This window comes from Salipiger marinus, from assembly GCF_900100085.1.
Classification (GTDB): Bacteria; Pseudomonadota; Alphaproteobacteria; order Rhodobacterales; family Rhodobacteraceae; genus Salipiger; species Salipiger marinus.
The window spans coordinates 168,371-224,391 of sequence record NZ_FNEJ01000005.1 but is presented as its reverse complement, the minus strand read 5'-3'; the positions used below and the strand labels follow the sequence as shown (position 1 = coordinate 224,391).

Annotated in this window: 50 protein-coding genes and 1 pseudogene (2 of these 51 running past the window's edge); 27 read left to right on the top strand and 24 right to left on the bottom strand. The window is 66.0% G+C overall.

Annotated elements, in window-relative coordinates; genetic code table 11:
- The 3 genes and pseudogenes from BLR51_RS07595 to BLR51_RS07585 all read right to left on the bottom strand — a co-directional run.
- Positions 1–33, bottom strand: a pseudogene (locus BLR51_RS07595) (TRAP transporter large permease) (it extends 1,165 nt beyond the left edge of the window).
- Between the two features lie 54 nt (positions 34–87).
- Positions 88–561 carry a TRAP transporter small permease gene (locus tag BLR51_RS07590; protein WP_089845560.1) on the bottom strand — a complete coding sequence of 158 codons (474 nt, stop codon included), beginning with the start codon at positions 559–561 and terminating at the stop codon, positions 88–90.
- Between the two features lie 66 nt (positions 562–627).
- Entirely contained in the window at positions 628–1,629 is a 1,002-nt protein-coding gene (locus BLR51_RS07585) for a TRAP transporter substrate-binding protein (protein WP_089845559.1), read from the bottom strand.
- Between the two features lie 267 nt (positions 1,630–1,896).
- Here BLR51_RS07585 and BLR51_RS07580 point away from each other — a divergent pair, with 267 nt between their 5' ends.
- Genes BLR51_RS07580 through BLR51_RS07570 form a run of 3 tightly spaced genes read left to right on the top strand, consistent with a single transcriptional unit; the run spans position 1,897 to position 5,397 of the window.
- Positions 1,897–4,176 carry an FdhF/YdeP family oxidoreductase gene (locus BLR51_RS07580; protein ID WP_089845556.1) on the top strand — a complete coding sequence of 760 codons (2,280 nt, stop codon included), beginning with the start codon at positions 1,897–1,899 and terminating at the stop codon, positions 4,174–4,176.
- Positions 4,177–4,186: 10 nt separating this feature from the next.
- Positions 4,187–4,894, top strand: coding sequence for a cytochrome c oxidase assembly protein (locus BLR51_RS07575; protein WP_089845554.1), 708 nt, complete (start codon positions 4,187–4,189; stop codon positions 4,892–4,894).
- Positions 4,891–5,397: a CopD family protein gene (locus tag BLR51_RS07570; protein ID WP_089845552.1), complete on the top strand. Its 507-nt coding sequence runs from the start codon at positions 4,891–4,893 to the stop codon at positions 5,395–5,397. Before BLR51_RS07575 ends, BLR51_RS07570 begins: the two co-directional genes overlap by 4 nt.
- Here the strand turns inward: BLR51_RS07570 and BLR51_RS07565 are convergent.
- Positions 5,367–5,882 (bottom strand): DUF2231 domain-containing protein, encoded by a 516-nt coding sequence (locus BLR51_RS07565; protein ID WP_089845687.1) that lies wholly within the window; start codon positions 5,880–5,882, stop codon positions 5,367–5,369. The genes BLR51_RS07570 and BLR51_RS07565 overlap by 31 nt on opposite strands.
- Positions 5,883–5,924: 42 nt before the next feature.
- Between BLR51_RS07565 and BLR51_RS28440 the strand changes: the two genes are divergently transcribed.
- The 3 genes from BLR51_RS28440 to BLR51_RS07550 are packed head-to-tail and all read left to right on the top strand — an operon-like array spanning position 5,925 to position 9,345.
- Positions 5,925–6,560, top strand: coding sequence for a cytochrome c oxidase subunit II (locus BLR51_RS28440; protein WP_278184854.1), 636 nt, complete (start codon positions 5,925–5,927; stop codon positions 6,558–6,560).
- The gene (gene ctaD, locus BLR51_RS07555) at positions 6,557–9,028 is read left to right on the top strand and encodes a cytochrome c oxidase subunit I (RefSeq protein WP_089845548.1); all 2,472 of its coding nucleotides are present in this window, start codon (positions 6,557–6,559) and stop codon (positions 9,026–9,028) included. The genes BLR51_RS28440 and ctaD overlap by 4 nt, the downstream gene beginning before the upstream one ends.
- Complete coding sequence (locus BLR51_RS07550) at positions 9,025–9,345, top strand: hypothetical protein (protein WP_089845545.1); 321 nt, start codon at positions 9,025–9,027, stop codon at positions 9,343–9,345. Before ctaD ends, BLR51_RS07550 begins: the two co-directional genes overlap by 4 nt.
- Before the next feature lie 31 nt (positions 9,346–9,376).
- Here BLR51_RS07550 and BLR51_RS07545 read toward each other — a convergent pair whose 3' ends face one another.
- From BLR51_RS07545 to BLR51_RS07530, 4 genes are all read right to left on the bottom strand, one after another.
- Positions 9,377–11,059 (bottom strand): alpha-glucosidase, encoded by a 1,683-nt coding sequence (locus BLR51_RS07545; protein ID WP_089845543.1) that lies wholly within the window; start codon positions 11,057–11,059, stop codon positions 9,377–9,379.
- Between the two features lie 19 nt (positions 11,060–11,078).
- Entirely contained in the window at positions 11,079–12,767 is a 1,689-nt protein-coding gene (locus BLR51_RS07540) for an alpha-amylase family glycosyl hydrolase (RefSeq protein ID WP_089845542.1), read from the bottom strand.
- Positions 12,768–12,800: 33 nt separating this feature from the next.
- Complete coding sequence (locus BLR51_RS07535; protein WP_089845540.1) at positions 12,801–14,027, bottom strand: cytochrome P450; 1,227 nt, start codon at positions 14,025–14,027, stop codon at positions 12,801–12,803.
- 245 nt (positions 14,028–14,272) lie between these two features.
- Positions 14,273–15,151, bottom strand: a complete 879-nt coding sequence (locus BLR51_RS07530) for a LysR family transcriptional regulator (protein WP_089845538.1) — start codon at positions 15,149–15,151, stop codon at positions 14,273–14,275.
- A 113-nt stretch (positions 15,152–15,264) separates the two neighbouring features.
- On the opposite strand from BLR51_RS07530, the gene BLR51_RS07525 reads away from it, so the two are divergent.
- The 6 genes from BLR51_RS07525 (at position 15,265) to BLR51_RS07500 (ending at position 20,213) form a co-directional block, all read left to right on the top strand.
- A complete protein-coding gene (locus tag BLR51_RS07525; protein ID WP_089845535.1) occupies positions 15,265–15,987 on the top strand; it encodes an SDR family oxidoreductase in 723 nt (240 codons plus the stop codon).
- A gap of 8 nt (positions 15,988–15,995) precedes the next feature.
- Positions 15,996–16,298, top strand: a complete 303-nt coding sequence (locus tag BLR51_RS07520) for an Atu4866 domain-containing protein (protein ID WP_089845533.1) — start codon at positions 15,996–15,998, stop codon at positions 16,296–16,298.
- A gap of 131 nt (positions 16,299–16,429) precedes the next feature.
- Positions 16,430–17,290 (top strand): DUF6692 family protein, encoded by an 861-nt coding sequence (locus tag BLR51_RS07515; protein ID WP_089845531.1) that lies wholly within the window; start codon positions 16,430–16,432, stop codon positions 17,288–17,290.
- 114 nt (positions 17,291–17,404) lie between these two features.
- Positions 17,405–18,415, top strand: a complete 1,011-nt coding sequence (locus tag BLR51_RS07510) for an ABC transporter substrate-binding protein (protein ID WP_089845685.1) — start codon at positions 17,405–17,407, stop codon at positions 18,413–18,415.
- Positions 18,412–19,452 (top strand): FecCD family ABC transporter permease, encoded by a 1,041-nt coding sequence (locus BLR51_RS07505; RefSeq protein ID WP_089845529.1) that lies wholly within the window; start codon positions 18,412–18,414, stop codon positions 19,450–19,452. Before BLR51_RS07510 ends, BLR51_RS07505 begins: the two co-directional genes overlap by 4 nt.
- On the top strand, positions 19,449–20,213 hold the full coding sequence (locus BLR51_RS07500; RefSeq protein WP_089845527.1) for an ABC transporter ATP-binding protein: 765 nt from the start codon (positions 19,449–19,451) through the stop codon (positions 20,211–20,213). The genes BLR51_RS07505 and BLR51_RS07500 overlap by 4 nt, the downstream gene beginning before the upstream one ends.
- 9 nt (positions 20,214–20,222) lie before the next feature.
- Here the strand turns inward: BLR51_RS07500 and BLR51_RS07495 are convergent, their stop codons facing one another.
- The 3 genes from BLR51_RS07495 to BLR51_RS07485 form a co-directional block, all read right to left on the bottom strand.
- Positions 20,223–21,359 carry a succinylglutamate desuccinylase/aspartoacylase family protein gene (locus BLR51_RS07495; RefSeq protein ID WP_089845526.1) on the bottom strand — a complete coding sequence of 379 codons (1,137 nt, stop codon included), beginning with the start codon at positions 21,357–21,359 and terminating at the stop codon, positions 20,223–20,225.
- Between the two features lie 483 nt (positions 21,360–21,842).
- Complete coding sequence (locus tag BLR51_RS07490) at positions 21,843–23,507, bottom strand: dihydroxyacetone kinase family protein (RefSeq protein ID WP_089845524.1); 1,665 nt, start codon at positions 23,505–23,507, stop codon at positions 21,843–21,845.
- A 123-nt stretch (positions 23,508–23,630) separates the two neighbouring features.
- Positions 23,631–24,947: an ABC transporter substrate-binding protein gene (locus tag BLR51_RS07485; RefSeq protein ID WP_089845522.1), complete on the bottom strand. Its 1,317-nt coding sequence runs from the start codon at positions 24,945–24,947 to the stop codon at positions 23,631–23,633.
- Positions 24,948–25,072: 125 nt separating this feature from the next.
- On the opposite strand from BLR51_RS07485, the gene BLR51_RS07480 reads away from it, so the two are divergent.
- The 7 genes from BLR51_RS07480 to BLR51_RS07450 all read left to right on the top strand — a co-directional run bounded on the left by BLR51_RS07480 (position 25,073) and on the right by BLR51_RS07450 (position 31,624).
- Positions 25,073–26,506, top strand: a complete 1,434-nt coding sequence (locus BLR51_RS07480; protein WP_165616766.1) for a rhamnulokinase — start codon at positions 25,073–25,075, stop codon at positions 26,504–26,506.
- A complete protein-coding gene (locus BLR51_RS07475) occupies positions 26,494–27,258 on the top strand; it encodes a DeoR/GlpR family DNA-binding transcription regulator (protein WP_089845517.1) in 765 nt (254 codons plus the stop codon). Before BLR51_RS07480 ends, BLR51_RS07475 begins: the two co-directional genes overlap by 13 nt.
- Positions 27,259–27,349: 91 nt before the next feature.
- Positions 27,350–28,018: a class II aldolase/adducin family protein gene (locus tag BLR51_RS07470; protein WP_165616765.1), complete on the top strand. Its 669-nt coding sequence runs from the start codon at positions 27,350–27,352 to the stop codon at positions 28,016–28,018.
- A 36-nt stretch (positions 28,019–28,054) separates the two neighbouring features.
- On the top strand, positions 28,055–28,828 hold the full coding sequence (locus BLR51_RS07465) for an SDR family NAD(P)-dependent oxidoreductase (RefSeq protein ID WP_089845513.1): 774 nt from the start codon (positions 28,055–28,057) through the stop codon (positions 28,826–28,828).
- A 65-nt stretch (positions 28,829–28,893) separates the two neighbouring features.
- Complete coding sequence (locus BLR51_RS07460) at positions 28,894–29,766, top strand: carbohydrate ABC transporter permease (protein WP_089845511.1); 873 nt, start codon at positions 28,894–28,896, stop codon at positions 29,764–29,766.
- 68 nt (positions 29,767–29,834) lie between these two features.
- The gene (locus tag BLR51_RS07455; protein WP_089845683.1) at positions 29,835–30,596 is read left to right on the top strand and encodes a carbohydrate ABC transporter permease; all 762 of its coding nucleotides are present in this window, start codon (positions 29,835–29,837) and stop codon (positions 30,594–30,596) included.
- Between the two features lie 11 nt (positions 30,597–30,607).
- On the top strand, positions 30,608–31,624 hold the full coding sequence (locus BLR51_RS07450) for an ABC transporter ATP-binding protein (RefSeq protein WP_089845509.1): 1,017 nt from the start codon (positions 30,608–30,610) through the stop codon (positions 31,622–31,624).
- Between the two features lie 116 nt (positions 31,625–31,740).
- On the opposite strand, the gene BLR51_RS07445 is transcribed toward BLR51_RS07450, so the two are convergent.
- From BLR51_RS07445 to BLR51_RS07435, 3 genes are all read right to left on the bottom strand, one after another.
- On the bottom strand, positions 31,741–32,994 hold the full coding sequence (locus BLR51_RS07445) for a DUF5996 family protein (protein WP_089845681.1): 1,254 nt from the start codon (positions 32,992–32,994) through the stop codon (positions 31,741–31,743).
- Between the two features lie 98 nt (positions 32,995–33,092).
- Positions 33,093–34,028, bottom strand: coding sequence for a pirin family protein (locus BLR51_RS07440; RefSeq protein WP_089845507.1), 936 nt, complete (start codon positions 34,026–34,028; stop codon positions 33,093–33,095).
- A gap of 215 nt (positions 34,029–34,243) precedes the next feature.
- Positions 34,244–35,137, bottom strand: a complete 894-nt coding sequence (locus tag BLR51_RS07435) for a LysR family transcriptional regulator (protein WP_089845505.1) — start codon at positions 35,135–35,137, stop codon at positions 34,244–34,246.
- 241 nt (positions 35,138–35,378) lie between these two features.
- On the opposite strand from BLR51_RS07435, the gene BLR51_RS07430 reads away from it, so the two are divergent.
- Together BLR51_RS07430 and BLR51_RS07425 are read left to right on the top strand one after the other, a co-directional pair.
- Positions 35,379–36,470: a mannitol dehydrogenase family protein gene (locus tag BLR51_RS07430; protein WP_089845504.1), complete on the top strand. Its 1,092-nt coding sequence runs from the start codon at positions 35,379–35,381 to the stop codon at positions 36,468–36,470.
- Between the two features lie 2 nt (positions 36,471–36,472).
- A complete protein-coding gene (locus tag BLR51_RS07425; protein WP_242656679.1) occupies positions 36,473–37,378 on the top strand; it encodes an aldo/keto reductase in 906 nt (301 codons plus the stop codon).
- Between the two features lie 68 nt (positions 37,379–37,446).
- Here BLR51_RS07425 and BLR51_RS07420 read toward each other — a convergent pair whose 3' ends face one another.
- Positions 37,447–38,349, bottom strand: coding sequence for a GntR family transcriptional regulator (locus BLR51_RS07420; RefSeq protein WP_089845502.1), 903 nt, complete (start codon positions 38,347–38,349; stop codon positions 37,447–37,449).
- A gap of 136 nt (positions 38,350–38,485) precedes the next feature.
- Here BLR51_RS07420 and BLR51_RS07415 point away from each other — a divergent pair, with 136 nt between their 5' ends.
- The 5 genes from BLR51_RS07415 to BLR51_RS07395 all read left to right on the top strand — a co-directional run bounded on the left by BLR51_RS07415 (position 38,486) and on the right by BLR51_RS07395 (position 43,953).
- The gene (locus BLR51_RS07415; protein ID WP_207543586.1) at positions 38,486–39,520 is read left to right on the top strand and encodes an ABC transporter permease; all 1,035 of its coding nucleotides are present in this window, start codon (positions 38,486–38,488) and stop codon (positions 39,518–39,520) included.
- Positions 39,521–39,615: 95 nt separating this feature from the next.
- Positions 39,616–40,554: an ABC transporter substrate-binding protein gene (locus BLR51_RS07410; protein WP_089845497.1), complete on the top strand. Its 939-nt coding sequence runs from the start codon at positions 39,616–39,618 to the stop codon at positions 40,552–40,554.
- An 86-nt stretch (positions 40,555–40,640) separates the two neighbouring features.
- On the top strand, positions 40,641–41,417 hold the full coding sequence (locus BLR51_RS07405) for an ATP-binding cassette domain-containing protein (protein ID WP_207543585.1): 777 nt from the start codon (positions 40,641–40,643) through the stop codon (positions 41,415–41,417).
- Positions 41,414–42,424 carry a zinc-binding alcohol dehydrogenase family protein gene (locus BLR51_RS07400; protein WP_230795722.1) on the top strand — a complete coding sequence of 337 codons (1,011 nt, stop codon included), beginning with the start codon at positions 41,414–41,416 and terminating at the stop codon, positions 42,422–42,424. Before BLR51_RS07405 ends, BLR51_RS07400 begins: the two co-directional genes overlap by 4 nt.
- Before the next feature lie 11 nt (positions 42,425–42,435).
- Positions 42,436–43,953 carry a D-arabinonate dehydratase gene (locus BLR51_RS07395; protein ID WP_089845490.1) on the top strand — a complete coding sequence of 506 codons (1,518 nt, stop codon included), beginning with the start codon at positions 42,436–42,438 and terminating at the stop codon, positions 43,951–43,953.
- A gap of 111 nt (positions 43,954–44,064) precedes the next feature.
- On the opposite strand, the gene BLR51_RS07390 is transcribed toward BLR51_RS07395, so the two are convergent.
- The 4 genes from BLR51_RS07390 to BLR51_RS07375 all read right to left on the bottom strand — a co-directional run bounded on the left by BLR51_RS07390 (position 44,065) and on the right by BLR51_RS07375 (position 49,998).
- On the bottom strand, positions 44,065–45,126 hold the full coding sequence (locus BLR51_RS07390; protein ID WP_089845489.1) for a quaternary amine ABC transporter ATP-binding protein: 1,062 nt from the start codon (positions 45,124–45,126) through the stop codon (positions 44,065–44,067).
- The gene (locus BLR51_RS07385) at positions 45,123–46,151 is read right to left on the bottom strand and encodes an ABC transporter permease (RefSeq protein ID WP_089845487.1); all 1,029 of its coding nucleotides are present in this window, start codon (positions 46,149–46,151) and stop codon (positions 45,123–45,125) included. The genes BLR51_RS07390 and BLR51_RS07385 overlap by 4 nt, the downstream gene beginning before the upstream one ends.
- Before the next feature lie 229 nt (positions 46,152–46,380).
- The gene (locus tag BLR51_RS07380; RefSeq protein ID WP_089845485.1) at positions 46,381–47,349 is read right to left on the bottom strand and encodes an ABC transporter substrate-binding protein; all 969 of its coding nucleotides are present in this window, start codon (positions 47,347–47,349) and stop codon (positions 46,381–46,383) included.
- Between the two features lie 384 nt (positions 47,350–47,733).
- On the bottom strand, positions 47,734–49,998 hold the full coding sequence (locus tag BLR51_RS07375; RefSeq protein ID WP_242656678.1) for a heavy metal translocating P-type ATPase: 2,265 nt from the start codon (positions 49,996–49,998) through the stop codon (positions 47,734–47,736).
- 129 nt (positions 49,999–50,127) lie between these two features.
- Between BLR51_RS07375 and BLR51_RS07370 the strand changes: the two genes are divergently transcribed.
- Positions 50,128–50,556: a MerR family transcriptional regulator gene (locus BLR51_RS07370; protein WP_089845480.1), complete on the top strand. Its 429-nt coding sequence runs from the start codon at positions 50,128–50,130 to the stop codon at positions 50,554–50,556.
- Between the two features lie 400 nt (positions 50,557–50,956).
- Here BLR51_RS07370 and acuI read toward each other — a convergent pair whose 3' ends face one another.
- From acuI to BLR51_RS07345, 5 genes are all read right to left on the bottom strand, one after another.
- Positions 50,957–51,952, bottom strand: coding sequence for an acrylyl-CoA reductase (NADPH) (gene acuI, locus BLR51_RS07365; protein ID WP_089845478.1), 996 nt, complete (start codon positions 51,950–51,952; stop codon positions 50,957–50,959).
- 27 nt (positions 51,953–51,979) lie between these two features.
- Positions 51,980–52,735 (bottom strand): FadR/GntR family transcriptional regulator, encoded by a 756-nt coding sequence (locus BLR51_RS07360; RefSeq protein WP_089845476.1) that lies wholly within the window; start codon positions 52,733–52,735, stop codon positions 51,980–51,982.
- Positions 52,736–52,891: 156 nt separating this feature from the next.
- Positions 52,892–53,995 carry a mandelate racemase/muconate lactonizing enzyme family protein gene (locus BLR51_RS07355; RefSeq protein ID WP_089845473.1) on the bottom strand — a complete coding sequence of 368 codons (1,104 nt, stop codon included), beginning with the start codon at positions 53,993–53,995 and terminating at the stop codon, positions 52,892–52,894.
- On the bottom strand, positions 53,992–54,804 hold the full coding sequence (locus tag BLR51_RS07350) for a MaoC family dehydratase (protein ID WP_089845471.1): 813 nt from the start codon (positions 54,802–54,804) through the stop codon (positions 53,992–53,994). The genes BLR51_RS07355 and BLR51_RS07350 overlap by 4 nt, the downstream gene beginning before the upstream one ends.
- Positions 54,804–56,021 carry the 3' portion of a CaiB/BaiF CoA transferase family protein gene (locus tag BLR51_RS07345; protein ID WP_089845469.1) on the bottom strand. It continues 21 nt past the right edge of the window, so only the last 1,218 of its 1,239 coding nucleotides appear in the window; its start codon lies beyond the right edge, outside the window — the gene reads right to left on this strand; the stop codon is at positions 54,804–54,806. Before BLR51_RS07345 ends, BLR51_RS07350 begins: the two co-directional genes overlap by 1 nt.

Genomic DNA, 56,021 nt, shown 5'->3' with positions numbered 1-56,021 from the left:
CGACAGGATCACCGGGACCCCGAGAAAGATCATCACAAGCAGCGCTGCAAAAAGTCCGACAAGCATGGGGGGTCTGCCTCTTTGGGGTCACAGGGTCGGGGCGGGGCGCCAGAAGGCGACGAGACGGCGCAGCGCGATGATGATCATGTAGGCGGAGCCCAGCGGAATGGCGCCATAGACCAGATGCATCGGCAGGCCGAGCCCGGGGCTTTTCTGGAACTGCAGGAACTGCGCCAGCCGCGCGGTGCCAAGGATCAGCGCCACGGCCAGCACGATCCACAGCAGATCGACAAGGGCGAAGAAGATGGCGCGGCCACGGTCGGCCAGCCGGTCGGTCAGCATCTCCATGCCGATATGCACGCTGTGGCGATAGGCGACGGGGATGCCCAGAAAGACGATCCAGATCTGCCCGTAGCGCTGCAGCTCCTCGCTCCAGCTCAGCGACAGGTTCAGGAAGAAACGGTTGCACACCTGCATCGTGCCGACGATCACGATGCCAAGGAAGATGACGAAGATCAGCATTTCGATCGCTCGGTCGAAGACCGCCCAAAACCGTGTCATGTGGCTGGACCCTTTTGAGATGAAGATGCGCTCCGGCCCGCGCGCGGGGGGCCGGAGCGCACGGGATTACTGGGCGTCGCGGATCAGCTGCAGCAGCGCTGTCGCGTCCAGATCGGCGGCCAGTTCGTCCTGCAGCGGCGCTGCGCCTTCGCGGAAGGCGGAGGTGTCGATCTCGGTGATCGTCATGCCCACCTCTTCAAGCTGCGCCAGCGCCTTCTGCTCGCGCAGGGGGGCAAGGGCTCGGTTGATCTCGATCGCCAGATCCGCGGCTTCGGTCAGCACCTGCTGTTCCGCCTCGGACAGCTGGTTCCAGAGCGGCAGCGAATAGGTGATGACGGTCGGCCCGAACAGGTGCCGGGTCAGGGCCACATGGTCGCTGACTTCGTAAAGCTTGCTGGAATAGACCATGGAGGCGGCGTGTTCGAAGCCGTCAAGCACCCCGGTCTGCAGCGCGGTATAGACCTCGCCAAAGGCCATCGGCGTGGCATTGGCCCCCATCGCGTTCAGCGCCGCCACATAGACCGGCGACTGGATCGTGCGGATCTTCAGCCCCTGCAGATCGTCGGGGGTGGTCAGCGCCGCACCATTGGTGACCACGTTGCGGTAGCCCCAGCTGTAGCCCCAGCCCAGCACCTTGAAGCCGGACTGTTCGAACTTCGTCTCCAGCTCGGTGCCCAGATCGCCATCAAGTGCGCGGCCCACATGGTCGAAATCCTGCCAGAGGAAGGGCAGATCCAGCACGCCGCCCGCAGGCACGAAGCTGTTATAGACCGCCGTGCCGCCCACATGCATGGTGGCCCCCGATCCAAGCTGCATCGCCTGCAGCACGTCCTGATCGCCGCCAAGCGCGCTGGAGCCATAGACCTCGAAGGTCAGGCTGTCGGAATGGCTGTTGACGTAATTCTGCATGACCCAAGCGGTCATGCCGTTGTCGTTCTGCTGATCGGCCACCGAAGACATCGCCATCTTGATGGTGGTCTGGGCGGTGGCGGTTCCGGCAAGCGCAAGGCTTGCGCAGCCGATCAGGCATGCTCCGGCAAAATGCCGGGCAGGTGTAAGACGTGTCATGGTAAATCCTCCCCTTCCCCGATCCCGTCGGGGGTAGCCTCGTTGAATGTGCCGCAGCTGCGGACGCGAAGGTGTGTCGGCGCGTCGGGCTCTCCTACCCGGCTTCGGCGACTCTTCTTCATCCGCGACATTATTAGGTAATATGTATGATGTAAAGAGAGCCGCAGGATCCGCGTCAGTTTGGCAATGAACCCGCAGACAGATCCTCTGGAACCCCTGCGCGTCCCGACAGTTATAGCCCAAGGGCCAGCAACAGGGGGACGCGTCTTGGACGAGCCAAAAGAGCTTCGGCAGCGGGACGACACCGTCCGCTACGACCACCCCGCAGGTGGCTGGGGGTCGCTTCGCGGCATTGCCCAGGTCATCGGCGAGGCCCGCCCAAGCCCCGGCGCGCTGGACACCCTGATGCGGCAGAACAAGCCGGGCGGGCATATGTGCACCTCCTGCGCATGGACCAAACCCGCCAAGCCTCATGCCTTTGAATTCTGCGAAAACGGGGCCAAGGCCACGCTCTGGGATCTGACCCGCGACCGCTGCGACCCCGGGTTTTTCGAACGGCACACGCTGACCGAACTGCGCAGCTGGACCGATCACGCGCTGGAAAAGGCCGGGCGCCTGACCCATCCGCTGCGTTACGATGCGGCCCGCGACCGCTATCTGCCCTGCAGCTGGGACGAGGCGTTCGAGGGCATCGCCGCCGAGCTGCACCGCCTGCCCCCCGAGCAGACGGTGTTTTATACCTCTGGCCGCGCCAGTCTGGAGGCGGCGTTCCTGTTCCAGCTTTACGCGCGGCTTTACGGGCATAACAACCTGCCCGACAGTTCCAACATGTGCCACGAAACCACCAGCGTCGGGCTGAAAAAGGTCATCGGATCGTCAGTCGGTACCTGCGTGCTGTCGGATTTCGACCATTGCGACCTGATCCTGTTTTTCGGTCAGAACACCGGCACCAACAGCCCGCGTTTCCTGCATCCGCTGAAATCCGCCGTGGATCGCGGCTGCCGGATCATCACCTTCAACCCGCTGCGCGAAAGGGGGCTGGTGGAGTTTGCCGATCCGCAGAACCCCGCGCAGATGACCGTGGCCGATCCGACCCGCATTTCGCAGAAATACCTGCAGGTTCGCCCCGGTGGCGACATCGCCGCGATGGCTGGCCTGTGCAAGCGGCTGTTCGAGATGGAAGACACGCGCGGCGGCGTGCTGGATCACGAGTTTCTGCAGCAGCACTGCACCGGGATGGATGCGTTCGCCTCCGCCATGCGCGAAGCGTCATGGGACGAGATCGAAAAGGTCTCCGGCCTGCGCCGCGTGGATCTGGAGGAGGTGGCGGAGATCTATGCCACCTCCGAACGGGTGGTCGGCATTTATGGCATGGGCCTGACCCAGCATGTGCATGGCTGGCTGAATGTCGCGATGCTGGTGAACCTGCTGCTGCTGCGCGGCAATATCGGGCGCGAGGGTGCGGGCGTGTCGCCGGTGCGGGGCCATTCCAACGTGCAGGGCCAGCGCACCGTCGGGATCAGCGAAAAGCCGGAACTTGTGCCGCTCGACAAGCTGGCGGAGATGTTCGATTTCACCCCCCCGCGCGAGACGGGGCGCACCACGGTCGAGGCGGTGGAGGGGCTGCTTGACGGGTCGGTGAAGGGATTTGTCAGCCTTGGCGGCAATTTCGCCCGCGCCATCCCCGATCAGGGCCGCAGCGACAGCGCATGGTCTGGGCTCGATCTGAGCGTGAACGTGGCGACAAAGCTGAACCGCTCGCATGTGCTGGTGGGCAGATCGGCATGGCTGCTGCCGTGCCTTGTGCGGTCCGAACGTGATGGCGACACCTCGCCGCGCCGCGCGGTGTCAATGGAGGACAGCCTGAGCCATGTGCATGGCTCGGTGGGGCGGCGGGCGCCCGCAGCACCCGACCTGCGGTCGGAAATCGCCATCATCGGCGGGCTCGCCAAGGCGACGCTGGCGGCCAATCCCAAGCTCCGCTGGGACGACTGGACCGACGATCATGGCCTGATCCGCGACCTGATCGCCGAGGCCTTTCCCGACATGTTCCACGATTTCAACGCCCGGCTGTTCACCCCCGGCGGGTTTTACCGAGGCAATCCCGCGCGCGACCGCGAGTGGAAAACCGAAAGCGGCCGCGCCGAGCTGACCACACCCGAGTTCCTGTGTGCCTTGGGCGAGACGCCGGAACCGGGCGGGCTGACGCTGGTCACGCTGCGCTCCAACGACCAGTTCAACACCACGATCTACGGTTTCAGCGACCGGCTGCGCGGCATCGAAGGCGGGCGCGAGGTGGTGCTGATCAACCCCGAGGACATGCAGCGTCTGGGGCTTGCCGCCGACCAGCGCGTGACGCTGGAAAGCACGGTGGAGGATGGCACCGCCCGCCGCATCGGCGGCCTGCGCGTGGTGCCCTATGATCTGCCCGATGGCTGCGTTGCCGCCTATTACCCGGAGGTCAATCCGCTTGTTCCGCTGAGTTATCATGACAAACTGTCCAAGACGCCCGCCTACAAGGGCGTGCCCGTGCGGATCGTGACCTGACGGAGATGGCATGTTCGAAGCGCTGAACGACATTTACTGCGGCCCCGCCCCGGCCCCCGGCGCGCTCTGGACGCGGTGGAACCTTGACCCGGTGGTGCTGTGCGGGCTTGCGGTGCTGGCCTTCGTGATCGGTCGCAGCCGCCCCGGTGCGGCGGCGGTGGTGACGCTGGCCATCGTCTTTGTCTCGCCGCTCTGCGCGCTGTCCTCGGCGCTGTTTTCCGCCCGCACCGTGCATCACGTGCTGCTGGTCGCCGTGGCGGCGCCGCTTCTGGCGCAGGCGCTGCCGCAATGGCGGCGCGGCGGCGGGACGGCATTTTTTGCACTGTCGACGGTGGCGCTCTGGGGCTGGCACGCGCCTGCCGCCTATGATCTCGCGCTGTCCAATGTGGCGGCCTACTGGCTGATGCAGGCGACGCTGTTCCTGCCGGCGCTGTTTTTCTGGCGCGCCGTGCTGTCCGAGGACGCGCCCACCCCCGGCGCGCTGCTGCTGGTCACGGCGGCCTATATCCAGATGGCCCTGCTGGGCGCGGTGCTGACCTTTGCCCCCGCGCCGCTTTACGAGATCCACCAGACCGCCCCCATGGCTTGGGGCCTGCTGCCGCTGGCCGACCAGCAGCTTGCCGGGCTGCTGATGTGGGTTCCGGCGGGCCTGCCCTATGCGATCTTCGCCGCCCTTGTCGCGCGCCGCGGCTGGGTCCAGCTCAGGGCACCCGCATGACCATTACGGACATCGTGCCCCATCTCAAGGCGCTGCACATCACCGGACTGCTGATCTGGTGCGGCGCGCTGTTTGCGCTGCCCAACATGATGGCGCGGCACGACCCGGCCATCGGCATCGCGGATTACCAGCGCATCCGCCGCGTCAGCCATTACACCTACACCTTTGTCGCGACCCCTGCGGCGGTGATTGCGGTGATCGCGGGCACATGGCTGATCCTGATCCGCGAGGTCTATGAGCCGTGGCTTTATCTCAAGCTGCTGTTCGTGGCGGTGCTGGTCGCGTTTCACGCCTGGGTCGGGCGCACCATCGTGGCCGTGGCGGAATCCTCCGGCATGCACCGACCGCCCGCGCCGGGACTGCCGACAGGGGTGCTTTGCGGCACCATCCTCGTGATCCTGACGCTGGTGCTGGCCAAGCCCGAACTGCGCGGGCTTGGCATTCCTGACTGGCTGGCCGAACCGCAGGGGCGTCAGCTGCCCTTCGACGTGCCCAGCCGATAATCGAAAACGAGCTTGCCCCCATGCCAACCCGTTGCCGCCACCACGACCGCCGACAGCCCCGACAGGAGCAGCCCGTAAGGCAGCACCGCCGCCTCGTAGCCGTCGAGCCGGTGCCCCCAGTTGGCGCCAAGCAGCGACAGCAGGGTGACGGCGATGATGAAATGCGTCCAGGCCGAGGCGCGGCTGCGGATGCCCGGCACCAGCAGCAGTTCCGCCGTGCCGGAGATGCCCGCCAGCATGCCGAACAGGAAACTGGTCCCCGCCGCCCAGAGGGCCGCGCGCGCCCAGAAGGCATCGCCCGTCCACCAGTAAAGCAGATCGCCGCCAAGCGTGCAGAAGGTCAGCGCCACCGGAAAGGCGACGGCCATGGCGTGGATGGGATGGCCGAGGATCGCGATGCGCGATTCCGTCTCGTCAAACCCCACGCGCTGCGCGATCGGATCGATCAGTTCCTCCGCGCCTTCGATTTTCTCCCGTTCCGCCATTCTGGGCTCCTCTTTCGCCGCTGTGTCGCAGGCTCAACGCCTGTGCTGCTTGTCGGTTGCGCAGAGGATCTGTCAACGCTGCATCCGGCGGGTCCGGTGGCGGCGGCGGTGGCGGATCTGTGGTGGGGCATGCTGGTCGGCGGCACCATTATCTTTGTCTTCGTGATGGCGCTGCTGGCCGCCGCCTTTCGCCGGGGCGGCCATGGCCGCGACGGAGAGCGGGTCTGGCTGGCGGGGCTTGGGCTGGCCTTTCCGCTGACGGTGCTGGCCGCGCTGCTGGTCTGGGGCCTGATGCTGGGAGAGCGGTTCCTTGTGGCGGGCAAGCCCGAGGCCACGCGGGTGCAGGCCGAGGCGCGGCAATGGGCATGGACCTTCCGCTATCCCGGCACCGACCGGGCGCCGACGGAGGATGTGCTGTTCATCCCCGCAGGCCAGCCGGTGGAGATCGAGATCACCTCCGTCGACGTGATCCACAGCTTCTGGGTGCCGCGCCTTGCCGGAAAGCTGGACGCGATCCCGGGGCGCACCAACATTCTGGGCCTGCAGGCGGACAGCGCCGGGGAGTATCGCGGCCTTGGCGCGGAATTCAGCGGCATCGGCTATCTGGGCCACAGCTTCACCCTGCGCGCGCTTGACCCGGCCGACTGGACCACATTCCTTGCGGGAGACACCCCATGAACGCCCTACGCCGACACCGCGAGCTGAGCCGGATCTGGGCCTCGGACCGGGGCTGGCGCCGTCCGTTCACGACGGTGAACCATTCCGATCTGGGCCGCATGTTCATGCTGGCGGCGTTCTTCTTCTTCGGCGTCGGCGGCATCCTTGCCATGATGATCCGCGCGCAGTTGGCCACGCCGCATTCCGCCTTCATGGAGGCCGAGGTCTACAACCAGATCTTCACGATGCATGGCACCGTGATGATGTTCCTCTTCGCCATCCCGCTGTTCGAGGGGCTGGCGGTCTATCTGCTGCCAAAGATGCTGGGCACGCGCGATCTCGCCTTTCCCCGGCTGACCGCCTACGGCTTCTGGTGCTACGTCTTTGGCGGCACCATGCTGCTGCTGTCGCTGCTGGCGGGGGTGGCGCCCGATGGCGGCTGGTTCATGTATCCGCCGCTCTCCTCCACGCTGGGCTCGCCGGGCATCAACCCGGATTTCTGGCTGCTTGGCATCACTTTTGTCGAGATCTCGGCCATGGCCGCCGCGGTGGAGCTGACGGTCAGCATCCTGAAGATCCGCGCGCCCGGCATGAGCCTTGACCGCATGCCGATCTTTGCGTGGTATGCGCTGGTCACCTCGCTGATGATCCTGACCGGCTTTCCGCCGCTGATCCTCGGCTCCATCCTGCTGGAACTGGAGCGTGCCTTCGGCCTGCCGTTCTTTCAGGCCGATCTGGGCGGGGACAGCCTGCTCTGGCAGCATCTGTTCTGGCTGTTCGGTCATCCGGAGGTCTATATCATCTTCCTGCCCGCCGCCGGGGTGATCTCCACCATCCTGCCGGTGATGGCCCGCACGCCGCTTCTGGGCTATAGCTGGGTGGTCGCGGGCGCGGTGGCGCTTGGCTTTCTCAGCTTCGGGCTCTGGGTGCATCACATGTTCACCACGGGGATCCCGCATCTGGGCCTTGCGCTGTTTTCCGCAGCCTCCACGCTGGTGGCGGTGCCGACCGCCATTCAGGTCTTTGCGTGGATCGGCACGCTCTGGAAAGGGCGGCCAGAGATGCACATGCCCATGCTCTGGATCGTCGCCTTTTTCGCCACGTTCGTGATCGGCGGGCTGACCGGGGTCATGGTGGCCATCGTGCCCTTCAACTGGCAGGCGCATGACACCACCTTCATCGTGGCACATCTGCATTACGTGCTGGTCGGGGGCTTCGTCTTTCCGATGCTGGCGGCGCTTTACTACTGGCTGCCGCAGGTCGGCGGGCGCAAGCGGTTCTTCAAGCTGGGCAAGACGGCGTTCTGGCTGATCTTTCTGGGCTTCCACGGCACCTTCCTGCTGCTGCACTGGTCGGGCCTGATGGGGCAGCGGCGGCGCATCCCCACCTATGACGCGGGCAGCGGCTGGGAGCTGATCAACCTCGCCTCCTCGATCAGCGCCTTTGTCATGGCGATCGGCTTTGCGCTGGTGGTGATCGACATCGCGACCAACCTGCTGGTGTCGGTGCGCGGATCGCGCAACCCGTGGGGCGCCGCCAGCCTTGAATGGGCGATGCCGACCCCGCCGCCGTCTTACAACTTCGCCAGCCTGCCGCTGATCCACGGGCGCGATCCGCTCTGGAGCGATCCCAAGATCGGCGTGGCCATCGCCAAGGGCGAGGGATTTCTGGGCGCCCCCCGCGGCAACCAGCGCGAGATCCTGACCGTCAGCACCGCCCGGGGAACGCCCGAGGCCATGGTGATCCTGCCCGGCAATACCGCGCTGCCCGTGGTGATGTCCGCCGTCACCGGGCTTTTCTTCGCGGGTTTCCTGTTCAAGCTTTACTGGCTGCCGCCCATCGCCGTGGTGCTGGTGGCGGCCCTTGCGCTGAAATGGGCATGGAGCCTTGGCCACCGCGCCGATCAGGGCCCGCAGCCGGTGGGGCGTGACACCACGCTGCCGCTTGCCGCCGAACGTCCGGGCGCCCCGGCATGGTGGGGATCGGTGTTCCTGCTGCTGGCCAATGCGACGCTCTTTGGCTCGCTGCTGTTCGGCTATGCCTTTCTGTGGACCATCGCGCCGGGATGGCCGCCGCCGCGCTATCTGGACTGGATGCCGCTGCTGCCGCTGCTGGTGCTGGCCGGGGCCGGGCTTGCCTCCCCCGCCATCCGGCTGGCGGAACGCCGCGCCGCCCCCCATGTCGGGCTTGGCGTGGCGGCGGTGGGGCAGATGCTGCTGCTTGCCTCGGCGCTGTGGCTGCTGGCCGCCGCCCCCGATCCGACCGGCCATGCCTATGGCGCGACCGTCGCCGTCATCGCGGGCTATGCGGCGCTGCACGCGGCGCTGGCGCTGCTGCTGACCGGCTACTGCCTTGCGCGGCTGCGGTCCGGCTTCGTGTCGCAGGCGCGCTGCACAGAGATCCGCATCGCGCGGCTCTGGATCGACTATGCGGGCTTTGTCGGCATCGTCGCCATGGCGGCCTGTCTGGCGCCGGGGCTGCTGCAATGACCGAGGTGGCCCGCATCTTTGCGCCGATCCTGATCTGGCTGGGGCTGTTCACCGGGGTCTATGCGCTGCACGGGCTGGGCTGCGGCCTTGGCTGGCCGCAGCAGGATCTTGGCCCGGCCTCGCTGCACCGGGTGGCGCTGATCGCGGCTTGGGGGGTGGCGATCCTGCTGCAGGCGGCGGTGCTGTATCTGGTCGCCCGTCCATGGGCGAGCCGCAGCCCGCTTATCCAGCAGGTCACCGTGACGCTGGCCATCTCCGCCGTCGTGGCGATGGTCTGGACTCTGTTCCCCGTGGCCTTCGCCTCTTCCTGCGGCTAGGCCGGGCGCGGCGCCCGGCCCTTGGGCGTCCTCAGATCTGGCAGGCGAAGCTTTCGAAGGGGGCAAGGTCAAGCTGCCCCGGCACCTCGTCGCGCCGCGCATGGCTGTGCACCAGCGCCTCGCCCCTGCCCGTCACGTCTTCGGGCAGATCGCGCCGCTGCGGATGCGGGGTGAAGTTCGCAAAGACCACGATCCGGCGCCCGCCCAGCCTGCGTTCAAAGGCCAGAACCCCGGCATCTGCGGCCAGAAGCTGGCGGGTATGGCCGAAGGCCACGATGTCGTTCTGCTGGCGCAGCGCGATCAGCCGCCGGTAATGCGTGAAGATGCTGTCGGGATCGCCCAGATCCTGCGCCACGTTGATGTCGCAGAAATTCGGATTGACCTCGATCCATGGCGTGCCGGTGGTGAAGCCGCCATTGGGCGCGTCGCTCCATTGCATCGGGGTGCGGGAATGGTCGCGGCTGTTGCGGTTGGCACCGGTGATGAACACCTCCGGCTCCACGCCAAGCGCGATCTGCTCCTCGAAATGGTTAAGCGTTTCAAGGTCGCGATACTGGTCGATGCGGTCGAAGCGGGCATTGGTCATGCCGATCTCTTCGCCCTGATAGACAAAGGGCGTGCCCTTGAGCAGGTGCAGCACGGTGGCCAGCATCTTGGCCCCGGCGCGGCGGAACTGCTGGTCATCGGCGTAGAACGACACCTGCCGCGGCAGATCGTGGTTGGACAGGAACAGCGCGTGCCAGCCATCCTCGCGCGTCAGATCCTGCCACGAGAACAGCGCCCGTTTGAAGGCCACCAGATCAAAGGGCTTTGGCGCGAACTTGCCCAGCTCGGGGTGCCAGCCTTCGCGGATATGGCTGAATTCGAACACCATATCCAGCTCGTCCCGGTCGCGCCCGCAGTAAAGCAGCCCCGTCTCGGTCGAGACCGACCAGCTTTCGCCGATGGTCAGCACGTCGCGCCCGGCCAGAACCTCGCGGTGCATCTCCTGCAGGAAGGGGTGCAGATGCGGGCCTTCCTCGTAAAGGCGGGCATCCACATCCTTGCCGATCAGGCTGATGACATCCATGCGGAAGCCCGCGATGCCCCGGTCCAGCCACCAGCGCATCATGTCATAAACCTCGGCGCGCAGGGCGGGGTTCTGCCAGTTGAGATCGGGCTGGGCCGGGCTGAAATAGTGGAAATAATACTGCCCGACCTCCGGCACATAGGTCCATGCCGGGCCACCGAACGCGGCGCGGGCATCGTCGGGCGGGCCGCCCTCGGGGCCGGGATCGCGCCAGATGTAATAGTCATGCTCGGGGCAGTCGCGCGCGGCGCGCGCCTTGCAGAACCACGCATGCAGGGAGGAGGAATGGTTGACCACCAGATCCATCACGATGCCGATGCCCCGCTCGCGTGCCGCCGCGATGAGCCGGTCCATATCGTCAAGCGTGCCAAACTCGGGGGCGATGTTGCGGTAATCGGAGATGTCATAGCCGTTATCGACCATGGGCGAGGCATAGACCGGCGACAGCCAGACAAAGCCGATGCCCAGATCCGACAGATGCGGCAGTTTCGCGATGATGCCGGGAATGTCGCCCATGCCGTCGCCATTGCTGTCGGCAAAGCTGCGCGGATAGATCTGGTAGCCCGTCGCGCGATGCCACCAGCGTTCGGTGATCTCTGAGGCCGCGTCGGGCGCGGGATGGGGAGGGGTGGTGAGATCGGACATGAAACCTCCGGATGTGGTGTCAGGACAGGGCGATCACGGCCAGCGGACCCAGCGTCAGGTGATCCGCGTCCAGCGTGAAGTCCCCATGGGAAAACTGCGGCGTCAGCGAGGACCGCGGCAGGGTGATCTTGGCCGCCTCAAGGCCGAAATTGGCGGCGCAGACCAGCGCCTGCCCCGCCTTTTCGCGCTGAAAGGCGATGACCTTCAGCGGCGTGTCGGCAAGGATGTGCTCCGCCGCCGTCCGCAGCATCGGCAGCGACCGCCGCCAGCGCAGCACCCGGCGGGTGAAGGCCAGCACCGAGTCAGGATCGCGCTCCTGCTGATCCACGGACCGGTCATGATGCTCCTCGGGCACGCGGTGCCACGGGCTGTCAGAGGTGGAAAAGCCGCAGTTCTTTTCCCCCCGCACCCAAGGCAGCGGGCAGCGCACGCCATCGCGCCCCTGAAAATCCGGCCAGAGCGCCTTGGCCCACGGATCCTTGATCTCGTCTTCCGGGATGTCGGGCTGGGTCAGGCCCAGTTCCTCGCCCTGAAAGATGATGGCGCCCCCCATCAGCGTGCATTGCAGGAACAGCAGCAGCTTGGCCGCGTCCCGGTCGCGCCCTGCGGCGCAGGCCTTGGGCATCAGGTTCGACACGGCGCGGGGGGAATCGTGGTTGGTGAAGACGTTCAGGCTTGATCCCGGCGTCAGGTAGCTGGAACGCAGCGCCAGCATCTGCGTCCAGTCGCGCAGCGTGTCGGCCCGGTTGATGAGGTCGAAATCATAGACCGCGTGCAGCCGGTCGGTGTCGACGGTGTATTTTGGCGCCAGCCGCGAACTGTCCACATCGGCCAGTTCGCCAATCAGCACCCGAGGCGGGTCATAGTCATTGGCCACGCGGCGGATCTGGTGCAGCAGCGGAATGGCCTCCGGCACGTCGCGGTCAAAAAGGTGGATCTGCTGCTTGAACGGGTTGTTGGGGCCGCCCCCGACCGAGGGGTTCTCGCTGGCGCGGGCGGGCGGGTTGGAGCGCAGGTCGCGGTCATGGCTCAGGCACTGGATGGCATCCAGCCGGAACCCGTCCAGCCCCATATCGAGCCAGAAGCGCATGTTGCCGACCATCTCGGCCATGACCTGCTGGTTGCGCAGGTTGAGCGCGGGCTGGCAGTCCAGAAATGGGCGGTAGCAGTATTGCGCCCGCGCGGGCACCCAGCGCCATGCCCGCCCGCCGAAAGAGCTGATCCAGTTGTTGGGCGGGCCGCCATCGGGGGCGGGATCGGCCCAGACATACCAGTCCGCCTTGTCATTGTCGCGCGAGGCAGAGCTTTCCGCAAACCACGGATGTTCGTCAGAGGTATGGCCGAAGACAAAGTCGAACATGATCTTCAGATCCAGCGCATGGGCGCGGTCGATCAGGGTCTGAACATCCTCCACCGTGCCAAAAGGCGGATGCACGCCGCAGAAATCGCTGACATCATAGCCATTGTCCTGCTGTGGCGAGGGGTAGAACGGCGTCAGCCACAGCCCGTCCACGCCAAGATCGCGGATATAGTCCAGCTTTTCGGTGACGCCGGGGATGTCGCCCAGCCCGTTGCCCATCGTGTCCCGGAAGGAGTGGGTATAGACCTCGTAGAACACCGCGCCGCGCCACCATTCCGGCGGATCGGGCGGTGTCCCGCGGTGGGTGATCGCGTAGACAAGTTCCGCGTCTCGGTCGGTGGCTGACATGGGCTCTTCCTTCGGATGGCGAAGATAGGGGTCTCAGGCGCGGGGGGTGATCCCGCTCAGGATCACGCCGCTTTCGGGCCGGGCAGGCACCCGGTTCAGCGCCACGGACAGATCCTGTGGCGGCGCGTGCCAGTCCAGATCGCGGCACAGCACCTTCAGCCCCGCCGCCATCAGCGCCAGCGTCACCTTTTCGCCGGGGCAGCGATGCGTGCTGGCCAGATCCCCCGCGCCCTGCGGGGCAAAGGCGCTGTCCTGCCCGCGCCAGCTCTGCCCCCGCGCCGGGTCAAAGTCTTCGGGCCGGGCGAAGGCAGAGGCGGCCTGCATCGGCCCCCACAGATCCGCCAGCAGCCACTGACCTTCGGGCAGGTCCAGCCCCTCGTGCCGGACCGGGCGGGTGGTGAGTGCCGCCGTCATCGGGAAAAACGGCGAGGTGCGGCGCAGTTCCTCGCAGAACGCCTCAAGCTCCGGATCCTCCGCCGCGCGCAGCCACGGGATCCAGCGCGGCTCTACCACCAAGATCCGCGCGGCAAAGGCGATGTAGCGGCCCACGGCCACGATGGGGCGCAGCAGGTTGAGGATTTCAACCACCGCCACCTCGGGCGGAAGCGGCCTGCCGTCTTCGGCAAAGCGCGCGATGCGATGGCCCGGACTGCCCGGCGCCAGCGTGTCCAGCGCGCGGGCCAGCCGCCGTTCCACCCGCCTGCGCCGCAGCAGCGCCATCAGCACGCGGGGCCCGACCGATCCGGTGCGCGCGCTCATCAGGTAAAGCGCGCGCCGCAGATCCGCATCGGCGCTGATCTGCGGCCCGAAACCGACCCAGCGGCAGGCGACCTCTGCCAGCGTGTCGCTGGCGCTGTCGAGCACGCGGGTCTCTCCCTGCTGCCGCAGCCGCTCCGCCCATGCGCGCCGGAAGTCGGTGGCCAGCGTCTCGCCCGCCTCCTCCTCGACCAGCAGCCGAAGGAACAGCGCCTTGCGGTGCCGGTGCGCCGCCCCCTCCAGCTGCTGGACGCTGCCCTTGTCCTGCAGCAGGCGCAGCACGGTGGGTGGCATGGCGCCTTGGCGGGTCAGCCCGCCTGCCCCGTAAAGCAGCCGCACCCCGCGCGGACCGCTGAAACAAAGCACCTCGCGCCCCAGAAGCCGGGTGCGGAAGGCATCGCCGCCAAACCGGGCGCAGCGGTCGGGGATGAAGCGGTAGCCCTGCCGCAGCAGCGCCAGCGTGGCATCGGGGGCGGGATCGCGGGGCAGGCTGTCGGGGGTCATGGCGCCCCCGTCCGGCACTGGCCTGCGCCATGGTCCAGCAGGAAGACCGCGCAGGCGGCACGCCTTGCGCCAAGTGCGGGGAAATAGCGTCTGGGATGCGACATAAGTAGCCTCCGTGACTGGCCGTCGTCAGGTCTAAAACCCCTGCGCGCCCGAAGGGTTCACAGAATTCTTGCACCAGACCCGCAAGGCACGCGGCGTGCCGCCGCCCCCGGCCCGCCCGCTATGCCGGATGCGGCCGCTTTTCAGCCGCGTGCGGCGCGGATATGGTCGATGAGCGCGCGCAGCTTCGGGGCCATGTTCTGGCGCTGCGGAAAATACAGCGAAAACCCCGGGAAGGGCGGCAGATACTCCTCCAGAAGCGGCACCAGAGCCCCGCTCCGGACATGCGCGCCCAGACAGTCCCAAGGCGCAAACGTGATGCCGCCATCCGCCAGCGCCAGCCGCAGCATCAGCGTCAGGTCATTGGTGGTGATCTGCGGATTCACCATGACATCGAAGGGCCTGCCCTCTTCGACAAATTCCCACCGCCACGGCGCGGTGTCGGGCGCGGGCCGCCAGCCGATGCAGCGGTGATCCAGCAGGTCGCGGGGATGGGCCGGAGCACCCCGCCGCGCCAGATAGGCCGGAGAGGCCGCCGCCACCTCGCGCTGCGGGCCGCTGACCGGCACGGCGATCATGTCCTGCTCGATCACCTCGCCCAGCCGGACGCCCGCGTCATAGCCATGTGCCACGATGTCGAATTCGTCATCGGTCACGGTCACGTCCAGCGTCACCTGCGGATAGGCTTCGGCAAAGCGTGCCAGCAGCGGCCCCGACAGGAAGTCATGCGCGATGGAGGTGACCGCCAGCCGCAGCCTGCCGCGCGGCGCCTCCTCGCGCGCCTCCAGCGCGCCCTGCACCGCCGCCATCGGCCCGCGCAGGCTGTCGACCAGCCGCGCCCCCGCCTCTGTCAGCCGCACCGACCGGGTGGTGCGCATCACCAGCTGGATCCCCAGGCCATCCTCCAGCCGCCGCACCCCTTGGCTGACGGCAGAGCGGGTGACGCCAAGCCGGTCGGCGGCGGCGCGGAAGTTGCGTTCTTCGGCCACGGCAAGCAGCAGCGGCAGCAGGTTCAGGTCCATGCGGCGCCTCCGGTGTCCAGCAGGGCTAACCGCCCAGTCCAGCACCGGGGGAATACCGTGGACAGCGCAGCCTGTCCATCTTGTGCCGGCAACAGGCTGACAAGGAGAAAGCCATGGACAAGGTCATTCTGATCACCGGCGCCTCAAGCGGGATCGGCGCGGGCATCGCGCGCGATCTCGCGGGACGGGGCGCGAAGGTGCTGATGGGCGCGCGCCGCACCGACCGGCTGGAGGAGATCGCCGCCGAGCTGCGCGGCGCGGGCGGCACCGTCGCCACGGCGGCGCTTGACGTCACAGACCGCGCCGCGATGCAGGCCTTTGCGCAGACCGCGCTTGATCTCTGGGGGCGCATCGACGTGCTGGTGAACAATGCGGGGATCATGCCGCTGTCGCCGATGTCTGCGGGCAAGCTCGACGAGTGGGAGCGGATGGTGGATGTGAACATCAAGGGCGTGCTCTGGGGCATCGGCGCGGTGCTGCCGGTGATGGACCGGCAGGGCGCGGGCCAGATCATCAACATTGGCTCCATCGGGGCGCTGCAGGCAGTGCCGACGGCGGCGGTCTATTGCGGCACCAAGTTTGCGGTGCGCGCCATCTCTGACGGGCTGCGGCAGGAAAGCCGTGCCATCCGCGTCACCTGCGTCAATCCCGGCGTGGTGGAAAGCGAGCTTGCCGCCACCATCACCCATGCCGAAACGCAGGCGGCCATGGACGGCTACCGCGCCATCGCGCTGCAGCCCGCCGACATCGCCCGCGCCGTGCGCCAGCTGATCGAGGCGCCGCAGAGCGTCGACACCAGCGAAATCACCATCCGCCCCACCGCATCCCCGAACTGAGGTCCAAGATGACACAAACCACCCTGCTTGCCGCCGCGCTGCTGGCCCTTGGCGCCGATCCCGCCCGCAGCGACGCGCCCCATCCTTATGTCGGGATGTGGGTCACCGCCGACAATCGCGTGCGGCACGAACTTCTGCCCAATGGCCGCTATGTCGAGGCCCGGGGCACGCGCGAACGCGCCTATGAGGGGCGTTACGAGGTCACCGGCAGCCATATCGAGTATTGGGACGACACCGGCTTCACCGCCGATGGCGAGTTTGTCGAACCGGACGTGCTGCATCACGGCGGCATGGTGCTTTACCGCCGCTGATCTCCAAGCACCGGGCGCCCCGCGCCCGGCCTGCTGCCCTGCCTGCGGGAACCTTGGCGGCGCGGGCCTGTTGACAGCCCAGCCCCGGGAGCAGCAGCCCGCCCACCCGCCAGCAGTCAGGAAGGCGAGACATGTCCTATATCCGCTTCGGTCTGATGATCCTCACGTCCACGGTGGTGATGTTCGTCCTGATGTATCTGAACACCTATGCCATGGAGCATGTGTTCTTTTCCGAAACCCGGGCCTACATGGCGCTGCTGATGGGGGCGACCATGGCCGTCATCATGCTGGCCTACATGCTTGGCATGTATCGCAACCGGCGCCTGAACCTTGCGATCCTTGCGGGTGCGGTGGTCGTGTTTGGCGGGATGCTGTGGCTGGTGCGCGGTCAGGCCACGGTGTCGGGCCCCAGCTACATGCGGGCGATGATCCCGCATCATTCGATCGCCATCATGACCTCGGAACGCGCGCAGATCCGCGATGCACGGGTGCGCAAGCTGGCCGACGAGATCATTGCGGCGCAACGCCGCGAGATCGCCGAGATGCGTTACCTGATCGCCGAAACCACCAGCGGCGCCACGGCAGAGGAGGTCTATCACGATCCGCCCGCCCGATCGGGCAGCGTCGCGGATGCGCTGGCCAATACGCTTGTCAGCCAGCTTGACCTTGCCCCGCTGCCCGAAGACGAGGCCGCCCCGCTGCTGGGGACCGCGCCAAGCTGCAGCTTTCACCGCAGCCCGGTCAGTGATCCCGTTCTCTGGGCGGATACCGAGGGCACCGCCGCGCTGAAGCTCAACGGCGTGCTGGTGACGCTGGAGGCGGAGGACGATCCGCAGGACGGCCCGACCACCTTTTCCGCCCCCGGCATCACGGTCACGCTGCGGGATCTGGGCGAGCAGGCCGACTGGCGCCAGAGTGCCGAGCTGGTCTTTGCGCTCGATCAGGGGCTGACCGTCGGCTATCGCGGCTTTTCCGACTGCGCGCCAACCTGAGGCGCGCGGCAGCGGCCTTGCGGCCACGGCGCGGCTCTGGCGGAAAGGCTCTTGATTTCCGTCTGGCCTCGGCCTACGGCATGCCGACAAATTTTGTCGGATATGGAGCACATCATGCGCAACACATGCCTTGCGGCGGTCGGCGGCGTTGCCGCAGCCGTCTTCTGCACCGCGCTGCAGGCCGAGCCGACCCGCTATCCGCTTACGCTGGAAAACTGCGGGCAGCAGGTCACCTTCGACAAGGCGCCCGAACGCGCCGTGGCTCTTGGGCAGAACAGCGCCGAGATCCTGCTGCTGCTCGGGCTCGAGGACCGCATGGCCGCCACCGCCTTCTGGCCGAACAGCGTGCTGCCGGACCTTGAGGAGGCGAACAGCAAGGTCGATGTGCTGACCGTCGAATTTCCGACGCTGGAAGCGGTGCTGTCCAAACAGCCGGATTTTGTGCCCGCGATGCTGCTGACGCTGATGGGCCCGGACAGCAAGGTCGCCAAGCGCGAGGATTTCGAAAAGCTCGACATCCCGACCTATCTGTCGCCCAGTGCCTGCACCACCGCGCTGGATGCCCGGGACGCCTATGGCAGCCGCGACAACCTCTGGACCATGGATCTGCTCTATCAGGAAATCGACGATCTGGCGCGCATCTTTGACGTGGCCGAGCGCGGCGAGGCGCTGATTGCGGAGTTCAAGGAGCGCGAGGCGCGGCTGCGGGCGGAGTTTGCGCGCAACGAGGATCTGACCTTCCTGTTCTGGTTCTCCAGCCCCTCGCCCGCCGATGACGCCTATCTGGGCGGCGGCAACGGGCCGTCGGGCTATATCGCGGACATTCTTGGCGGCACCAACGCGCTGCAGACCGAGGCCGAATGGCCGACGCTGGGCTGGGAAGGCATCATGGCCGCCAATCCCGCCGTCTTTGTCGCCACTCAGGTCGACCGGGACCGCTGGGAGCTGGACAATGCCGAGGCCAAGATCGCCTATCTGACCAGCGATCCGACGGTCAGCCAGATGGAGGCGGTCAAGGCGGGCCGCATCGTGGTGATGAGCGGCGCGGCAATGAACCCGAGCATCCGCACGCTTTATGGCGCCGAAGAGCTGGCCGAGCAGCTCAAGACGCTTGATCTGCCGTGAAAACGGTCGATGACGTCGGAAGCGGGACGGCCGGGCTCGTCCTGCTTCTGGGTTTTACCCTTGTCGTGCTTGTCTTTGCCGTGGCCGTGGCGACCGCGATCGGGGATTATGCCATCGGGCTGGGCACCGTGTTTCTGGCGGTCACCAACGGGCTTGGCCTGACCGGCGCCGAGATCCCGCCCATCGAGCAGAGCGTGGTCTGGGATCTGCGGCTGAGCCGGGCGCTGGTGGCGGCGCTGGCCGGGGCGGGGCTGGCGCTGTGCGGGGCGATCCTGCAGGCGCTGCTGCGCAATGCGCTGGCGGAGCCTTTCGTGCTGGGGGTCTCTGCCGGGGCCTCCACCGGCGCGGTCTGCGTCATCGTGCTGGGCATCGGCGCGGGTGGGCTGTCGCTGTCCATGGGCGCCTTTGCCGGCGCCTTCGCCGCTTTTGCTTTGGTCGCCCTGCTGTCCAATGGCGCGACAAGCGGGCCCAATCACACCATCCTTGCCGGGGTCGCCGCGTCGCAGCTGTTCAACGCGCTCACCTCTTACATCGTCACCACGTCGGGCAATGCCCAGCAGGCGCGCGACGTGATGTTCTGGCTGCTTGGCAGCTTCGGCGGCGTGCGCTGGCCGGATTTCCAGCTGCTGGTCCTTGTGGTCGTGCTGGGTCTTGCGGTCTGCCTGTGGATGGCCCGGTCGCTCGACGCCTTCACCTTCGGGGACGAGGATGCCAGCGCGCTTGGCGTGCCCGTGGCGCGGATCCGGCTGATCCTGTTCGGGATCACCGCGATGATGACCGCGACCATCGTCAGCATGGTGGGCGCCATCGGCTTTGTCGGCCTCGTCGTGCCCCATGCCGCCCGCTACATCGTGGGGCCGATGCATCTGCGCCTGCTGCCCGCCTGCGCCGCCATCGGGGCGGTGTTCCTCGTGCTCGCGGACATCGCGTCGCGGGTGATCGTGCCCCAGCAGATCGTGCCCATCGGCGTGGTCACGGCGCTGGTCGGCGTGCCCTTCTTCGCCATCATTCTTTACCGTTCAAGGCCGCAGACATGACCGTCACCGCCTCCCATCTGATCTGGGGCGTCCGGCGCAGGACCATCGTGTCGGATGTGTCGCTGTCCGTGGCGCAGGGCGAGACGCTGGGGCTGATCGGCCCCAACGGCTCGGGCAAATCCTCGCTGCTGCGGCTGCTTGCGGGGCTGAAACGGCCCAGCTCCGGCCGGATCGAGATCAACGGGCAGGACATTGCCCATGTGCCGCGGCGCCTCCTCGCGCGGCAGGTGGCTTTCGTGCAGCAGAGTGCGGCGACGGACACCAATGTGTCGGTGCGCGACGTGGTCCGGCTGGGCCGGACGCCGCACCGGTCAGCACTTGCGGGCTGGTCGGCGGAGGACGAGGCCGCCGTCGCCGCAGCGCTGGCCCGGGTCGACATGACCGACCGGCGCGCGCAGCCATGGCAGACCCTGTCGGGCGGCGAACGCCAGCGGGTCCATATCGCCCGCGCGCTCGCGCAGTCGCCCCGGGTGATGTTTCTTGACGAGCCGACCAACCATCTCGACATCCACCACCAGATCGAAATCCTGCGCATGGTGCGCGATCTTGACCTGACCAGCATCATCGCCCTGCACGACCTCAACCTTGCGGCGATGTTCTGCGACCGGATCATCGTGCTGCAGGGCGGCAGGATCATCGCCAGCGGCACGCCCGAAACGGTGCTGACCCGGGCGCTCTTGCGCGATGTCTTCCGGGTGGAGGCAGAGATCAGCCTCGCCCCGCAGGGCGGTGCGCCGCATATCCGCTTCCGGGCGGACTGACGGGGCGCCTCAGTCCTCCAGCAGATAGCCGCTGCGGTGCGGCAGGGGCACCTCCCCCGCGATCTTGGCGATCACCTGCCCGGCCGCCACCAGCTTCTTCAGCCTGCGCGTCAGCACGAGCCCGTCGGTGCAGGCCAGAACCGGCGTCCGGGCGGCGGCGCCGCTGCCGGACGGATCGACGATCTCCGCCACCATCTGACCCTTGCTCACCCGCTCCCCCAGCGCCGCGTGATAGACGATGACGCCAAAGCCGGGGGCCCGCAGCATGTCGCAGGCCGCAAAGTCGGTCATTGCGCAGAGGGGATCCGGCGCGGGCGGCACCGGGCCCGCCAGATAGCCGCGCCGCCGCAGCGCGTCCATCAGCGCCAAGGCATCAGCCCGCGCCAGCCCGTCCGAGACATCGGCAAAGCCCCGCAGTTCGACCGTGGCGCTCTGGCAGCCCACCGGCACGGGGTGGTCGGGGAAGGCTGCCGCAAGCTGCAGCCACGGCTCCATGCAGGCGGCAGCAAAGGGTCCACCTGCGGCCCCCCGCTGCGCAAACACGGCATGGCAGCCCAGCCCTGCGGCCAGATCCTGCATCTGCGGCCAGATCTCGGGATGCAGGAACAGATGCATGAGCCCTTCATCGTCGCAATGCAGGTCCAGCACCAGATCCGCGTCAAACGCCTCGGCGGCAAGCACGCCGAACAGCGACTGGAGCGGCGACGAGGCTCGGCGCGCGGCAAGGATGTCGCGGATCGTGGCCCGGATCAGCGCGCGGTTGGCCTCGGCGCAGGATCCAAGCCGGGCCCCGAGCCGCGCGATCAGGTCTGGTGCCAGATCGGGCCAGCCCCGGTTGAAATTCTGCCCGCTGGCCAGATCGAACCGGCCCAGATGATCGCCATGGATCACCTGCGACAGGCCCAGCGGATTGGCAAAGGGTGCGATGACGATCTGCCCAAGGATCTCGCCCCGGGCTTCCGCCGCATCCAGCAGATCCCGCAGATGATGCAGCACCAGCAGCCCCGGCGCCTCGTCGGCGTGCAGCGCCGCGTGAAGATAGGCCTTCGGGGCGGCCTCCGCCGATCCGTAGCGCAGGAACCGGACGCTGCCCCCCATGCCAGGCCCCAGTCCGGCCAGCGGCACGTCGAAACTGTCACGCGGCATCAGGCCTCCCTCGTGATTGCGCCCGCGGCGGACCACCCTGCCCGCGCGTCATGCAAATCTGCCCTGCCCGTATGGCGCGGCCCCGGAGGGCGCGTCAAGGCAACGGCGCATGTGATCCCCTCCGGCAGCGGCGCGGCAGACCGGGCGCGGCGGCAGTTCATCATCCATCAGCAGGACACGCGGGATCCGGCCCTTGCGCGCGATCTTCCGGGCAGGCCGCACGGCCCATGGCGGCGACCAGCAGCCGGGCCACGCTTCGGAAGGGGTGCACCCCTTGGAGGCTGGGTCTTGGCGTGAGCGCGGTCGGGCGCGGAGAGATCGGCGGCGGCTGCAAGCCATTCGCGCGCGTCTGGTTCCACGGGGCCCGGTATGCAACACACGGCAGTCGTGAGGATGGCCCCCCTGCCCGCCTGTCACGATGTCGGCGACGCGGGCAGAGGGGCGGCGTGTCAGGCGGGGTTCAATGAAGCTCGGCGGGCGGGGTCAGGACGCGAGGGCCTGCATCCACACGGCCACGGCCGCCGCTCCCGCATCCTGATGCCCCATCGCGCGGGCGCCAAGGTAGCTGGCGCGTCCGAACTTCGCCTGCATCTCGGCGGTCCGCGCCGCGCCCTCCTTCGCGCCTCGGGCTGCGGCGGCGGCCACGGTTTCGCCCGCCGCCGGTGCATTGCCCGCCTCATGGGCAGCGGCCAGCGCGTCCAGCATGGTGCGGTCTCCGGGGGCGGCACCCCCCATGTCCGAGATCGCCTCGCACCCGGCCCTGAGCGCGCCAAGCCAGTCCGCCGGACCGGGCGAGGACACCCCCTGCAGCTTCTGCGAGGCACGCAGCAGGGCTGCGGCATAGAAGGGACCGGAGCTGCCGCCGATGACGCGGCGCAGCGCCATGCCCGCCTGTGCCAGCAGGGTCGCAGGATCGGCAAAGGCGCCATCCGGCAGCGCCTCCAGCGCCTCGGCGGCGCGCAGCATGCTCTGGCCAAGATCGCCATCGCCGGTTTCGGCATCAAGCCGGGTCAGATCTGGTTCCGCCTGACGGAGCGCCGTCGCCGCCGCCAGCGCCGCGCGTTTCAGTTCGGGCCGTGCCGTGCCGCCAAGAACCTCCGCCGCTTCGGCGCCGCCGTCTTCCACGATGATCGGCTGTTTCGGGGCCGACGCCTCGACCGGCCAGACCCGGACAGCTGTCGGCGCGCCAAGCAGCGCCGCGCGCCGGTCGTCCAGCGGCAGGGCGGTCAGGGACATGCCCGGCATGTCGAGCGCGGTCATGAAATTTCCGGTCCAGACCAGTTCGGGCACAAACCCTGCGGCCTTCAGGCCCATCACCGCGCGCCGCGCGACGATGGCAAGCTCCAGCGGGGTCGTGCTGCCAAGACCATTGACGAGCAGGCCCACGCGGTTCGAGCCTGCGTCAAGCTGGGCGATCACCGTCCCGATCACCGCATCGACGATCTCGTCAGCCTCGGCCATCGGGCCACGCCGCTGGCCTTTTTCGCCATGGATGCCCATGCCGTATTCGATCTCGTCCTCGCCAAGGTCAAAACCGGACCGCTCCGCCCCCGGAAGGGTGCAGCCATCCAGCGCCACGCCCATGCTTGCCAGATCCGCCGCAGCGGCCCGGGCCGTGGCGACCACATCGGCAAAGCCCATGCCCTCCTCCACGGCGGCCCCGGCGATCTTGTGGACCAGCACCGTGCCCGCGATGCCCCGGGCATTGTCCTTCGACATCTCCAGAAGGGCGACATCATCCGCCACCAGCACCACCTCGGTCGGGATGCCCTCGGCGCGGGCCAGTTCGGCGGCGAGACCAAAGTTCAGCCGGTCGCCGGTGTAATTCTTGACGACAAGAACCGCCCCCGCAGGGCCTGCACAGGCCCTGATCCCCGCCAGCACCGCATCGACGCTGGGAGAGGTGAAGACATCCCCCGCCACGGCGGCGCTCAGCATGCCCTTGCCCACATAGCCCGCATGGGCGGGCTCGTGCCCGGCACCGCCCCCCGACAGGATGGCGATGGGCCGGTCCTTCGGGTCGGACGGAATGTCGGACCGCAGCAGGACATTCGTGGAAGACAGAAGGCAGACCGCATCATTTGACGCGGCGAGACCTTCCAGAGCTTCGCGGACGGCCAGTTTTGGCGTGTTGATGAACTTTTTCATATGCCTTCCTTTCAGCGCGGGACCCTGACCCGGTGCGGCGGTCCCCGAACAGGAGTGTCCCGTTGCAAGCCCCCAAGCCGTAGCAGGTCGCGTGGCGAGCGTCTGCCGCCACGCGCGGTCCGGTTACTCGCTATAACCCCCCTGCCGCATCGCGCGTTCCGTCAGCGACTGTGCGGAGGCCAGCGCCTGATCCACGGACATGGTCCCGGCTGCCGCCGCCGAGAAGGACTGTCCGACGCTGGTGCCGAAGGCCTGAAATTCCGGGATCGCCACGAACTGCACGCCGACATAGGGCACCGGATCGACGGTCGGGTTTTCGGGATCGGCGGCATCGACCGCTTCCAGCGTCAGCTGCGCAAAAGGCGCGGCCTCCAGATAGGCGTCATTGTCATAAAGGCTCTGGCGCGTGGCGGGCGGCGCATTCAGGATGCCATAGCGCTCTGCGATCAGATCCGTGTATTCCTTGGATGTCGCCCACATGATGAACTCTTTCGCGGCATCGACATTCCGCGAGGCTGCGGGAATCCCCAGTGCCCAGGACCACAGCGTGACAGCACTTTTGCCCTTGCCCGCATCCGGCGAGAAGGCGAAGCCGACCTTGTCCGCGATGGAGGACTGTTCGGGATCGCTCACCACCGAGGCAAAGACGGTGGCATCGATGAAGATCCCGCAGCCGCCGGACGAAAACTGCGCCAGCGCCTGCGTGGCGCCATTGGTGCTTGCCCCCGGAGGACCGGCATTCTGCATCAGGTCGACATAGTCGGTCAGAGTCGCTTTCCATTCCTCTGTGTCAAACTGCGGATCCCACTCTTCATCGAACCAGCGCGCGCCATAGGAATTGGCCATGGCGGTGATGAAATTCATGTTCTCGCCCCAGCCGGCCTTGCCGCGCAGGCAGATGCCGTAAACGCCGTTCTCCGGGTCGTGAACCTCTGCCGCAGCGGTCTTGATGAACTCCCAGTCCGGGCGTTCGGACATCTCGAGCCCGGCTTTTTCGAAAAGATCGGTCCGGTAATAGGTCATCGACGCTTCGGCATAGAAGGGTGCTGCGTAAAGCGTGCCCTCGTAGGACAGGCTCGCCTTCACCTTCGGCAGCAGGTCATCGACATCATATTCGGCATCAAGGTCGTCGAGCGGCACCAGCCATTCCTGCTTGCCCCAGATCGGCACCTCGTAATTGCCGATGGTCATGACATCATATTGCCCGCTCCCCGTGGCGATGTCGGTGGTGACGCGCTGGCGCAGGATGTTTTCTTCAAGCGTCACCCATTTCACCAAAATCTCGGGATGGGCCTCCTCGAAAACCGACGTGACTTCCTGCATACGGATCATGTCCGCATTGTTGACCGTCGCGACAACGATTTCGGTCTGCGCCAAGGCCGGACCCGCTGCTACAAACGCAAGCAGGGATACGGTGCAGAATCTTGAAAACGTCTTCATCTGTCTCCTCCTTCAGAATCTGATTTCCACACATTTCCACACGGCTACAATCAAAACAACATGATTCTGTGGACTTTACACGACGAGTGCGGGATGCTCATCCTGACGCAAGGAGGATGTCCCAGATGAGCAATGAGCCGAAGACCTGCCTTGCCTTCGATTTTGGCGCCGGAAGTGGACGCGCGGTGGCGGTCACCTCGGATGGCTGCAGCCTTGCGGCGGCAGAGGTCATGCGGTTTCCAAGCGCAGAATATAGCTCGCCAGAGGGTCTGCGATGGAACGCGGCGCGGCTGTTTGATCAGCTTGAAACGGGCATCCGCGCGGCGCTGGACCAGGGTTACGACCTGTGCTCCGTGGGCATTGATACATGGGGGCTGGATTTTGGCTATCTGACCGCCGAGGGGCAGTTGCTGGAGGATCCGTGGCATTATCGCGATCCGCGCTCGGCCAGAGGCTTTGCCGCCTCAGGCATCCCGACAGCGGCGCTTGCGCAGGCCACGCAGGCGCAGGTTCTGAACGTGAACACGCTGTTTCAGCTGATCGCGGATCAGAACGAGCGGCCCCGGATCATCGCGCGGGCCGACCGCGTCCTGATGATGGCCGATCTGCTGGCCCATCACCTGACCGGCATCCTTGGCAGCGACCTGACTCTGGCGCGGACAACGGGGCTTCATTCGGTGCATGAGGGCTGGTCCCGCGAGATACTTGAAAAGGCCAAACTTCCCGGACACTTGATGGCCGATCTCCTCACCCCCGCGACCGTGCGGGGCGCCCTGCGCCCCGAGGTCAGGCGACGCACGGGTGCCAAGGCTCTGCCGGTGATTGCCGTGGCCGGGCATGACACCGCCAGCGCCGTCTGCGGCCTGCCCCTGCAGGCGGGCGAGGCCTATCTTGTCGCCGGAAGCTGGAACCTGCTCGGGTTCGAGTCCCTGTCGATCCCGGCTGCCGCGCTGGACAAAGGGTTCGGCGCCGAAGGCGGGGTCGAGGGGCGCCATCTGATGACAAAAAGTCTGGAAGGAACGCTGCTGCTGCGCCTCCTGCGGGACGGGCTGTCGCGCGAAAGCGGCACGGTTTACGGGTTCGAGGATCTCGCGGCGCTCGCAAAGCAGGGCGCGGCGGCCCGTGTCGATCTGGCACGGCTGGAGCTTGGCTCAGCCGAAGGTTTCCTGCACTCGCTGCGGGCGCAGATGGGGACCAGCTTTACGCCGCAGGCCGCCGCCTTTGCCGTTTATGACGGCCTGTGCACGGCGGTCTGTGCGGGGATCGAGGCGATCGAAGAACTGACCAGCGCCCCCGTCAGCTGCCTTAGGGTGGGCGGCGGCGGCGCGCGCGATGCCTATTTCTGCACGCTTCTGGCGGATCGTGTGGGGCGCCCCGTGGCTGCGGGCCCGGTCGAGGCCAGCGCCATGGGCAATGGCGCCCTGCAGCTGATTGCCCTCGGCGTGATCCCTGACCTTGCGGCGGCGCGGCGGCTCATCGCCACGTCCGGCTTGACCCAGAGCTATTTTCCTGAGCACTCACGACCCGATACAACGGGGAGGATGCCATGCTCGCGGTAGAACGGCAGAAGCTCATCATGGAGTCCATCGGCCGTGACCGGAGCGTTCTGGTCTCGGATCTGAGCACGCGCTACGGGGTTTCGGAAGAAACGATCCGGCGGGATCTGCTGAAGCTTGAAAAAAGCGGGCAGATTTCCCGCACCTATGGCGGCGCCGTCCTTGCCGCAAAGGACGATCCCGAAGACCTGCCCTATCCGACCCGGCAGATCACCAATATTGCGGAAAAGCGGACTCTGGCGGCGGTTGCGGCCTCGCTCGTCTCCGAGGGCGATGCGGTGATGATCGACAGTTCCTCGACCAGTTTCGAGGTTCTGCCACAGATGTCGCAGGCGCGCGACGTCACGATCATCACCAATTCGGTAAGGATTCTGGCCAGCACCGCAAGCGCGCCGCATACGGTGATTTCGGTGGGTGGCGAGCTGCGTCACCGCTCCCTGACGCTGGCGAGCCAGATCGCCATCGATAACATCCAGCGCTTTGCCGCAGACATCTGCTTCATCAGCTGCAAGGCGCTGTCTCTGGAGAAAGGCGTCATGGATGCGAGCCTCGCCGACGCCGAGCTGAAACGCGCCTTCATCATGGCCTCAAGGCGGGTCTGCCTGCTCGCGGATCATTCCAAGTTTGACCAGACCGGGCTGATCGCGGTCTGCGACCTGTCGCAGGTGGATACGCTGATCACCGACCGCACCCCTCCGAAGGAGTGGCGCGAGGCGGCAGAGGCTGCCGGGGTCGAACTGCTGTTCCCCCAATAGTATTTCCTGCGTTTATGTGGATTGTTGTTGTTTTGTGTTGACTTGATTGCCCTGACTTGCTTTTCTCTCCCGTGAAAGGGAGGACTCAGTGATGGACAACAAGGAACTCCGGGAGTTCATCTGCGAAATCGGGCGCAGGGCGTATAACCGCGGCATGGGCGCTGCCAATGATGGCAACATCTCGGTTCTGCTGGACGATGGCACGCTGCTGTGCACCCCGACCGGCGTGTCGAAAGGCTTCATGACCCCGGACATGATCTGCCGGATCGACCGCTCCGGCGAGCTGGTCGAGGCAGGCGCCTACCGGCCCTCCACAGAAATGAAGATGCATCTGTGTGTTTATGACCGCCGCGAGGACGTAAAAGCCGTGGTTCATGCCCACCCGCTTTACGCCACCGTGCACGCCATCTGCGGCAAGCCGCTGACCCAGCAGATCATGCCGGAATCGACGATGTTTCTGGGCGAGGTGCCGCTGACCCCCTACGGGCTGCCCTCCACCACCGAGCTTTGCGACGCCATCATTCCTGCGCTGGACAAGCACGACGCCATCCTGCTGGAGAACCACGGCGCCCTGTCCTACGGGCACGATCTGCAAAGCGCCTATTTCAAGATGGAGGCCCTCGATTACTACGCGAAGGTTGTCTATCTCGCGGCCGCTTATGGCGGGGCCAACGAATTCAACGCGGATCAGGTGGAAAAGCTCCTGAACGTGCGCCGGGAAAAATTCAATCAGCCGGGCCGTCATCCCTTTATCGACTGACCCCGAAACTCAACTGTCGCAATGGGAGGAGACACCATGTTTGCCGACAAATTCAGACTGGACGGCAAGATTGCCGTCGTGACCGGTGGTGGCAAGGGAATTGGCCTGAGCTGCGTTCAGGCGCTCTGCGAATTCGGCGCCAAGGTGGTGATTGCCGATATCTCGCCCGAGATTGCCGCAGAGGGGCAGAAAAAGATGGCCGCTCTTGGCTTCGAGGTCGAGACCCGCGAGCTTGACGTCACCAAGCCGCAGGATGTCGAAGCCCTTGCTGCCGAACTGAACGAGACCTTTGGCAAGGTGCATGTGCTGGTGGCCAATGCCGGCATCGCGCGCTCTGGCGTTGCCGCCGAAGACACGACCGACGAACACTGGCTGAACGTGAATGACGTGAACTATAACGGCGTCTTCTGGTGCAACCGGGCTTTTGCCCGGCACATGCTGACCAGTGGCGGCGGCGCCATCGTCAATATCGGGTCGATGTCCGGCATCATCTCGAACCGTCCGCAGAAACAGACCTATTACAATGCGGCCAAGGCGGCGGTGCATCAGATGACCTCCTCGCTTGCTGCGGAATGGGCGGATCGCGGGGTGCGCGTGAATGCGGTGGCCCCCACCTATATCGAGACCGAGATGACCTCCTACCGGCACGACAATGCCGGAATGATCGATGTCTGGCTGCGCGACACGCCGATGCACCGGATGGGGCGGCCCGACGAGATCGCCTCCGTCGTGCATTTCCTCGCCTCTGACGCGTCCAGCCTGATGACCGGCACCACGGTCGTGGCCGACGGCGGCTTTACCTGCTGGTGACCTCGGCCCCGCAGCCCATGGGTCGGGCGAAGCGCCCGACCTGACCCCTGCATCAGGAGCCCCACATGTCGACGAAATCTTCGCGCGCTGCCGGGCGGCTCATGCTGTCCCCGGCGGTCCTTGTGCTGCTGGGATGGATGATCGTCCCGCTGGTGATGACGCTTTATTTCTCGTTTCAGCGATACAACCTGCTCATGCCCGGGATGCAGGAATTCGCCGGACTGATGAACTACGAGTTCTTCGTGACCGATCCGGCCTTCACCGCCGCCATGCTCAATACCCTGATCCTCGTCGGCGGGGTGCTGGTCCTGTCGGTGTTTGGCGGCATCTTTCTGGCGCTGCTGCTGGATCAGCCGATCTACGGGATCAACGTGATCCGGATCCTTGTCATCACGCCGTTCTTCGTCATGCCCACCGTCAGCGCGCTGGTCTGGAAGAACATGTTCATGAACCCGGTCAATGGCATTCTGGCATGGCTCGCCACCTCTGTCGGGCTGCAGCCCGTTGATTTCCTGGCCCATGTGCCGCTGCTATCGGTGGTGATCATCGTCACATGGCAATGGCTGCCCTTCGCGACCCTCATCCTGCTCACGGCGCTGCAGTCGCTCGACCGCGACCAGCTAGAGGCGGCGGACATGGATGGCGCCGGGCCGCGGGCCAAGTTTTTCGAGATCATCCTGCCCCATCTTGCGCGCGCCATCACCGTCGTCATCCTGATCGAGACGATCTTCCTTCTGTCGGTCTTTGCCGAAATCCTTGTCACCACGAATGGCGGGCCCGGCACCGGATCCACCAACCTCACCTATCTCATCTACATGCAGTCGCTGCTGCAGTTCGATGTCGGCATGGGCTCTGCGGGCGGGGTGGTTGCGATTCTTCTGGCCAATATCGTCGCGATCTTCCTGATGAGGATGATCGGCCGCAATCTGGAGGCCTGATCTTGGCACATCTTTCGCAAAAGCGGCATGTCCCGCTCTCCATCCTCGCATGGGTGATCGCGCTCGCCATGGCCTTTCCGGTCCTCTGGACGCTGGTGACAAGCTTCAAGACCGAGGCCGTGGCGGTCGCGATCCCGCCCCGCTTCCTCGATTTCGACTGGACGCTGGAAAACTACCGGACCGTGCTGCGCCGGTCCGATTATGCGCTCCATTTCTGGAATTCCGTCATCATCTCGGTCGGCTCCACCCTGCTTGCGATGCTTTTCTGCATTCCCGCGGCGTGGTCCATGGCCTTTGTTCCGGGGCGGCACACCAAGAACATCCTGATGTGGATGCTGTCGACCAAGATGCTGCCGCCGGTCGGGGTTCTGGTTCCCATCTATCTGCTGTTCCGGGAATGGGGGCTGCTTGATACAAGGATCGGCCTCATCATCGTGCTGGGCCTGATGAACCTGCCAATCATCGTCTGGATGCTTTACACCTATTTCAAGGAGATCCCCGGCGAGATCCTTGAAGCCGCGCGCACGGACGGGGCGGGCCTGACCTCGGAAATCCTCTTCATCCTTGCGCCGCTCGCCCTGCCCGGCATCGCATCGACCGTCCTTCTGAACATCATCCTCGCCTGGAACGAGGCGTTCTGGACAATCAACCTCACCGCGTCCAGCGCGGCGCCGCTGACGGCCTTTATCGCCAGCTATTCCAGCCCGCAGGGCCTGTTCTACGCAAAGCTTTCCGCAGCGTCGATCATGGCAATCGCCCCCATCATGATCCTCGGCTGGTTCTGCCAGAAGCAGCTCGTGCGTGGCCTCACCTTCGGCGCCGTGAAATAAAGGATACCCGGATGTCTCGCATCACACTGAAACAGGTCACCAAATCCTATGGCAGCGCGCAGGTGATCCCGCCGCTCGACCTCGAGATCGACGAGGGGGAATTCGTGGTCTTCGTCGGCCCCTCCGGCTGCGGCAAGTCCACGCTGCTGCGCCTGATCGCGGGGCTGGAGGATGTCTCCTCGGGCCGCATCGACATCGCGGGCATCGAGGCCACGCATCTGCCGCCCGCCAAGCGCAGGCTTGCGATGGTGTTCCAGTCTTACGCGCTGTATCCGCATATGTCGGTACGGAAAAACATCGGCTTCCCGCTGCGCATGGCCGGGATGGATCCCGCCGCGGCGCGCAAGAAGGTCGAGCAGGCCGCCGCGACCCTGAACCTGACCGACTATCTGGACCGGCGCCCCGGCCAGCTGTCCGGCGGCCAGCGGCAGCGCGTTGCCATCGGCAGGGCCATCGTCCGCGAACCTGCCGCTTTCCTGTTTGACGAGCCGCTTTCCAATCTGGATGCCGCGCTACGGGTCGGAATGCGGCTCGAGATTTCCGAGCTGCACGAGCGGCTGCAGACGACCATGATCTATGTGACCCATGATCAGGTCGAAGCCATGACCATGGCGGACAAGATCGTGGTCCTGAACAATGGTCAGGTCGAACAGGTCGGATCGCCGCTGGAGCTTTACAGATACCCGCGCAACCGCTTCGTGGCCGAATTCATCGGATCGCCAAAAATGAACATCCTGACAGGGGATTACGCCGCCCGCTCCGGTGCCGCAGCCATCGGCATCCGCCCCGAACATCTTGATCTGTCGACCGAGTCCGGCCTGTGGGCGGGCAGGGTCGGCGTGGCCGAACATCTGGGATCCGACACGTTCCTGCATGTCCATCTGCGCGAGGATGACAGCCTGATTTCGGTGCGGGGTCCCGGCAATGTGGAGCTGCGCGCAGGCGACGCGGTCTTCGTGACTCCAAGGCAGAAAGAGCTTCACACGTTCAACGACGCCGGAGACGCGACCCGGGCCCGCCCCGTCTGACCGCCCCCCTCATGACGATGGGTGGACAGGGCGACGGCGCGCGGCGCCGTCACCTGCGCTTGTGCTTCGTCAGCGACACGGCGGACAAGCCGCTGGCCGGTACCGGAACCAGACGGTCAGGGCTTCGCGACGACATCCTGCCAGTCTGCATGGCGCCCGAACTGCGCCTTGGCGAACGGACAGAGCGGGACGATGACCACCCCATCGCGGCGGGCATCCTCCACCGCCTTCCTCACCAGCTGCTCGCCGATCTTCTGGCCGCGCAGGGCGGCTGGAACATCCGTATGGTCGATGATGATCATGTCGGTGCTGACCCGGCTGTAGGTCATTTCCGCCACCACGCCGCCGACGACCGCGAAGTAGCGGCCCTTGGCTGCCGCATCCTGCCGCTCGACCGTCACATCTACCGCCGCGTCATGCGGGCGCGGCACCTCGGCATCATGCGCACGGGGTGCGCCGGGCCGTCCCTCTGCGCATTCCAGAGCATCGCGGTCCCATCCCGCCAGATCAGCCGCAGCCTCGTAGGTCGCCGTCAGAAATTCCAGCAGGACCGCCTTGGGGTCGGATGAGGACTGCACGGCGTCATAGGGCAGGATGAATTCCGACAGGCCTTCATGCCAGAAAGCGGCGTCCGGTCCGGCTGGCGCCGTGCGGAAACCTTTCGGCTCCGGATAGGCATAGGCGTAGAAGGCCGGATAATCGATCCCGCCGCCGCCGGGCCAGAACCCAGCCGAGGACACCTCCCGGTCATAGGCTTCATGCGCGATGTTGTCGGGCAATGTGGGGATGCCAGCTGGATGCAGCGGCGCGCGGCGCCCCGAAAAGCGGGTCACCGCCATGTCGAAGCTGCCCCAGAAAAGATGGACCGGGCTCGATTTGCCCAAGAAGGAGGAGCGGAAGGTCTTGAACACGCCGTCAATCGCCAGCAAAGCCGCATGGAAACGCTGCACCGCAGCACCGTCATAGGGCCTGTCGCGCCGGTCCTCGCTGAACGGCACCGGAAAGGGCACCTCGTTCGGCACCCCGCTGAAGCGCGGCGTGCCGCCAAGCGTTGCAACCAGATCCCGGAATTGCGCGTGAAACTCCGCCACCGTCGAGGGACCGAGGGCAAAGCTGGCCGTTCTGCCGTCGCCGCTGGTCCCCCGCAGCGCATGATCGACAAAATCGAAGGCGATCTCGATGCCCGGCCCGTCCGGGATCAGCGAGGAGGTCAGGCCGCGCGGCGTGACGTAGAACGTGGCATTCCAGGAATGATTGAGCCACGGGGTGCGGACGAGCCGGTACTTCCCCGCGATCTGCAGGTAAAGATGCAGGGCAGAACAGGTCTCGCGCCAGCCCAGATACTCCAGTTGCGGCCAGTCTTGGCTCATCTCCGCATCCTCCTCGGCAGTCATGCAGGTTTCGATCAGGGATCCGCTCGCGCGGGGCGCTGCGGGCAGGCTCTGGCAAGGCCGCAGGCCCGCCATGCTCAGCCCGGCAGGGGGATGTGTTCGTCGCGGTCATCGACCGGAAGATCGAAACGTCCCCTGCCCCAGTTCTCGGCCCGCCATTCGGCCTTGGCCTGCTCGATGCGTTCTCTGGACGAGGCCACGAAGTTCCACCAGATATAGCGGGGGCCCGGGAAGGTCGCGCCGCCAAGGATCATGAGCCGCGCGCCCCTGTCTCCGGCAGCGACCGTGATCCTGTCGCCGGGACGGAACACCATCATCTGCCCGGCATCAAAGCTCTGCCCCGCGACCGTGATCGAGCCTTCGACGATGTAGATGCCCCTGTCCTCGTGGTCGTCCGGCATCGGCAGCCGCCGCCCGGCCTCCAGCGCCACATCGGCGTAAAACGTGTCCGTGAACATCTGCGCGGGCGCCGTTTCGCCATAGGCATTGCCAAGGATAAGCCGCACGGTCACGCCGCTGTCTTCGATCACCGGCAGGGCCTGTCTGCCGAAATGCTCGAACATGGGCGTCATATCCTCCTGCGCGTCGGGCAGCGCCAGCCATGTCTGGATCCCGAACAGGCTGTTGGGCCCGCTGCGCGCGGTGGCCGAGGTGCGTTCGGAATGGGTGACGCCCCGCCCCGCGACCATCCAGTTCAGTTCGCCGGGCCGGATGACCTGATCGGCGCCGGTGCTGTCGCGGTGGTGGAAATCGCCGCGAAAGAGGTAAGTGACCGTGCCAAGCCCGGTATGCGGGTGCGGCCTGACATCGACGCCCTGTCCGGTCAGGAATTCGGCGGGGCCCGCCTGATCGAAGAAGATGAAGGGGCCAACCATCTGCCGCTTCGGTGCCGGCAAGGCACGGCGGACCTCGAAATCGCCAAGATCACGCGCGCGCGGAATGATCAGGGTTTCGATCGAGTCCGCGCCGACATCGTCGGGGCAGCCCGGATCTACGGCAGGATTCCAGCTCATGACGACTCTCCTCTTTTCTGCACACTTGCACGCCAGTCCGACACTCGCCCCGGCACTGGCCGCGACGCGCAGGATGGGGGCGCGCTCCTCCCGAATGTCGCTGGACTGCGACGCGGGCGCTAGGCCCGAAACCCGCATATCTGCGTCGCGCAAAGGGGAACACCGGACGGGCTTGGCCTTCCCGTCCTGCCCCGTGGGGCCAGACGCGGCGCCGGTCAGACGTCGCGCCCCCAGAGAGCGGGGTTCGCCCTGAAGTGCTCGATCAGCATGTCGGTCAGGATCCGCACCTTTCGGGCAGGGTGCTGGCCCGGCGGGCGGATGACATAGGCGGCGGCAGGTGGGGGCGGATGATTTGGCAAGATCGGAACGAGACGGCCAGACGCCACATGGTCATGGGTCAGACAGTCCGGAAGGTAGCCGATGCCCAGCCCTGCAACCGCCGCAACCGTAAGGGCCGTGCCGTTATCGGCCTTGAACTGCCCCTGCGGCTGAAACGATATGATCTTGTCGCCATCCGTGAGTTTCCAAGTCTCGGTTCCCTGCATGAGCGCGTGATGCGCTGCAAGATCCTCCAGAGTCTCGGGGGCGCCATGGGTCTTGATGTAGTCGGGGCTTGCGACAAGCCTGCCCGTGATCGGACCGATGCGTTTCGCAATCAGGCTGGACTCCGCAAGGTAGCCCACCCTTACCGCACAGTCGAAGCCTTCGGCGATGAGATCGACAAACCGGTCGCTATAGGCGGCGTGCACCTGAAGTTCGGGATGGCGTTTCGACAGGTCGGCGAGGGCTGGCGCAAAATGGGTCGGGCCGAACGAAAGCGGCATCGCCACTCTCAGGCGACCGCGAAGCGCCCCGGTTGGCAGGATCGTCTCTCTGGCAGTCTCCAGTTCGGCGCCGATCCGGGCGGCGTGTTCGCGAAAAGTCACACCCGCTTCGGTCAGCGCGGCGCCGCGGGTCGTCCGGAGCAGAAGCTGGACGCCAAGTTCCGCCTCGAGCTTGAAGAGCCTACGGCTGACAATCGACTTCGATACGCCAAGACGTCGCGCGGCAGCCGAAACACCCCCGGCATCGGCAACGTCGACGAAAGTCCGAAGATCCTCGATATCCACGTTCACGTTCCCTTTTTGGCAACACGACGCCCCGAAACACCGCGCCGTCGCAGGGTATTCCGCGCAGGCAAGGCAACACAAGCCAGCAAGCCCTGCCACAGATGGCGGGTGCGTGGTCCCGGAACCTGCGGCATCCGTGGCGCATCAGTTCAGACCGCCGCTTGCAAGGAGCGCGTCACGGTTTTCCCTTGCAAGCTGATTTGTTCTAAATAATAACAAACTGAAAACGGGAGGGCCTCCAATGTCAACTCCATCTGTTCTGCAGTTCGGCACCAGCCGGTTCCTGCAGGCACATGCCGATCTGTTCTTTGCCGAATGCTGGCCAGACCAGCGCCCTGTCACGGTGGTGCAAAGCAGTGGCGATCCAAGCCGCGCGGCGCGGCTTCAGGCACTTGCGAAAGGCTATGATGTCCAGATTCGCGGCCTGTCGCAGGGCAAGCCCGTGGAGGAACTGCGCCATGTCTCCGCCATCGCGCGGGGCCTGATCTTTGGCACCGACATGGCGGAGGTCCAGCGCATCGTCGCAGAGCAGGCCGACATCCTCCTGTCCAACACGGCGGATGCGGGCTTTCGCCGCAGCGCCGCCGATGAGGGACGGGTGCTTGATCCGGCCATGTCCTATCCGGCCAAGCTTGCGCATCTGCTCAGAGCCCGCTTCGAGGCAGGCGGGCGGGTGGTGCAGATCATGCCGACGGAGCTTTTGCGCAGCAATGGTGCGGTGCTGCGGGATCTTGTGCTGGAGGCGGCGGCCGCCATGGACCCCGCCTATCGCGACTGGCTGCGCGAGGAGGTGGTCTGGGTCAATTCGCTGGTGGACCGCATCGTGTCGGAACCGCTGCATCCCGCAGGGGCGGTGGCAGAGCCCTATGCGCTTTGGGCGATCGAGGCGCAGCCGCGCCTTCGGGTCCCCTGCGTGCATCCGGCGGTGCAGGTGGTGGCGGATCTTGGCGTGATCGAACGCCGCAAGCTCTTTGTCCTGAACCTTGGCCATAGCTGGATGGTGTCCGAATGGCTGGCGCGGCAGAAACAGGGCGCGGTCCATGTGCGGGACGTGATGTCTGATCCGGACTGGGCGGAAGGCCTGCGGGCGGTTTACGCCGAAGAGGTGGTGCCGGGATTTGCAGCCGCAGGGGAAGAGGCCGGTCTTGCGGACTATGTGGAAACGACGCTGGAACGCTTTGCCAACCCTTACCTCGACCATGCCCTGGCGGACATTGCCCAGAACCATGCCGAAAAGCTGGAGCGCCGGATCGGTGCGTTCCTGTCTTGGGCCGAGGAGAATGGCGACACCGGGGCCAAGCCCAAACTGCGCGCGGCGCTGGAGGAGAAATGACCATGAAAACCAGACCTGTTGGCCAGACCGGGCTGTCGGTCACCGAACTTTCCTTTGGCTGCGCCAGCATCGGCAACCTTTACCGGGAGGTCAGCGAGGCAGAGGCCACAGCCGTGCTGACCTGCGCCTGGGAGGCGGGGATCCGCTATTTCGACACGGCGCCGCATTACGGGCGCGGCCTGTCGGAAGCGCGGCTCGGACGGTTTCTGGCCGGGCGGCAGGGGGCCACGGTCTCCACAAAGGTGGGGCGGGTGCTGTCGCCGGCACAAGCCCCCATCGTGGAGGCCGATGGCTTTGTCTCCCCGGCCCAGAATGACGTGCGTTATGATTACTCCGGGGACGGCATCGAGGAGAGCTTCGAGCAGAGCTGCGCGCGGCTCGGGCAGAGCCGGATCGACATCCTTTATGTGCATGATCTTGGGGAATATACCCATGGGGCAGAGGGTAATGCGCCCCATCGCGACGCCTTCCTTGGCTCCGGCTATGACCGGCTGGTGAGACTGAAGGAGCAGGGGCGCATCCGGGCCTTTGGACTTGGCGTAAACGAATGCGAGGTCTGCCTGGACGTGATGCGCCATGCCGGGCCGATCGACGTGATCCTGCTCGCCGGACGGCTGACGCTGCTTGACCGGGCGGCGGAGGCGGAACTGGTCCCGGAATGCCGGAAGGCGGGCACCAGTCTGGTTCTGGGCGGCATCTTCAATTCGGGCATTCTGGCCACCGGCCCCGTCGACGGGGCCACCTATGATTACGGCCCCGCGCCACGGGAGGTTCTGGCGCGTGTGGAGCACCTGCAGAGCCAAGCCGAGGCGCAGGGCGTTCCGTTGGCCACTGCCGCGCTGCATTTCGCGATGCGGCATCCGGCGGCGGCTTCGGTGCTGCTTGGCACGGCAAAACCTCGTCCCTGACGCGCAATCTGGAGGCGCTGCAGACGCCGGTGCCCGCCGGACTGGCAGCGCTTTTCGCCTGAGGGCGCTCAGCCCAGATGGTGATGGCGCAGCGAGGATAGCAGGGTCGTCCGCGAGGTCCGCAGGTGCCGCAGCGCGGCGGCCTGCGCGGCTTCGGCATCGCGGGCCTCCAGCGCGTCGATGATCGCGATGTGTTCATCGATTGCGGCGGCGTTGCGCACTTTCTCCTCGGTCTTGTCCCACATGTAATGGTAGTGGAAGATCAGTGAGATGACCTTCTGGAACTCGGCAATGAAGCGGTTCTTCACCACCGAATTGATGGCAAGGTGAAAGCGTTCGTCGAGTTTCGAGAATTCGTGAAAATCGGTGTCGATGGCGTCCTTGAGCGACAGGTGATCCCTGCGCAGCTGCGCCAGCGCGGCCCAGACGGGGTGATCCACCGGGGCATCGGCCACATGGGTCACGGCGTTCAGTTCGAGCACGGAGCGGAAATCCGACAGTTCAATCGCAAAATCCTTGGTGAAGCCCAGAAGCATCCAGCCGCCCTGCGGTCGGCGGGAGACAAGGCCGAAGCGGCTCAGTCCCGCCAGAAATTCCTTCAGGTCATGCTGGGGCACATCGAAGGTGCGGGACAGCTCGGCCACCGACAGCGGCGTGTTGGCGGGCACGTCAAAGCGCAGCACCCAGTCCAGAAACCGCTGTTCAAGGTCGCTCCGGTCTGAGGGCGAGTCGGGCACCGCGATCCGGTCTTCGGCCTGCGGGGTGCGCAGCAGGCGCTTATCGCGCCCCTGCCACGAGATCAGGCCCAGCTCCTCCATCCGTGCAAGACAGCGGCGGATCACCGTCCGGCTGACCCCGGCAATCTCCGCAAGCCGCGTCTCCGAGGGAATCGGCGCGGCGGCAGGCAGGGGTTCGCAGAAGGCGAGGATCTGGTTGTAGGCCTCCCTGTATCTCGTGTCGCTGCGCGCCATGTCCCTGCCTTTCCTCATCTTCGCCGAAGCGGCGGAGCTTGTATTTGTATCTTATCGTAAAAAACAATTGACAGGAAACAGCAGAGTCCTGTTTGTGTATTAAATAATTAAATGCAAGACTGCGAAAGGGAGGCGTATGTCACAAGCACTCAAACCCGCAGCGGGGCGGGGCCCTGCCTCGTTCGCGAGCCTGATGCCGGATGCGGGCAAGATTCACCGCCTCTCGGCCCTGCTGACGCTGCTGCTGCTGATCGTGGGCTTCGCCTTGGCCAGCCAGTCGTTCTTTTCGGTGAACAACGGGCTGACGATCCTGCTGCAGACCTCGGTGATCGGTCTTCTGGGCATCGGCATGACCATGGTGATCATCACCGGCGGCATCGACCTGTCGGTGGGCTCGGTGCTGGCGCTGGCCGGGGTCGGCACGGCGATGGCGGTCAAGGCCGGGGTGCCGGTGGGGCTTGCCATGGGGCTTGGCGTCGTGATCGGCGCCGCCTGCGGCGCGGTGAACGGGCTGGTGGTGACGAAGGCGAAGATCCCGCCCTTCGTGGCAACGCTCGGGATGATGCTGATGGCGCGCGGGCTGGCGCTGCAGCTGACCGGTGCTGCACCGATTTCCCAGCTGGGAGAGGCGTTTGGCCGCCTTGGCAATGGCGCGCTGTTCCGCGTGGTCGAACTGCAGCCGAACGGCTTTCCGAAGGTGATCTTTCCGGGCATCCCCTATCCGGCGATCCTTCTGCTCGTCGTGGCAGCAGGGGCGGCCTATATGCTGCACCGTCGCCAGATCGGGCGCCACATCTACGCCACCGGCTCCAACGAGGAAGCGGCGCGGCTTTCCGGCGTGCGCGTCGACCGGACCAAGCTTTATGCCTATGTGATGTCCGGCGCGCTGGCTGGCCTTGCGGGCAACGTGCTGATGTCGCGTCTGGTCACCGCCCAGCCGAGCGAGGGCGTGATGTATGAACTTGACGCCATCGCGACGGCGGTCATCGGCGGCGCGTCCCTGTCGGGCGGGGTCGGCACCGTCTCCGGCACCATGATCGGCGCCTTCATCATCGGCATCCTGCGCAACGGGCTCAACATGGCGGGGGTTTCGGCCTTCATCCAGCAGATCGTGATCGGCGCCGTGGTGATCGGTGCGGTCTGGATCGACCAGATGCGCAACCGGCGCTGAGCCGCAGAACGAGGTTCGGCCCCGCACGGGAGGCGGGGTCTGACACAGGCGATACGGAAGAGAATTAACCAATATCTCTACAGAGGAGGAATGAGATGCGGTCCTTGAAAATTGGCATGCTTGCTTCGGCCATGGCCCTGTCTGCCGGGCTGGCGCAGGCCGGTGAAATCGCGGTGATCGTGAAGACCACCAGCTCCAACTTCTGGCAGAACGTGAACAAGGGCGCGGAGGCCGCAATCTCTGGCCAGTCCGAGCACACGTTCAGCTTTGACGGCCCCGCAACGGAAAGCGCGGTCGCCGATCAGGTGAATCTGGTGGAAAACGCCATCAACCGTGGCGTGGCTGGCATCGTGCTGGCGCCCTCTGACCCCGAGGCGCTGGCCCCGGCGGTGAAACGCGCCTTTGAAAGCGCCATTCCGGTGGTGATCATCGACAGCGCCCTGACCGAAAGCGCCGAAGGCACCTACCAGTCCTTCCTGTCCACCGACAACTGCGCCGCCGGTGAGGAAGTCGCCAAGCGCATGATCGCGGAGGCAGGCACCGAGGGCAAGGTCGCGGTGATGTCCTATGTCGCGGGCGTCGGCTCCGAAATTGGGCGGGTCGGCTGCTTCTCTGACTATCTCGAGGCCAATTCCGACCTCGAAATCGTCGGCCCCTATTACTCGCAGAGCCAGATGGCGACGGCGCTGAACCAGACCACCGACATTCTGGCCTCCAACCCCGATCTGGTGGGCATCTTCGGCGCCAACGAACCGACCGCTGTCGGCATGGGGCGCGCCATCATGCAGGCGGGCAAGGCAGGCGAGCTTGTCGTGCTTGGCTTTGACGGCAACGAGGATCTGCAGCAGTTCGTGCGCGACGGGCTGATGGAGGCCACGGCGGTTCAGGGATCCTTCGCCATGGGCGAGATGGGCGTGAACGCGGTGATCGACATCCTGTCGGGCGAGACGGTCGAGCCCTTCATCGACACCGGCGTGGTGCTGGTGGATCAGGAAAACATCGACACCGACGAGGCAAAGAGCGTGCTTTACTGAAGCGCGCCATGCCGGAGGGCGCGTCTCGCGTGCCCTCCGGCGCAAGTTCCAGACGCCCCCTGAACGGCCCGGCAGAAAGGCAGACCATGGCACAGACCCCTTTGGTAGAGATGATCGGCATCGAAAAGCACTTTGGCGGGGTGCGGGCGGTGGATCATGTCTCGCTTGATCTTTATCCCGGCGAGGTGGTCGGCGTGCTGGGTCACAACGGCGCGGGCAAATCCTGCCTGATGCGCATTCTGGCCGGTGCCATGCTCCCCAGCGCGGGCGAGATCCGGGTGAACGGCACGCCCGTGACCTTCTGCGACCCGAATGAGGCGCGCAAGGCAGGGATCGAGACGATCTATCAGACACTGGCGCTGGCCGACCATCTGGACGCGCCGTCGAACCTGTTTCTGGGGCGCGAGCTGAAGACGCGCTTCGGCAATCTGGACGACACGCGCATGCTGGAAGAAAGCCGCAAGGTGCTGGCGCGCCTGAACCCGAATTTCAAGAACCTGTCCGATCCGGTCTCGTCGCTGTCCGGCGGGCAGCGGCAGGTGATCGCGATTGCCCGGGCGATCTATTTCGACACCAAGATTCTGATCATGGACGAACCCACGGCGGCGCTCGGGCCGTCCGAGACGGCAATGGTGGCCGATCTGATCCGGCAGCTGCAGGCCGAAGGCATCGGCATCCTGCTGGTCAGCCACGACATGCATGACGTTTTCGAGCTCTGCAACCGGGTGGTGGTGATGAACAAGGGCAGTCTTGTGGGCACCCACGACATCGACGCGGTGACCAAGGACGACGTGCTGAGCCTGATCGTGAAGGGCGAACTGCCCGCCGACTGGTCCGCCCGCAATCTGGAGGCAGCACAATGAAAGATCTTTCCCAAGGACAGATGACCTGCGGCGTCTGCGTGGAACCCGGAACCTTCGCGCTGGAACAGCGGACGCGGCCAGAACAGGCGCCGGAGGGCTATCGCCTTGTCGATATCGCCGCCATCGGCATCTGCGGCACCGACTATCATATCTTCGAGGGCAAGCATCCCTTCCTGAACTACCCCCGGGTGATCGGGCATGAACTGTCCGGCCATCTGGCGGACGGGCCCGATGCCGGTCAGCTGGTGGTGGTGAACCCCTATATCTCCTGCGGAACCTGCCGCGCCTGCCGGAGGGGCAAGCCCAACTGCTGCAGCGCCATCGCGGTGCTTGGCGTTCACACCGATGGCGGCATGTGCGCGCGGATCGCGGTGCCGGAACAGAACCTCTACCCCGCCGAGGGGCTGACGCCGGTGCAGGCCGCGATGGTCGAATTCCTCGCCATCGGTGCCCATGCGGTAGCCCGGTCCGGCTGTGGTGCAGGTGATCGCGTTCTGGTCACCGGCGCAGGCCCCATCGGGCTTGGCACAGCACTTTTTGCCCGGATCGCCGGGGCCGAGGTGCATCTGATGGATCTCAGCGCCAAGCGCCTGTCGGCCGCAGCCGAACTTTTCGGCTTTCACGACACCCACCAGCCCGGCGACACTATCTTGACCGGCGATCTGGCCGAAGGGTTTGACGCGGTCTTTGATGCCACCGGCAATGCCACAGCCATCGAGGCGGGCTTTCCGCTGGTGGCCCATGGTGGCATTACCGTGCTGGTCAGCGTGGTGAAAGAAAGCATCACCTTCGCCGATTCAGAGTTCCACAAGCGCGAGAGCCAGATCATCGGCAGCCGCAACGCGCTCAAGGCGGATTTTGACCGCGTCATGGCCGCCATCCGCGCCGGAGAGGTGCCGACCGACGCCATCGCCTCGGCGGTGCTGCCGCTGGCGGATCTGCCCGCGCAATTCGCGGACCTCACCAAGGCGCGCGATCACCTCATCAAGGTGCTGGTGACACCGTGAAGGACAGCGACATGACCGACCAACCCTTTGCGATCTGCCTGCATGAGGCGGACAACGTCCTCGTCGCCCTGCGCGCCGTGCCTGCAGGCACCGGCCTGCCCGGCGGCATCACCGCACGCGAGCCGATCCCGGCAGGCCACAAGATTGCCCTGCGCGATGTCGTGGCGGGGGAAGCGATCCTGAAATATGGCCAGATCATCGGCACCACCACCGCCGCGATCCCGGCAGGGGCGCATGTGCATGTGCAGAACCTTGGCATGGGGGCGCACAAACAGGATTACGCCTTTGGCACGGCGGCAAAGCCCCTGCCCGCAGCGGAGACGGAGGCGGAGTTTTTTGGCTTTCACCGCCCTTCGGGCCGGGTGGGGACGCGGAACTATCTGGGCATCCTGACCTCGGTCAACTGCGCGGGTTCGGTGGCGCGCTTCATCGCCGAGGCCGCCCAACGCGCGGATCTTCTGGCGGAATTTCCCAATGTCGACGGCATCGTGCCGATCGTGCACGGATCCGGCTGCGGCATGTCGGGCAAGGGCGAGGGCTACGACACCCTCTTCCGGACCCTTGCGGGCTATGGTCACAGCGCGAATTTCGGCGCGATCCTGATGGTTGGCCTTGGCTGCGAGGTGATGCAGATCCCGGACCTGATCGACCGCAAGGCGCTGAAGGACAGCGCCCGGTTCCGCTACATGACCATCCAGCACGAGGGCGGCACGAAGGCCACCGTGGACAAGGGACTGGGCCTTCTTCGGGACCTGGCCGGGGAGGCGAACAAGGCCACGCGCGCCCCGGCCTCCGCCCGCCATCTGGTGCTGGGCATGCAATGCGGCGGCTCGGACGGATATTCCGGCATCACCGCAAACCCGGCGCTTGGCGTGGCCTCCGACCTGCTGGTGCGGCATGGCGGCACCTCGATCCTGTCGGAAACCTCCGAGATCTATGGCGCCGAACACCTGCTGACCCGCCGGGCCGTGGACGAAGGTACCGGGCGCAAGATCGTTGACCTGATCGAGTGGTGGGAGGATTACACCGCCCGCAATTTCGGCGAGATGGACAACAACCCGTCCCCCGGCAACAAGCGCGGCGGGCTGACGACGATCCTTGAAAAATCGCTGGGTGCCGTGGCAAAGGGCGGCAGCGCGCCGCTGTCCGGCGTCTACAAATTCGCGGAACCCATTGACCGTGCGGGCTTTGTCTTCATGGATAGCCCCGGCTACGACCCCTGTTCAGTGACCGGGCAGACCGCATCGGGCGCGAACCTCATCGCCTTCACCACCGGGCGCGGCAGCGTGTCGGGCTACCAGCCGGTGCCCGGGATCAAGATTGCCTCAAACCCCGATCTCTGGCGGCGGATGCAGATGGATATGGACGTCAACTGCGGCGACATTCTCGACGGCGTCAGCCTTGAGGCAAAGGGGCAGGAGATCTTCGATCTGATGCTGCGGGTGGCTTCGGGCGAAGAAACCAAGAGCGAGGCGCAGGGCTTTGGCGCGGTGGAATTTGTGCCCTGGCAGATCGGCGCGGTGATGTGACCGCCCCGGCACAAAGCGGGCCGCAGACCGTGCTGGCTGCGGGCCGCCACTGCACCGGGACGAACAAGCCCGGTGCAGCAGCGGTCGGCGGCGTTGCCCGTGATCGCCAGATCAGCGGGTTTGCTGACCTGCGGTCCTCTCGCCCGGCTTGAGCGGCACCAAGGCGCGGACAAGATCCTGCATGTGCAGCACACCCACCTGCCGACCGCTCTGCATGACGCGGTAATTATGCGTGGTGTCGCCTTTGGACACCGCGATCACCGATTCCAGCGTGGCGTCATAATCGATCTCTCCGGCCACGGCGCCCGGCAGATCGGCGGTCTTTTCCATGATCGACCGCACCCGCAGCACCCGCGCGCGGTTGATGTCGCTCACGAAGGCCTCGATATAAGGATCGCTCGGGTTGAGCAGGATATTCTGCGGCTCGCCCTGCTGCACCACAAGCCCATCCTTCAGGATGACCAGATGATCGGCCAGCTTCAGGGCTTCGTCGAGATCATGGGTGATGAAGATCACGGTCTTGGCCAGTTCGTTCTGCAGTTCGACCAGCAGATTCTGCATGTCCGTCCGGATGAGCGGATCAAGCGCCGAAAACGCCTCGTCCATCAGCATGATGTCCGAATTCGAGGTCAGCGCCCGGGCGATGCCGACCCGCTGCTGCATGCCCCCCGAAAGCTGGGCGGGATACTGGTCGCCCTGCCCTTCAAGACCCACGCGGTTGAGCCATTTCCGCGCCTCGTCGGCATAGTCGCGTTTGCTCTTGCCCGCGATCTGCCACGAGGTGCCGGCATTCTCCAGCACGGTCCGGTGCGGCAGCAGCGCGAATTTCTGGAACACCATCGACATCTCTTTCTGTCGAAGCTGTCGCAGGCGGCGTTCGCCGTAGGTCAGGATATTCTCGCCATTCACATGGACCTCGCCCGCCGTCGGTTCGATCAGCCGGTTAAGGTGGCGGATCAGGGTGGATTTCCCCGACCCCGAAAGCCCCATGATGACGGTCGTCTTGCCCGACGGCATGTCGACATTGATGTCGTTCAGCCCCAGCACATGGCCGGTCTCGCGCTGCAGTTCGGTCTTGCCCATGCCCGCGCGGACCTTGGCCAGCGCGTCGCGGGGGTTGTTGCCGAAGATCTTGTAGAGGTTGCGCACCGAGATCTTGATATCGCCGCTCATGACTTCTGCTCCGCGTTGATCCGCGCCAGCGCCGCCTTGGTGACCCGGTCGAGGATGATGGCAAGCAGCACGATGCCGAGCCCGGACAGCAGGCCGACGCCCAGTTCCAGACTGCGGATGCCGCGCAGGACCAGAACGCCAAGACCCGGCGCAGAGACCAGCGAGGCGATGACCACCATGGCAAGGCTCATCATGATGGTCTGGTTGACCCCGGCCATGATGTTGGGCAGCGCGAGCGGGATCTGCACGCCGAACAGCTTCTGCCGTTTGCTCATGCCGAAGGCATCGGCGGCCTCGATTACGTCCTTGTCGACAAGGCGGATGCCAAGATCGGTCAGCCGCACCACCGGCACGATGGCATAGAGGATGATGGCGATGCCGTAGAGCTTCGGCTCGGTGACGGAAAACAGAAAGATCAGCGGGATCAGATAGACGAAGGGCGGCAGCGTCTGCAGCATGTCCAGAACCGGGATCAGCCCCCTCTGCACCCGGTCGCTGCGCGACATGGCAATGCCGATGGGCACGCCCAGAAGGACACATATGAAGGCGCAGACAAAGATGATCGCCAGCGTCTGCATCGTATGGTCATAGAAATCGATGAAGGCGAGAAAGCCGAAACAGGCCGCGACCAGCGCCACCAGCCTGCCCGACCGGCCCACCGCCCAGGTGATCAGCAGCAGGACCGGGATCATGATCCACCACGGCACTGCCTGCATGATCCAGAGCGCGTTTTCCAGCGCCCAGCTCAGCGGCTGGGTCAGCGGATCGACCACGACCTTGAGACTGTCCTTGATGTCGAGAAAGCCGCGTTCCAGCCCGCGGGTCAGGTCGCGCGACTGCGGGATGGCGCTGCACGCCTCGTGCAGGGCATCCAGCGACGGGAAGGGCAGATCCCATAGGCTGGTTTCGGTCGGCCCCCCGGCCTGCCCCATGAGATCAGCCATGGAACTGAGCCCGCCGCCCTGCTCCTCTCCGCACCAGCCTCTCAGGCCTGTCGTGTCGAAGAGAAAATCGTATGTCGCCATCTTTTGCTTTCCCGGATCCGCAACGGACCGTCTGACTGTTTTCGGGTCACCTGTTCACCGCGACCAGAGCCCTGCGGTCTCAGCGTGACCAGCATGACCGGGCTCGCGCCGCAGCCGGTCCTGCCCTGCCGCAATGTCTGCGGCCGTCCTTGTGCCGGACCACCAGCGGGCCATTGGTCCGGCGGGGAGCCAGTCCTGCCTCCCCGCCAGTTTCCGCATGGCCCTGCGCTTACTGCTCCAGCAGCGAGGACAGGTTGCCGCGGGCCTCGTCATTCAGCCATTCGCTCCAGACTTCCTTGTTGTTCTGGAGGTAGTAGACCGCCGCCTCTTCGGTGGAGGCGTTGTTCTCGTCCTGCCACGCCAGCAGCTGGCTCATCTCGGACGTCTTGAACGACACCTTGCTGAAGAAGTCGGCCAGCTCGGGGTTGTTGTCGCTGAAATCCTTGGTCATGACCGTAAGGATCGGCGCGGTCGGAAAGGCCGAGGGCTTCGGATCGGGGGTGTCGGCGTTCTGGTTGGCGGCATGCGCCTCCTCGTCGTAATCGCCAAGATCGACGCTCGTCATGTCGAACTTGCCAAGCGGCGTGGTCGGACCCCAGTAATAGCCGAACCAAGGCTCCTCGTTCTCATAGGCCGAGGCCATGGAGGTCGCGAGCGTCTCGCCAGAGCCGTGGTTGAACACCTCGATCCCGTTGCCTTCCAGATCGTAGGCGCGGGCAAGGTTGTCGCTGACGATCCGGCAGCCCCAGCCATCCGGGCAGTTGTTGAACATGCCGCCGACCAGCTCGGGATTTGCGAGCACGCCCTCGATCGTGGTCAGCTCGGGGTGTTCTTCGGCAAGATAGGTGGGGATCCACCAGCCTTCGACGCCGCCGGGATCAAGCACGTTGGTCAGCTCGACGATCCGGCCGTTTTCCTTCAGCTTTTCGTAGGCGGCGCCTGCCGAGTTCGGCCACATCTCGGGCACGACGTCAGGCTCGTTGTTCTCCGACAGCGAGGTCACGGCGGGGGTGGTGTCCGAAGGGACCACGGTGACGTCACAGGAATAGCCCTGCGTCAGAATGAATTCGGAGACGGCCACGACGATCTGCGCCGACGCCCAGTTCATCTCCGCGATCGAGACCTCACCGCAGTCCTGCGCGGCTGCAGCCACCGGCATCGCCGCGACCAGAGCGGTTCCCAGAAAGTAACGTTTCATATCGACATCTCCTTGGTTTGTGTTCGTTGCTGGTGCCCCCAAAAAGGGGGCGACACGCGAACATGGCGCCATCGCGCCAAGACTAAGAGCCTGCGCCAGTCGGACAGCGCGTGCAGTCCGGGGGGCGTAAATGGGCAAACTATTGCCGAAACGAAACAGGTTTGCGCAGGTAGTGCAACCCGTTTGCAAGATCCCGCCTGGGCCAGCGTTCGTCCGGCGGTCAAGACAGCAGGGCTGCGGCGCACGTGGATCACGTGACGCGCGGCACGACGCGTCAGCATTTTCTGGCGGGATTCCAGTCGGATACGCCTCGCTCAGGATCGCGTCGGCCACGCGGAATGTCCTCCTCAGGGTGAGCGAATTCGGCGTATCCAGTTCAGGCCCTCAGGCCAGCCGGGACAGTTCCCCAGCTTGGCCAGCGTCACCGCCCGACACTTTCGACGGGCGGAAGGTGAGCAGCCGGAGGGCATTCAGCGTGACCAGCACCGTGGCGCCGGTATCGGCGAAGATCGCGATCCACAGGCCGGTGATGCCCAGAACCGTCGTGGCCAGAAAGACAGCCTTCAGCCCGAGGGCAATGGCGATGTTTTGGCGGATGTTTGTCATGGTCGCGCGGGCAAGGCGGATCATTTCCGCCGCATCCGTGACCCGGTCGCGCAGGATGGCGGCATCGGCTGTCTCCAGCGCCACGTCGGTGCCCGAGCCCATGGCGACGCCAACATGCGCGGCGGCCAGCACAGGTGCGTCGTTGATCCCGTCGCCAATCATCATGACCCGCGCTCCGGAGGCCAAATCACCGAGCGCTGCCACCTTGTCTTCGGGCATGAGGCCCGCGCGGTGGTCGATGCCAAGGCGCCCGGCGACAGCCGCTGCGGTGCGCGGGTTGTCCCCGGTCAGCATGACAGAGGTCAGGCCCAGATCTTTCAGCTGCGCGATCGCTTCGGCGGCATCGGCGCGAGGCTCATCCCGCAGCGCGATGAGGCCCTGAGCCACGTTCTCGCAAAGCACGATGACCACGGTCTTGCCCTCGCTCTCCAGCGCGGCGATGCGATTCCGGCTTTCCTCCGTCAGCGCGCCGAGATCCTCTGCCAGCCTTGGAGAGCCGACGCGGACTGTCACGCCAGCTATCGATGCCTCCGCGCCCTGTCCGGGAAGCGCCCGGGCAGCGGTGGCGACCGCCGGGATCACGCCCTGCCTTACAGCTTCGGCGCAGATCGCCTGACCGAGCGGATGACTTGCGCCGCTCTCGACACCGGCAGCCAGACCCAGAAACTCGGCCTTGCGTCCAGCCAGTTCAACCATGTCGGTGACGCGCGGCCTGCCATGGGTCAGCGTGCCGGTCTTGTCGAAGGCGACATGAGTGATCCGCGCCGCAGCCTCGATCACCCGCCCGCCCTTCATCAGCAATCCGTTGCGCGCGCCCGTCGACAGCGCCGAAGCGATGGAGGCCGGGACAGAGATCACCAGCGCGCAGGGGCAGCCGATCAGCAGCAGCGCCAGCGCGCGGTAGCTCCAGTCACTCCAGGACAGCCCGAAGGCCAGCGGCGGGATGAGGGCCACCATCAGGGCCGCGCCCACGACGGCAGGCATATAGACGCGGCTGAACCGGTCGATGAAGCGCTCGGTCGGCGCGCGGGCGCTTTCGGCCTCGGCCACAAGCCGCACGATGCGGGCGATGGTATTGTCCTCCGCCGTCTTCGTGACCCGGACCCGCAGCACCGCCTCGGTGTTGATCGACCCGGCAAAGATCTGCGATCCGGGCTCTTTGAGGCTGGGCACGCTCTCGCCGGTCACGGGGCTTTCGTCTACACCGGACGTGCCCTCGATCACCTCGCCGTCGCAGGGCACGCGGTCGCCGGGGCGCACCTGCACGACCTGACCCAGACCGAGCCGGTCGACCGCAATCTCGCGCGTCCCGCGCCCCTCCTCGAGCCGCGCGGTTTTCGGCACAAGCTTCGAGAGCGCGTGGATGCTGTCACGGGCCTTTCCGGTCGACACGCTTTCCAGCAGTTCGCCGACCGCGAACAGGAAAACGACCAGCGCGGCCTCCTCGGGTTCGCCGATCACCAGCGCCCCGGTGACGGCGATGGACATCAGCATCTCGATAGTGAAGGGCATGCGCGCCCGCGCCATCGCCACGGCGCGCCGGGCGACGGGGAAAAGCCCGATCAGAGTGGCGAGGACAAAGGCCCAATGCGCGACATCCGCCGTCAGGACAAGGCGCGCTGCCCAAGCCGCCGCAAGCAGGATCCCGGTGCCGATCACCAGCCTGCCCCTCGCGGTCTGGTGCCATGACGGCGCCGGGGCATCTCCGGACGGTGCGTCGTCTTGCGGCGCAGGATCCGCGGCAGGCGTGATCGCAACCGCGGGGAACGCCCCATCCGGCAGAACGAAGCCAGTTTTCGGCGTTTCGGGCTGCGCGCCTTTGGCAGCGATGCCGAAGCCGACACCGCGCACGGCCATCTCTATGCTTTCGGGCGAGGTCTGCGTCGCATCCAGCATCAGGCGCAGCCGCTCGGCCATAACGGCGACATCGACATCCGCGACCCCGGGAAGACGTTCGACCGCACCCCGGACTTTCGCCGCGCAGGCACCGCAATCCATGCCCGTTACCCGCCATTCATGCTCTGTCCTCATTCCAACCGACATGGTGCATCCCCTTGTGAGTCCCGGCTGGACATCGATATAGAAGCTACAGCAACTGTAGGTTCAAGCCATTTTTTGGAAAACTCCGGAACCGCAGCGGCGTAGGGCAAGACAAGGCTGGAGGGTGGGCTCATGCTGTCGATCGGGACATTGGCCAAACGGACCGGGACCAAGGTGCAGACCGTGCGCTATTACGAGCAGATCGGGCTGATGCCCGAACCGGGCCGGACCGATGGCGGCCAGCGCCGCTATGGCGCCGCCGAGCTGGACCGGCTGGCGTTCATCCGCCACTCCCGCGACCTCGGCTTCCCGCTGGAGGCCATCCGCGAGCTGCTGGATCTGTCCGACAGCCCGGAAAAGTCCTGCGCGCAGATTGACGCGGTGGCCCAGAGGCAACTGAAAGCGGTCGAAGCGCGCATTGCCCGGCTGCAGTCTCTGAAGGCCGAGCTTCAGCGGATGATCAGCGAATGCCATAGCGACCGGGTCGCGGACTGCCGCATCCTTGAAGTCCTGCGCGACCACGAGGAATGCCTCTCCGACCACAAGGGGCCTGACCTCTGATGTCGGTGGCCCTTGCGGAAATCGCCAGCTGTTTCGCGCTCTGGCCATGGGGGCGCGGGGCTTTGGGCGTGAGACGGGCTGTTCTGCTGTCTCGAGTCACAGGCTCCACCCATGCTCACTTTGGCGTCGGCGGCGACCACGGCGGGCAGGTCGCGCAGACGGAAAGAACGCGAGGGCAAGGCCCTGCTGCGCGGCACCATCCTCCGACCGGTGACCACCTGCTCCTCCATCGAGGGGACGTGGAGGAGGTGCTTTGTCGCCACGCCGGCTTGGCCCTATGCGCCGTGGTGGCGATGCCGGAGGTCAGGCGAACGGCCCGCTGTATTTGTCGAACTGCCCGAGGCCGCGGCGGGATGAACCATGGGGGCCGAGACATCTCCCGGCCCGCCGCGATGGCAGGTCAGCCGGTCACGTCGATGACCACGCGGCCCCGGATCCGGCCCGCGACGATGTCCTCTGCCAACTGTGGCAGGTTCGACATCGGCTCGACCCGCGCGATGGTGTCGAGCTTGGCCTTGTCCAGATGCGCCGCCAGCAGCGCCCATGCCCTTGCGCGTTTGTCCTGCGGCGCCATCACGCTGTCGATGCCCAGCAGGGCGATGCCGCGCAGGATATGCGGCGCCACCGAGGCTGGCAGATCCATGCCCCCCGCCAGACCGCAGGCCGCAACGGCGCCGCCATAGCTGGTCTGCGCCAGCACATTGGCCAGCGTGGTCGACCCCACGCTGTCGACCGCCCCGGCCCAGCGTTCCTTTTGCAGCGCACCGCCCGGCTCTGCCAGATCGGTCCGCGCGACAAAGCCGCTGGCGCCCAGCCCGGCAAGGTAATCATGGGTTTCGGGCCGTCCGGTGGCGGCGGTGACGGTATAGCCCTTGGCCGCCAGCAGGCTGATCGCGGTGGATCCCACGCCGCCCGCCGCCCCGGTCACCAGCACCTCGCCGCCGCCGGGACGGATCGCGCCCCAGCGTTCCAGCGCATCGACGCAGAGCGCCGCCGTATAGCCCGCCGTGCCGATCGCCATCGCCTGCTGCGCGGTGAACTCCGCGGGCAGCCGGGTCAGCCATTGCGGTTTCAGCCGCTGATACCGGCTGTAGCCGCCCCATTCGGTTTCCGACAGGCCCCAGCCGTTCACCACCACCTTGTCACCCGGCACCCAGTCGGGCGAGGAGCTGTCGACCACGGTTCCGGCAAGGTCGATGCCCGCCACCATGGGCCGCCGCCGCGCGATCCGGCCCTTGCCGGACAGGGCCAGCCCGTCCTTGTAGTTCAGCGTCGAATAGGCGATCTCGACCAGCACCTCGTGCTCGGGCAGATCGGCTTGGGTGATGTCGGCAAAGCCCGCCTTGGGCTTGCCCTCGACATCGGTGATCATCATGGCGCGAAAGCTGTCGCTCATTCCCTGTCTCCTCCCGGGATAGATGGTTCAGACCGCAGGCCCGGCGGCGCGGCGGTCAAGCGTGGCAGTCAGAAGGCCGCGCATCCCCTCAAGGTGGCGGGCCATCAGTTCGGCGGCGCGGGGGCCATCCCCCGCCGCGACCGCGTCGGTGATCGCCTCATGCAGGTCGACCGAAAGACGCCGTTCATGGTCGCGGTAGATCAGCATGTTGGTCACCGGAATGAAGCTTTCGATCACCGCATACATCATCAGCTTCAGCGGCGGGTTGTGCGTGGCCTGCACCAGCGCGCGGTGAAACCGCAGGTCAGAGGCGCAGAACTCCTCGTCGCGCAGGGTCGGGTCGCGCTGCAGCGCCAGCTCGGCGCGGAGCGCGGCAAGATCGTCGGCGGTGCGCGCGCGGGCGGCAAGGCGGCAGCACACGGCCTCGGTTTCCGCGCGCGCGGTCAGCATGTCCTCCATGCCGATATCGCCAGTGCCCACCAGCAGCATGGCCGCGTCGGCAATCGCGGATCCCAGCCCCTGCGGATCGGGGCGCGACACGAAGGTGCCGCCCGCCGGACCGCGCCGCGACCGGATCAGGTTCTGCGCCGCAAGGATTTTCAGCGCCTCGCGGATGGTGGCCCGCGACACGCCGAAATGCTGCGCAAGCCCGTCCTCGTTCGGCAGCCGGTCGTCGACCTTCAGCCGTCCTTCGACAATGGCCGCACGCAGCTGGTCCGCCACCTGCCGCGACAGCCCGTCGCGGACGATACCGCCGGTCTGAAGTTCACCGCGCAGCGCCATGCCGCCCCCTTGTATTGATGACGCAGAGGCTAGCATCGGCGGCAAAAGATTAAAAGGTCTGACAAATAGGTTAATCATGCCATTCTCATGCCGCGCCGCCGACCTCCGCAGAGCTTTCGGCGGCGCGGATCATGTCCAGAGCTTCCGAAACCGGGCCTAGGCGGCTTCGGTCACGGCATAGGCGGCTTTTTCCAGAAATGCCGGGGCCACCTCGATCCCCCAGCCCGGCGCGTCCGAAACCTCGACCTGACCGTCGCGGACCGCATAGGGACGCTCGACGAACAGGTGATCGGCCCATTGCTGGGTGTAAGGCCCCTCGATCGAGTATTCGAGATAGGGGCCCGCGTTGGGAATGGCGCGAAGGATGTGCATGGCGCACAGCGTCACAAGGCCGTGGTTGGCCGAATGCGGCGTGCAGGTCATCCCGGCCTCGGCGGCCATGCGGGCGACCTCGAGCGTGCGGCACATCCCGCCCAGATACAGCACGTCCGGCTGCACCACGTTCACGCAACGCCCGCCGATGATGGACTGCCATGAGGACAGCTCGCAATCCTGTTCACCGCCGGTCACGTCGATCGACAGGGCTTCGGTGACCTGCCGTGTCCAGTCATGTTCCCAGTAGGGGCAGGGTTCCTCGAAATGGCTGATGCCGTGATCCTCAAGCAACCGCCCGACCTCGATCGCGCGGGCCGGCGAGAAGCCGGAATTGGCATCGACGAGCTTGGTCACCCCGTCGCCCAGTGCCTTGCTGACATGGGGCACGATTTCTTCGGTGCGGCCCGGCCATTTGTCGATATCGCGGCCCGCCTCCTTGCCGACACGCCACTTGAAGGCATCGATCCCCAGCGTGTCCCGCAGGTGGCACAGACGCGCGGCCTCGTCCGCGGCGGTGATGTCGCGGCGCATGGACGAGCCATAGACCCGCAGCGGGCCGGGTGTGCCACCCAGAAGGGCGGTGACGGGCTTGCCCTCGGCCTTGCCGCGCAGATCCCACAGCGCAGTGTCCAGCGCACCGGTCGCGCGGCGCAGATAGGTGCCCGGGAATTTCAGTTCCGCATCGCCGATGCGCTGCACCAGACCGGCGATATCGGTCGCATCCGCCCCAAGTGCATGGCGCGCGACCTGCCGGTGAAAGACCGTGCAGGAAATGTCGGCATTGTAGGTCGAGACCTGCCCCCAGCCCTGTGCCCCGCACTCGGTGGTGACCCGCAGGAAGCCGATCAGCGGGGTGCAGAAAGTTTCAAGTTTCGCGATCTTCATTTGGTGTCCATTGCATATAGGTTCTGGCGGAGATGCCGTGCGACCGGCACGCCATCGGCAATCAGCCACTCGTCGGTTTCGAAGTAATGCTTGCCGCGCGCGTCCCAGCTTCGGGTCAGGCAGGACGAGGTTCGGTAGGTGGCCCCCACCGGCGCGGGGGCGAGATGCGATACCGAAAGACCGGTAAAGATGACCGGCATCGGCAGGGTAAGATTCCCGAGCGCATCGCCCATGGTCTTGCGGATCAGGCAGCCCGAATGCACCAGACCCCGTTCGGCATAGATCGGCTCGGTCTCGTGGAAATCGGCGAGGGATTCGTGCACCGTGGCGGCATCAAGCACCGAAGGCTCCGCACCAAGCTGCAGACCGACCGGAACCTCGCCGGGCAGGATGGGGCGGCGGGGGGTGAGGCTTGGCAGGATCGGCAGCTGCGCGGGCGCCACTTCGGGCGCGTCGGCAAGGCCGAAGCTGCCGTCCAGCACGATCTCTCCGGTGTCGGCGTTTGACACCTGCACCGGCGCGTCGACGCCATTGGCGCCGCGCACCAGCGCGCCGCGTTCGACGACAAGCGGATCGCCCGCATGCACCGGACGGCGGAACCGGACCTGTGCGCGGCCCCGCGCCAGCCAGTCCTCGCCCCAGCCCATGACCGCAAGGCGCGTCGCGTGGCCGTAAACAAAGACCCCCGGCAGCAGCGCGGCCCGGAACCCCATGGCGCGGGCCGTGGCGTCTTCGTGGCTGGTGCCCTTGTAGCGGGGCTTCGGGTCGAGGATGGCGGTAAGCTCAAGCCGTTCGGGAAGCATGTCCATCACACCCCCGGCGCCGGCACATCGGCAAAGGCCCCGCTGGACAGCATCCGGCGCACCTCCTCCTCGGGCAGACCCAGCACTTCGCGCAGGATATAGGCGTTGCCCTCGCCATAACCCGGGGCGGCGCTGCGGGCACTGCCCTGCGCCGTTTCCGAATGCAGCGGCAGGTTCGGATGCGGATGCGTGCCTGCGTGTGGATGGGTCAGCGTCGTGAAATGGTCCCGCTCGTGCAGATAGGCCGAGGCGGCCAGATCCGGCGCCGTCTCCACCGCTGCCGCGGCAAGGCCCAGAGCCTGCAGCCGCTCGGCCAGCGCGTGCCGGTCCTGCCCTGTGGTCCAGTCGGCGATCAGCCGGTCAAGCTCCGCCTCATGCGTCTTGCGCCCGGCCAGCGTGGCGAAGCGTGCCTCCTCTGCCGCCCCGCCGATCTGCGCCGCGAGCAGCGCCCAGTCCTCGTCCGAAAAACAGGCGATGACGATCCACGCATCCTCGGCCTCTGCCGGATAGGCGTTGTGCGGGGCGGCGTCGGGCAGATGGTTGCCCTCGGGGACCACATCGCGGCCCTCGATCAGCTCCGCCCCGATGAACTGCATCGCGGCCTCGACCTGCGCCATCTCGATATGCTGGCCCTGCCCGGTCCGGTCGCGGTGATGCAGCGCCGTCAGGATCGCGGCTGCGCCGTTGAAGCCGCCGATGGGATCCATGTAGCTGGGCCCGGTCACTGTCGGCTGCCCGCCGGGATAGGCGATCATCGCGGACATGCCTGCGGCCATCTCCATGGTGGGGCCAAGTGCGGCATAGCTGGCATCCGGCCCGGTCAGCCCGTAGGCGGGCATTTCCATGACGATGAGGCGCGGAAATTCCGCGTGCAGCTTGTCATAGCCCAGCCCCAGCCGGTCCAGCATTCCGGGGCGGAAGTTGCAGATCAGCACGTCCGCCTGCCCGATCAGGCTGTAGACGGCGGCAAACCCGTCCTCGGTCTTCAGATCCACGACCAGCGAACGCTTGTTGACGTTCTGCGAGTTGAAGGTGAAGCAGCGGTCCCAAGGCCGGGCGCCCGGATCAAGGTCGGGATAGGTCGGCGGCGACGGAGCGTCGCGGTTCGATCTCCACGTGTTGGTGCGGGTCGGGCTTTCGATATGGACGCTTTCGGCCCCATACCAGGCAAGGATGCGCCCGGCCATCGGCCCGGCCCATGCGGTTGTCAGCTCGACCACGCG

Excerpts from the sequence above, each read along its gene's own strand:
- BLR51_RS07440 (WP_089845507.1), bottom strand. The coding sequence starts at position 34,028 with ATGAGCTGGAATCCTGCCGTAGATCCGGGCTGCCCCGACGATGTCGGC.
- BLR51_RS07515 (WP_089845531.1), top strand. The coding sequence starts at position 16,430 with ATGTCCTATATCCGCTTCGGTCTGATGATCCTCACGTCCACGGTGGTG.
- acuI (WP_089845478.1), bottom strand. The coding sequence starts at position 51,952 with ATGAGCGACAGCTTTCGCGCCATGATGATCACCGATGTCGAGGGCAAG.
- BLR51_RS07470 (WP_165616765.1), top strand. The coding sequence starts at position 27,350 with ATGGACAACAAGGAACTCCGGGAGTTCATCTGCGAAATCGGGCGCAGG.
- BLR51_RS07485 (WP_089845522.1), bottom strand. The coding sequence starts at position 24,947 with ATGAAGACGTTTTCAAGATTCTGCACCGTATCCCTGCTTGCGTTTGTA.
- BLR51_RS07375 (WP_242656678.1), bottom strand. The coding sequence starts at position 49,998 with ATGTCGGTTGGAATGAGGACAGAGCATGAATGGCGGGTAACGGGCATG.
- BLR51_RS07585 (WP_089845559.1), bottom strand. The coding sequence starts at position 1,629 with ATGACACGTCTTACACCTGCCCGGCATTTTGCCGGAGCATGCCTGATC.
- BLR51_RS07455 (WP_089845683.1), top strand. The coding sequence starts at position 29,835 with ATGGCCTTTCCGGTCCTCTGGACGCTGGTGACAAGCTTCAAGACCGAG.
- BLR51_RS07355 (WP_089845473.1), bottom strand. The coding sequence starts at position 53,995 with ATGAAGATCGCGAAACTTGAAACTTTCTGCACCCCGCTGATCGGCTTC.
- BLR51_RS07380 (WP_089845485.1), bottom strand. The coding sequence starts at position 47,349 with ATGAAACGTTACTTTCTGGGAACCGCTCTGGTCGCGGCGATGCCGGTG.
- BLR51_RS07575 (WP_089845554.1), top strand. The coding sequence starts at position 4,187 with ATGTTCGAAGCGCTGAACGACATTTACTGCGGCCCCGCCCCGGCCCCC.
- BLR51_RS07570 (WP_089845552.1), top strand. The coding sequence starts at position 4,891 with ATGACCATTACGGACATCGTGCCCCATCTCAAGGCGCTGCACATCACC.
- BLR51_RS07520 (WP_089845533.1), top strand. The coding sequence starts at position 15,996 with ATGACACAAACCACCCTGCTTGCCGCCGCGCTGCTGGCCCTTGGCGCC.
- BLR51_RS07490 (WP_089845524.1), bottom strand. The coding sequence starts at position 23,507 with ATGAAAAAGTTCATCAACACGCCAAAACTGGCCGTCCGCGAAGCTCTG.
- BLR51_RS07385 (WP_089845487.1), bottom strand. The coding sequence starts at position 46,151 with ATGGCGACATACGATTTTCTCTTCGACACGACAGGCCTGAGAGGCTGG.
- BLR51_RS07480 (WP_165616766.1), top strand. The coding sequence starts at position 25,073 with ATGAGCAATGAGCCGAAGACCTGCCTTGCCTTCGATTTTGGCGCCGGA.
- BLR51_RS07510 (WP_089845685.1), top strand. The coding sequence starts at position 17,405 with ATGCGCAACACATGCCTTGCGGCGGTCGGCGGCGTTGCCGCAGCCGTC.
- BLR51_RS07550 (WP_089845545.1), top strand. The coding sequence starts at position 9,025 with ATGACCGAGGTGGCCCGCATCTTTGCGCCGATCCTGATCTGGCTGGGG.
- BLR51_RS07410 (WP_089845497.1), top strand. The coding sequence starts at position 39,616 with ATGCGGTCCTTGAAAATTGGCATGCTTGCTTCGGCCATGGCCCTGTCT.
- BLR51_RS07450 (WP_089845509.1), top strand. The coding sequence starts at position 30,608 with ATGTCTCGCATCACACTGAAACAGGTCACCAAATCCTATGGCAGCGCG.
- BLR51_RS07390 (WP_089845489.1), bottom strand. The coding sequence starts at position 45,126 with ATGAGCGGCGATATCAAGATCTCGGTGCGCAACCTCTACAAGATCTTC.
- ctaD (WP_089845548.1), top strand. The coding sequence starts at position 6,557 with ATGAACGCCCTACGCCGACACCGCGAGCTGAGCCGGATCTGGGCCTCG.
- BLR51_RS07350 (WP_089845471.1), bottom strand. The coding sequence starts at position 54,804 with ATGGACATGCTTCCCGAACGGCTTGAGCTTACCGCCATCCTCGACCCG.
- BLR51_RS07370 (WP_089845480.1), top strand. The coding sequence starts at position 50,128 with ATGCTGTCGATCGGGACATTGGCCAAACGGACCGGGACCAAGGTGCAG.
- BLR51_RS07590 (WP_089845560.1), bottom strand. The coding sequence starts at position 561 with ATGACACGGTTTTGGGCGGTCTTCGACCGAGCGATCGAAATGCTGATC.
- BLR51_RS07360 (WP_089845476.1), bottom strand. The coding sequence starts at position 52,735 with ATGGCGCTGCGCGGTGAACTTCAGACCGGCGGTATCGTCCGCGACGGG.
- BLR51_RS07465 (WP_089845513.1), top strand. The coding sequence starts at position 28,055 with ATGTTTGCCGACAAATTCAGACTGGACGGCAAGATTGCCGTCGTGACC.
- BLR51_RS07535 (WP_089845540.1), bottom strand. The coding sequence starts at position 14,027 with ATGACCCCCGACAGCCTGCCCCGCGATCCCGCCCCCGATGCCACGCTG.
- BLR51_RS07530 (WP_089845538.1), bottom strand. The coding sequence starts at position 15,151 with ATGGACCTGAACCTGCTGCCGCTGCTGCTTGCCGTGGCCGAAGAACGC.
- BLR51_RS07565 (WP_089845687.1), bottom strand. The coding sequence starts at position 5,882 with ATGGCGGAACGGGAGAAAATCGAAGGCGCGGAGGAACTGATCGATCCG.
- BLR51_RS07415 (WP_207543586.1), top strand. The coding sequence starts at position 38,486 with ATGTCACAAGCACTCAAACCCGCAGCGGGGCGGGGCCCTGCCTCGTTC.
- BLR51_RS07500 (WP_089845527.1), top strand. The coding sequence starts at position 19,449 with ATGACCGTCACCGCCTCCCATCTGATCTGGGGCGTCCGGCGCAGGACC.
- BLR51_RS07445 (WP_089845681.1), bottom strand. The coding sequence starts at position 32,994 with ATGAGCCAAGACTGGCCGCAACTGGAGTATCTGGGCTGGCGCGAGACC.
- BLR51_RS07475 (WP_089845517.1), top strand. The coding sequence starts at position 26,494 with ATGCTCGCGGTAGAACGGCAGAAGCTCATCATGGAGTCCATCGGCCGT.
- BLR51_RS07395 (WP_089845490.1), top strand. The coding sequence starts at position 42,436 with ATGACCGACCAACCCTTTGCGATCTGCCTGCATGAGGCGGACAACGTC.
- BLR51_RS07460 (WP_089845511.1), top strand. The coding sequence starts at position 28,894 with ATGTCGACGAAATCTTCGCGCGCTGCCGGGCGGCTCATGCTGTCCCCG.
- BLR51_RS07405 (WP_207543585.1), top strand. The coding sequence starts at position 40,641 with ATGGCACAGACCCCTTTGGTAGAGATGATCGGCATCGAAAAGCACTTT.
- BLR51_RS07545 (WP_089845543.1), bottom strand. The coding sequence starts at position 11,059 with ATGTCCGATCTCACCACCCCTCCCCATCCCGCGCCCGACGCGGCCTCA.
- BLR51_RS07540 (WP_089845542.1), bottom strand. The coding sequence starts at position 12,767 with ATGTCAGCCACCGACCGAGACGCGGAACTTGTCTACGCGATCACCCAC.
- BLR51_RS07495 (WP_089845526.1), bottom strand. The coding sequence starts at position 21,359 with ATGCCGCGTGACAGTTTCGACGTGCCGCTGGCCGGACTGGGGCCTGGC.
- BLR51_RS07525 (WP_089845535.1), top strand. The coding sequence starts at position 15,265 with ATGGACAAGGTCATTCTGATCACCGGCGCCTCAAGCGGGATCGGCGCG.
- BLR51_RS07420 (WP_089845502.1), bottom strand. The coding sequence starts at position 38,349 with ATGGCGCGCAGCGACACGAGATACAGGGAGGCCTACAACCAGATCCTC.
- BLR51_RS07400 (WP_230795722.1), top strand. The coding sequence starts at position 41,414 with ATGAAAGATCTTTCCCAAGGACAGATGACCTGCGGCGTCTGCGTGGAA.
- BLR51_RS07430 (WP_089845504.1), top strand. The coding sequence starts at position 35,379 with ATGTCAACTCCATCTGTTCTGCAGTTCGGCACCAGCCGGTTCCTGCAG.
- BLR51_RS07425 (WP_242656679.1), top strand. The coding sequence starts at position 36,473 with ATGAAAACCAGACCTGTTGGCCAGACCGGGCTGTCGGTCACCGAACTT.